Below are 57,671 nucleotides of genomic sequence, written 5' to 3' on the forward strand. Positions count from 1 at the left end.
AATTTAAGCCAATTTAGCGTTTATTAAATAGAAAATACAGTCCAAAATCGTTATACCTTGCTAGGTAAGCCTTTCAAGTTTTGGAATCAACTTTTTAGCATACCAAGTAATGAAGAGCCAAAAACTTTGAAGCCTTGGAAACTTGTGCCGTGCTTAAAACTTACGTAAATCAAAACACCTTTTCCTCCCACTTTTGGGAGATTAGCATTTGTCACCGTTGGTTGTAATAACGCAGTCGGCTTTGTTTGCGTAGTAAAAACGCCGGACGACTCGCATTCGCGGTTATACAAACGAAGCCTGCCGGGAGCAGGCTATATGACTATATGATAAGCCTGCGAAGGTAGGCATAGTCTATGGAGCATTGAGGCAACAGAGCCTGTGGACGTATATTTGCACGCATCGGGATGCTCCCGAAGTCAACAAACTGGCTGACGCCCTACTGTCCATTGGTTAACCACTGAAGCAAAAGAACCTTCCTCCGACATCATCAGCGATGGAGGAAGCGGTAATCAAGGCTTGAAAATCTGCTGTGACAGAATAGCGATCGCGCTTTTTGTCATCTGTCGAAAGATATTCTACTCAAACAGCGTATGAAGAGTTGTTAGTGTAAACACCTTTGCGATCGCATCCCGTCTCATCTGTCTGTCATCAGTGCGTAGCGAAGCCGCTGCGCTAGCAGCATCGCTTTCCCTTTTTTCCCTAACTAAATTCTTAAATAACTTGCCGTCGGACTCATGGGCAAGAGGATCATCTGTTGATTTTGTAAATCCAATTCAATTCCCAACGCCTCAAGTGGAATTACTCCCAGCAAGGGATCTGCCCCTCCTGGCAATTCCAAACATTCAAAAGTTCCTTCCCGTCCCATTAAAGATATTTTGGCATCTTCAAAAATGCGTGCCCTACCAATCCCAGTTGCAGTTGCTACAGGCACTTCTTTAAGAAGTGTTAAACCAAGTTGGGCAATAATATCCTGTGGCAGACACAAAGTAGTAGCGCCAGTATCCACCAGCACATTTTTCACTACAAGCGATCGCACCTCATCTGCGGTAATATAACCCCGTTCAGTTAAACCTTGATCTAACCGATTCGTGACTAGCAAGGTTGTAGTAATTTTGCCCATTAAATCTTGATTAATAATTGACTGCATAATGGTACCCCTACCCATTTCAATCTAGGCTAACAGAACCAGTGACAAAAGATTTTTGAGTGCGCGATAGCGAAGCGCTCCAAAGAGTCAGTTCGCCCACCTTCCCCTCTTCTTCCCTTGTCCTATAGCGAACGCTCTGTTCGCTCTCGCGCATCCACGCCGCTACGCGAACGCTAACGTGTCTAAAGCGAACAGAGCGCAACGCTAACGCGGTTCATACCATACGATTAAATTGGGAGCATATGATTGCAAACATCCATGAGCCTAACCAAACAGATTCTATCTCAGCTACCTGGAAATCCTCTCTTCGGACTTCGTAAAACCGATAGCCTTTGGCAAGCCATCAAGGAAGACACCACACCGATTCCGATGGTGGTGAAAGAAAGCCAAGAACCTCTGGGAAGCGTAGACTGGGATGCGGTAATCTGCGGCGGCACTTTGGGAATTTTAATCGGTGCTGCTTTAGCTCAGTTGGGGTGGCGAGTTGCCTTAATTGAAAGAGGGATATTGCGCGGTAGAGATCAAGAGTGGAATATCTCCCGCCAAGAGTTAGAGGTATTTTTGGAGCTGAATCTGCTTACTGAAGCAGAATTAGAACAAGCGATCGCTACCCAATATAATCCCGCCCGCGTCAGCTTTTTAGGGGGTTCTGATATTTGGGTGCGCGATGTCCTGAATATCGGCGTCGATCCCGTTTTTCTGCTAGACACTCTCAAATCAAAATTTCTTGCCGCTGGCGGACAGTTGTTGGAAAATACCCCCTTTGAAGGGGCAGTTGTTCATCCAGATGGCGTCAGAGTGGAAGCATCAGGCGGCTTGAAAACACGGTTGTTGATCGATGCAATGGGACATTTCTCACCCATTATCCAACAAGCTCGACAAGGAGAAAAACCAGAGGGCGTTTGCTTAGTCGTGGGTAGTTGCGCTAAAGGCTTTCCTCGCAACGAAACCGGCGATCTCATCGCAACTTTCACATCTATTCAAAATCAATGCCAATACTTTTGGGAAGCTTTCCCCGCACGAGATGGCAGAACTACCTATTTATTTACTTATCTGGATGCTGACAAAAGTCGCCCCAGTTTGGAATTTTTCTTTGAAGAATACTTGCGCCTGTTGCCAGAATATCAAGGTGTGGAAGTGTCCCAGTTGCAATTTCAACGGGCGCTGTTTGGCTTCTTTCCCTCTTATCGCCACTCATTAAAGATGCCTTGGAGTCGCATTCTGCCCGTAGGAGATAGCAGTGGCAACCAATCTCCCGTCAGTTTTGGCGGGTTTGGGGCGATGGTGCGGCACCTGAAACGGTTAACAGAAGGCATTCACGAGGCTTTACAAATAGATGCTCTCGACAAGAATGCTTTGGCACTTTTGCAACCTTATCAGCCGAATATTGCCGTAACCTGGCTATTTCAAAGAACAATGGGTGTGGGAATCGAGCAAAAAGTTGACCCAAATCAAATCAACCAGTTGCTTAAGAGCGTATTTCAAGCGATGGAACAGCTGGGAGACGAGGTATTACGCCCATTTTTACAAGATGTCGTCCAGTTTCCCGCCTTATCAAAAACCCTGTTGAAAACAGCCTTTACTCACCCCGGATTAGTGGCTGGAATTATTCCCCAAGTGGGAATCCCGATGCTGCTAGATTGGATGGTTCACTACCTAAACTTGGGAGTTTACACCGCTTTATACCCTTTAGCAACAGCCCTGAAACCGTGGATAAAGACATTGCCGCCACTACCTCGATACTACTGCGATCGCTTCCTCCAAGCTTGGAAATATGGCTCCGGAAGCGATCGCAGTAGCCTGAAGGATGTAAGGCTTATGTAGATCGTTGAGCGGTATGCTAGCAGCTTGAAAGCATCTGTGGCATTGGTAGGATCGCGTTTTTCAGGACTGCGAACAACCCAATATCTAAATATTTCCGGCTAAACTCGAAAAAGCTAGGTTAAAGACTGTAGATCATCCCAAGTTTATTATTAAACGTCTTTTGGCTCTGAGTGCGGAGATAACACCATGATTAAACGAGAATTTCCAGCCACCCACTACTTTACAGTCTTAATGGGGCTGCTGCGCGATCGCCAGGGATTTATGGAAGAAATTCGTCAAGGCGTCAGACTTCCCAGTAAAATCATCTCTCTGCTCGTTTGTAGTTCCCTATTTTTTGCCGTCTATGGCGCGATTATCGGTTCATCTCATAGCCTTTTACAAGCATTGTCCTCTGCTTTTAAACTGCCCTGCTTCTACTTAATGACGCTCATCCTTTGCTTGCCCACTTTATATTTTTTCAGCATTATTTTTGGCTCAAGTAGAAGTATTGGACAATATTTCGCCATGCTTCTGACCTCTGTCACCGTGATTAGCGTTCTACAATTTAGCTTGGCACCCGTAGCGCTATTTTTTCTAATTACCGCTCGCAATTACCAATTCTTTGTGTTGTTAAATGTGGCTATCTTTGCCTTAACAGGATTCACTGGCGTCAGTTTCCTGTATCAGGGGATGCAATTTATGTCTGTACAAGATAACGAAGCTGGACAAGAAACCCGCACCAGTATTTTGAAATTTTGGTTGATTCTTTATGCTTTAGTTGGCTGTCAATTAGGTTGGACACTCAGACCATTTTTCGGAACTTCCGGAGAATTTGTATTGTTTCGAGCGATGGAAGGTAATTTTTATCTGAGTATTTTCAAAGCAATTGGAGAACTTCTAGGTTTTAATTGAAACCCCACTCAAGTAGCACTCCACTACTTTTGGTTTTATTTAAAATATATATCGATAGACACTTGACAAGTGTAATCTCTGTTGTCAATTGTTACTGTTTTTAGTAAAATAATTTTGGCTAGATAATATTAAAAACTGATTACTGTTCGCGATTAATATCAGAAAATGAAGCGATCGCTTGCGGGATTGCGATTAATTCATGGAAACTTCATTTAAAGTCCCTAAATTATGAATTTAGGATAAAGGATTATTTCATCAGTGATAATACTGATAGTAATATCCTCAGGTCAGCGGTGAAATCTACTCCTTACAGTGGCTAACCTAGGGTACGTTGAATTTGGGTATTTGAGTGTGGGCAGAGAACACTGACATTTATAAAGTTTTTATAAGCTTTGTCTCGCCCCGTAAGATGTTGCAGGTTTGTCAAGCGATGAACATTTTTAGAAGTGGTGGGTAAGAGAAACAGCGAGCGATCGCCATTGAAAATCCCGCAACCACTAATTTTTTCTGTCTTCTGCCTTAAGTGCGATCCAAAATCCCCTGAGCCAATTTTGGCATTAAAGCTCAAAAACAACCTGCGTCATGCTAGACCAACCCTCAAAAAAAATTATAAACATCGGCTTTTTACTTACGAGATCGTCATCAAAGGAAACAACCCTATGAAAAAAGCTCTAGCCGTCCTTACCGTTGGCTTTACCTTACTGATGGGAGCCAATTCTGCTAACGCCGTTCCTCTGTACGACGGCGTATCGAAGCCAAATCAAACGCCCGATCAACAGGGATGGCAGTATCAAGAAAATGCTTTTAAATCTCCTGCGCCTACGGCAACGTCTACCAGTGAAGGCACTGTTTTGAATACGGGTAATAGCACTAATCAGGCAGGCTACTTCAAAGTATCGCCAGTGCTGCTTAACCGCAGTACTGGATATAGCATCAGCTTCAGCGTCAAGATTAGTTCAGAAACTCACCTCAACAACAATCGTGCAGGCTTCAGCCTGATTGTGATCAGCGATGGCGTCTTTGGTGAAACGCAACCCTATGGACTGGAATTGGGTTTCTGGCAAAATAGCGTCTGGGCGCAAAACGTTGGTTTTACTCAAGGCGAGAAAGTGACTTTCAACGTCCAAAAAACCATGAATAACTATGTCTTGTATGTGAAAGACAACCAGTATCAACTGTTTATCAACGGTTCTACCTTTCCCATTTTGCAAGGCGAACTGCGTCAATATACCGGATTTATACCGCCTCCCGGATATCCCAACCCTTACACAACTTCCAACCTGATTTTCTTTGGCGACAACACGGCATCCGCCACGGCAAACGTTACCATAAAAAGTGTTTCTGCATCCCCTGCCAGCAATGTTAACCTCACCACTGGCTATGGAAACTAAGCACAGTTTCATTTCAGGGAATCAAAAAGTCCAAATGATCGCCAGTTTGGGCTTGTAAATCCTCCAGAGAACCTTGCAATTTTAAGTGACCTTGCTCCAGAAAAACAATCCAATCAGCTCGATTAATCACTCTGGGGCGGTGGCTAATTAAAATTGTGGTTCTGCCTTGGCGGTAAGACAGCAACTGCTCTAAAACTTGCGCTTCGCTCACCGGGTCGAGTCCCCCCGTGGATTCATCTAAAATCAGCACTGGCGGCTCGTTGACAATCGCTCTGGCGATTGCCAATCGTTGCCGCTGTCCGCCAGAAATATTTGCCCCGAATTCACCCAAAACGGTTTGATATTTGTCGGGTAGCTTGCTGATAAATTCGTCTGCACCCGCAATCTGGCAAGCTTTCACAATCTGCTCAAATGCAACGTGAGGAGAACCTAAGCGGAAGTTTTCCACAATTGAGCGACTCCAAAAGTGAGGCTCTTGGGGAACGAGAATCACCTGTTGGCGCAAGCAATCAAGTGATAAATCTTGCAGATTATAGATGCCAATGCGGAGATTTCCAGAATGCGGTGAATATAACCCAGCGAGCAATTTTGCTAGGGTGCTTTTACCGCAGCCGGATTTACCAATGAGTGCTATAACTTTCCCTCCAGGAATTGTTAGAGAAAAATCTTCTAAAAGGTCAATTCTGCCAGCGTGGTGAAAGTTAAGATTGGTGCAAATAATATCTGCATCTCCCGTAATTTTAGCAAAGGGTCTTTTGTCATCGACTGGATTTTCTGGTGTAGAGTCGATTACTTCCGTAAGGCGCTGGGTGGCAGTTTGAACGCGAGTCAGTTCATCGACAAATCCTACTACCGCCCCAATAAATGCTAGAAAATTTCCATTCATGCCGTTAAAGGCTAACAGTTGCCCAATGGTTAATTCTTTGTTAATCACCAAGCTACTGCCAAACCAAAGTAAAACGACGCTACCGATACTAGAAACTAATCCAGAAAAGGTACTGTTGATAATGACAATCTGAATCGTGCGGAAGGTGATGTTGGCAAGGCGACCGAAGCGACTCTGAAATTCTTCCCAAAATTGCGGCGCAGATGTAGTGGTTTTGAGAGTCAGTGCCCCTTTAAAAGTTTCAACTAAAATTCCTTGATTTTCTGCTTCTAAGACTAATAAGCTGCGAGTTTTTTGTTGCAGTGTCGGCAGGAAAATAATTGTAGAAATTGTCATAACAACAGCAATGCACAAAGCAACGATTGTCAGTTTCATGCTGTAGAAAAACATGAAACTAAAAGAAACTATGGCAATAAATAGCTGACTCGGCAAACTAACAACCACTTGGGAAACTAACTGATTAATTTCTTGAATATCTCGCAAGCGGCTGACAATTTCGCCACTGCGACGAGCTTCATAATAGGAAAGCGGCAAACGCAAAATTGCTCTGCCAAATTCTAAAACTAACCCTAATTGGAGCCGTTGAGAAAAGTGGGCGATTAGGTTAGATTGCACCAGTCTGAGGCTACTGGATACAACGTTCATCACCATAACGGCAGTTACCACACCCGTCAGTAGCTGGGTATCCCCCCGAACCAACACATCATCAGTGAGGATTTGGATGAGAAAGGGGGACGTGAGGGAAAGCAACCCCAAGACAAGGTTAATGACAAATGCCTCAGCCAGAATCCCTCGGTAAGCCCAGACGGGTTTAAAGAAACGCCCAAAACCGCCAACTTTTTCATCGATTTGGGCAAAAAAGCGGACGGAGTCTGGCTCTAGTAACAGCATGATGCCATTTGTCCAGCCTGCCGCTAGCTCGTTTTTGGAGAGGTAACGGATGCCGACAGCGGGATCGGCGATCGCATATTTTCTGCCTTGTTGCCCGTATAAAACAACCCAGTGGTAGCCCTTCCAGTGAATGACGGCTGGCAGGGGTGCTTGCTTCAATTTGTCAAGAATCTCTGGTGAAGCTTTCACCGCTCTGGCATTAAAACCGAGTGCTTCTGCGCCCCGTCTGAGTCCTAGCAATGTGGTTCCCAGCTGCCCAGTGCCTACGGCTTCACGGATGCGGTTGAGCGTAAAAGTCCTTCCGTGATGTTTAGCGATCGCTGCAAGACAAGCCGCTCCGCAGTCTTCTTGGCTGTGTTGTAATACATGGTGGTACTTCATGCTTAATTCATGCCATAGTGTCAGGATTGATGCGGTTCGGTGACTAACACACTATAGGGGGAATCTAATCGTTAAATGAACGGTTAATCGCGTTTCTCTATTTGATTTGTAAGATTTTTTTAACGAACCGCCAAGGACGCCAAAGACGCCAAGGAAGAGAAAGAAGAGGATTTCACGAATTACTTAAGAGGATGTCTGAAAAGTAAAAAAGCTCTCATAACGATACCCTGTCAATAACAACATCTTCAATTCGACAGCGTTAAGAGAGCCATGACTCAATAACAAGCTAGTGAGGTCACGGCCCAGAGCGATCCCAGAAGTTTTCGGTCTACTGAAAGTTGTCAACCTTCTATAGGGGTTTTTTATTTAAAATCACAAGTATAAACTACACTCAGTAGGCAATCGTTTTTTACACGTATAGAGGGTTTATGTCTAACATCAAAACTGCTGGTTTCCAATCAAACCTTTTTGAAGAATTGAATGATGCAGATTCAGCGGCAGTCACAGGTGGTGGCATTGTTGGGGATGCGGTAGGTACTGTTACTGATACTAATTCAGCTCTTGGTAATGGAGGCCGACCTACATCAGGCGCTGTTATATTACTAGGAACCACAGCGGTGAATGCTGGGAACTACTTAATTAAGGTTGGTAATGGAGCAGAGTCTGGTCTTCAGGCTCTAAACGGAGGATTGAGTAAGACTGCGGGCAATGTATAGGTAAGGATTCCAGTAATCCATTAATCTTATATGTTCCCGGACTTGAAAGTAGGAGTTCTGGTAGTAATGGAACATGAACATACGCGCTTGCCCAGAACGCAGACTTAGATAGCCTTCTGGCACTAAGTAACTTTGCAGACTTTAAATTCAGGTCTGCAAAGTTACTCAGTGACCTCTACGAGCTTATAAAGGTTTTTGTCGGTTCCCGAAACATTGAACCACTTCCTTTTTAGGCAAAATTAGCTTGCTTCGTACTTTTTGATGTTGCTATTTGTACTTTAAGCATCATCACTTATATAAGTCATTCATCAAGCCCCTGTTCAAACTAGGGGCTTATCTGTTTGTTTGCAGTAAATAATCACTCTAGGAATTACGCATTGAGTAAGCTGGTGCGCTTACAATTTGCGAAGTCTTCCACTGGGAGTATCTCCGTGAAAGACTTCGCATAAATGCGCTCTTCTTGAGAGGCTGTTTTAAAAGTTGGAAAGTTGGATAGTCAGTAAAAAAGCTCACCATGGGACAGTCGTGCCCATCCAACATGGCTTTGCACGCAAGTATGCCCTAGGAAATCTCAAAGAAGCATCTCTACCGGAACTCGCTACTGATTGGCGTCGCAAGTGCTATCCATCTTTCCTAGAATTGTGCCGAAGTGTTTATGAGGAAGTGACAGCACCGGCTGAGCTTCCAATTATAAAATGGTATGAAGCGATCGCGCGTCAGGCAGAAGCGGTCTAAAAATCAGAGAGTAGCGATCGCTACTCCCTGATTGCCGATCGTTACCGAAGACTTGACTAACGACTGCGTTGAAGATAGCCTTCTACGTTACTAATCGCTCGTACCGCATACGAATCCCCAGGACGTGCATTCAGCGCCCTTCTAAAGTTAATCAAAGCAGTTTGGTAGTCCCTTTGTTGGGTTGCAGCGTACCCAAGTTTCATGTATTGAGTATAAGTCCCCTGCCGACCACTCCGTTGCGTAGCCCCAGGAGTAGTACCAGCCGGATTTTGCTGAGTTGTACCAGTTCCCGCCGGATTCTGCTGGGTTGTACCAGTTCCTGCCGGATTCTGCTGAGTTGTACCCGTACCTGCCGGATTTTGTTGAGTTGTACCCGTACCTGCCGGATTTTGTTGCCCAGTACCCGTACCTGCTGGATTCTGCTGAGTTGTACCAGTTCCTGCCGGATTTTGCTGAGTTGTCCCCGTACCTGCCGGATTCTGCTGGGTTGTCCCCGTACCTGCCGGATTCTGCTGGGTTGTACCAGTTCCCGCCGGATTCTGCTGAATTGTGCCAGTTCCCGCCGGATTTTGTTGCACAACTCCTGGGCTAATTACCTCATAGTTAGGTTGCCCAGTACCAGTACCGGCGGGAGTTTGTTGGTTAGTACCAGTACCAGTACCAGCGGGAGTTTGTTGGTTAATACCCGTACCAGTACCAGATGGATTTGTTTGTGTACCCCCTGGAGTACTCTGGGCTAATAATTGTTGGTTTCTCACATTAGAGTTGGAATTGATGAGGGCTAATGCTGGAAAACTGAGGAAAACACTAGCGCTAGCAACACTCATCAAACTAACAAGCTTTTTAATCGAATGTTTCTGATTTTGCGTACTCATGGGAATATCCTGAATTTTAGGCTAAAAAATACTGACCTTGGCAGCTTTCTTGCCAAAACCGAACAAATGTTGGTTGTAAAAAAAATGACCTTCAATCAGTTACGTCAGTTAGAAGTTTAAAGACATATTTCTTGAAGCTCTCTATTAAAACCCTAACTCTATTACTTTTTTAGCTCGTCTATCTAAAGAGTTGTACTAATATTAAGTTAGTCTCTCTAATTAGGTACAGAGTGAGCAAACTCCACTGAGCCGACGCAGCGTATATTTCATAGCGATCGCTGTAAGAACTGCTGTAAAGTCTCCACAATGGAAGTGTTGCGATCGCTGCCCTAAAATCTCACATTGGACAATGCTGTATAGTACCAAAATAGAGCAATCACCTCTTGTGTAGATCCCATTTGGTAGGCTTTTGCTGAATCTACTAATCAAGCAATCAGCCAAGGTAGCCAAATTGCTAAACTCAAAAGCGTTAGAAACAGCACTGGCAAAGTCAGGACGAGACTCATGCGAACATACTGCCCCCAGCTAATATAAAGTTTCTTCCTCGCTAGAATGTGCAACCAGAGTAGCGTTGATAAACTCCCGATGGGCGTAATTTTCGCCCCCAAGTCGCAGCCAATGACGTTGGCATAAACCATCGCTTCTCGGATATTTGCCTCAGTACCGCTGGTGCCTTGGATTGCCAAAGCGTGAATCAGTACGCTGGGCAAATTGTTCATCACTGAAGATAGCAGAGTTGCCAAAAAGCCAGTACCCATCGTGGCAAGGGTGATTCCCCAGCCAGAGAGATTTTCTAAGCTGGCGCTGAGGTAAGTCGTTAACCCCGCATTCCGCAAGCCAAAAACAACCAGATACATTCCCAAGCTAAAGACAACGACTTGCCAGGGTGCCTCCCGCAGAATTTTGCGAAGGTTAATGACTGGCTGGACAGATGGTTGGAACCAGCGCCCAGCCAGCGCTAGCAGGGCAAATGCCCCTAAACCGGCGATCGAGGAAACGGGTAAACCTAGAGGTTGCGCGAGGAAGTATCCGCCTAGTAGCAACAAGAGGACGATAAAACTGCACCGAAAAACCAGGGGATCGCGAATGGCGCTAGACGGCGTTGGCAGTCGCTCAAAGCTATAGCTGGAGGGAATTTGCTGATTAAAGTAAAAGTAGAGGACGGCTAAACTGCTGAAAATTGCTACGAAGTTCACCGGCACCATCACCAAGGCGTAGCGCAAAAAGGAAATCTGAAAATAGTCGGCAGAAATGATGTTTACCAGATTGCTGACGGTTAGGGGCAGGCTGGTGGCGTCGGCAATGAAGCCGGTTGCCATGATAAACGCTAGGGCGGCATTGGGGCCAAAATCGAGGAAGAGCAGCATTTCCATCACGGTTGGCGTCCAAATCAAAGCGGTGCCATCGTTGGTAAATACGGCGGTGACAGCGGCTCCCAATAAGACAATCAGGGAAAAGAGTAACCAGCCTTTCCCCTTTCCCCACTGGGCGATATGAAGTGCCAGCCATTGAAAGAATCCGGCTTCATCCAGAATTAGGGAAATCACGATCAGGGCTACTAGGGTGAAGGTAGCATTCCACACGATATCCCAAACTTCCGGGACGTTTTCCCAGCTGACGACGCCGGTTGCCAGGGCGAGCAATGCTCCTCCTCCAGCGCTGAAGCCGATACCCAGTCCTCGCGGCTGCCAGATGACGAGGGTGAGGGTGAGAAAGAAGATAGCGATCGCTCCTGCTGAAAACCCCGTCAAGGCGATCGCTCCTGCTGCAGCGTAGGCAGTTGCCGCTATGCTGATCAAAACTCTTCGCCTCCGCCTACTAGAAACTACGATTTTGAATTTTAGATTTTGACTGTACAAACTCAGTCTTTTCAACTGAGCAGCGATCTATAGAATTCCTAACTGATTTGTAAAACTCTCTATTTCTTTTCTCTGCGTCCTTGGCGTCCTCTGCGGTTCGTTAAAAAAAATATTTCACAAATCAAATAAGATTGCTATAGCACTGACTGAACCGTTAAATCAGGACTTACGCAAATATCACCACATAGTAAGGGCAACCGCCGGGGAATTGAACCCGAAAAAACGCTTTCAACAGGTTGAAATCAATATCCAGTTGAGCTTTAGCTAACTTTAGCGATGAGCCGCCTAATTTATTTCAGGGCGGAGCTTTTGACTGACAGCTGACGGCTTAGTTACGGTGCCATCGCGTACCATCCGGGCTATCAATTAGAGTAATTCCTTTAGCTTGTAGCTCATTGCGGATGCGATCGCTCTCCGTAAAATTTTTCGCAATCCTCGCATCCTGTCTCTGCTGAATCACCGCCTCAATCTCTGCATCGCTTAAACCATCACCAGAAGCAGCGGTTTCAACCTGTAGTGCGATGTCATCAGCACTCACTTCTAAGCCTAATACACTTGACAAATTAACTAAATTGTGCCAGCAAGCTTCTAATTGTTCGGGTGGGATCTCGGTTTTACCCTGATGAACCAAGATATTCCCCTGCTTGCCTAACTCTTTAGCAAGTTCAAACAATATCGTTAAACCGCCAGGAAAATTCAAGTCATCATCCACTTCTGCCTGAAATCTTTCCACAGCATTGTCATGTCCTGAACCGTCAACTGGGAGGTTTGTCAACGTTCTCATCCAACCCAGTTGGGAACCGTACTTATATCCAAACAACAGACCTTCCTTCAGCGTATTCCAACCGTTTGTAGCGGCTTGTATTGCTTCATCGGTAAAATCAATCGGCTTACGATATTGTGCTGTAAGAACAAATAATCGCACCGCCATCGGATCGACGGGTCGATCCAGTAACTCTCGAATGGTGATAAAGTTGCCCAGAGACTTGGACATTTTCTCCCCATTCACTGTCACCATACCGTTATGCAGCCAGTAGTTCGCTAACGGCTTGCCAGTCACCGCCTCCGACTGGGCAATTTCATTTTCGTGGTGAGGGAAAATTAAGTCAGCACCGCCAGCGTGGATGTCTATAGTTTCGCCCAAGCGATCGCGCACCATTGCCGAACATTCAATGTGCCACCCCGGACGACCCGCACCCCAAGCCGATTCCCACGCAGGTTCCCCCGGTTTTGCCGCTTTCCACAGCGCAAAATCAAACGGGTCTCTTTTCTTGGACGCTTCCGGTTCCACCTCCACCCGGTTACTCGCGCCAGCTTGCATATCTTCTAACTTGCGTCCCGACAGCTTACCGTACTCCGGAAATTGACGCACCGCATAGTAAACATCACCCGCAGATGGATAGGCAAAATTTTTCTCCTCCAACTCGTGAATCAGCCGCTGAATCCCATTCATCGTATGCGTGGCACGCGGATATTCATCCGCTTCTTTGATATTCAGCCGCGCCATATCCTCAAAATAAGCTTGGATGTAGCGTTCGGCAACTTCCTCCATCGACGAACCTTCTTGCCGTGCCCGGTTGAGAATTTTGTCATCAATATCAGTAAAATTCTGCACATAGCGCACGTTATAGCCGACAAATTGCAGATAGCGGCGCGTCACATCCCAGACGATGCAAGCTCTCGCATGACCCAAGTGGCAGTAATCATACACCGTCACGCCGCAGTAGTACATCCCGACTTTATCGGGTTCAACGGGTTCAAAGGGTTCCTTGCGACGAGTGAGGGTGTTGTAGAGTGTTAGGGTCATTCCTGAAACTTACAAAAATAAAGTGCATCTGTTAAGTATTTTAAATTCCCTGGTCGGCAAGCCATCTAGTCATGCCAATCAAAATTGCATTTTGTAGCAACCAGCTTCAGGCTACTCAACTTAAGCTGGGACAAGCCTCACCTTAGCTCAGTTCGGGTGACATTGAAAAAGTACTATAGCAAGCAATACGAGCGGAAAAGTTGCTCCATCTTACATCTATCTAAATAATTAAATATCTTAAATAAAAAACAGGATTATTAGTGAAATAGGGTTACAATCACCTGAAATTAAGTGCATAGCATATAAGATTAACGCCAACGACATGGTCAACAGCAGTCGGAGTTGGGGCAGACGACTCGGTCTAGTGGCTTGGGCAATGAGTGGAGCAATTCCCTTCAGCATAGTTTCGCTTGACGCATTTTCTGAGAATCGCGCTTTCGCTCAGGTGACACCTGATAGCACACTGGGGACGCAAGTTGACGACGGTTTGGTAATTACAGGTGGCACAACAGTTGGCGGCACAAACCTGTTCCACAGCTTTAGCAGTTTTAGCATCCCCAGTGGGCAGACGGCTGAGTTTCTCAACGCCCCCACCATCTTTAATATTTTGGGGCGAGTAACAGGGGGCACTCCATCGGATATTCAGGGAATAATTAAAGCCCAAGGGAATGCCAATCTCTTCTTGATCAATCCCAGTGGGATTATCTTTGGACCAAATGCCCGATTAGACATTGGCGGCTCATTTGTAGGAACGACCGCAAACGCTATCCGGTTTCCTAGCGGTGGCGAGTTCTCCATGACCTCACCCGTTGAGCCTAATAACCCCGTGCTGGCGGTAAATCCTTCTGCCCTTTTCTTTAACCAAACGCCAGCAGGAGCCATAGTCAATCAATCTAGAGCCACAGCTCCCAACGATTCAAACACTTTAGATGGTCTGCGAGTTCCCGACGGTCGTAGTTTGTTGCTCGTGGGCGGCGATGTGAGACTAGATGGCGGAATTATTAAGGCACCAGGTGGTCGAGTTGACTTAGGAGGGTTAGCAGCACCAGGAGAAGTAGAGATTATTGGCAACAATAACTTAGGCTTGCGTTTTCCTGATGGTGTAGCACGAGCCGACATTTCATTGACCAATCAAGCCGGGATTACTGCCAGTATCGTTAGCGGAGGGGGTGATGACGCTGGAATTGTAATTTTGCGGGGGAATAATGTTTCTCTTGATAACAGCCAAATCTTCAGTCAAATATTACCTGGTGGGCAAGGGAGTCCCGGCGGCATTCTAATTGAAGCTGGGTCACTTTCTCTATCAAATAATGCTGGGATAGCTAGCAGCAGTTTTGGCAGTGGTAATGCTGGAGCTATCTTCATAGACGTTGATGGTTCGGTTTCTCTTGCCAATAGTACCATCCAAAGCAATGTCGAAAATGGGGCGACAAACAGCAACGGTGGATTGGTTAGTATTACGGCTGGCTCGTTTTCCCTGCTCAGCGGCTCTCAGCTGCAAACCCTAGTTCGTGGAAATCAAGATGGTCAACCAGCAGGACAGGGAAATGCAGGGAGGGTAAAAATTGATGTCCGCGATACTATCACCATTGATGGAGAGGGATTTGTGGATGGTCAACTCCTTCCCAGCGCTATTTTTAGCAGAGTTGGTCTTGGAGCTAGCGGTAATGCTGGGAACATCGAAATCACCACTGGAGTTCTGTCCCTAAGTAATCGGGGAAAAATAGATACCAGCCTTTTTGGAGTCGGGACAGCCGGAAGTATATTTATTAAAGCGACAGACTCTGTCTCTCTGACAAATGAGGCGAGGATTGAGACCGTCATCAAGGAAGGTGCTAAACAAAGCGGGGGAACTAGCAGCCCCTTTGCTGGCAATATTGGTGCTGTTCTTTCGGGCAGGGGTGGCGATGTCACTGGCACAATCTTAATTTCTACTGGGTCGCTTTCCTTAAAAAACGGTGTACTCAATAGCAGTACCTTTGGAGACGGCAATGCTGGAGCTATAGTTGTAGCGGCTCGCGATGATGTCTCTATTAATAATGGAATCATCGGTAGTATTGTTGGGAAGCAGGCAACAGGTAATGCTGGTGCAATTTTGATGCAAGCTGAGTCACTCTCCATCACTAGCACTTCTAATCTTCCTGCTGGATTGAGTACTCAGGCTTCTGGACAGGGGAATGCCGGACTCGTATTTGTGAGGACTAAAGACGATATTTCACTCAAAGGCACTGGCAGCGTTATCCTCAGCACTGCGGGTTCACAAAGTACGAACACGGATAAATTTGGTGGCGCTATCATTCTCGACGTTAGATCCCTGTTCATCAAAGATGGAGCGACAGTGAGTGTTAATAATTTTGGACTAGGGGAAGCGGGTGGCATCGTCATCGCAGCTAAAGAAGACATTATTTTGAACAACGAGGCAAGGATTACAGCAGCCACGTTATTCGGTCAAGGCGGGAGTATTGTTTTAACATCAGGAGACTTCTTGCTGTTGCTCCGTGGCAGTCGCATAGCTACTCAAACACTCGTAACCACTCCGGTAATCGGAACTGGCGGTAACATTGACGCCGAAACCCGCTATATTATTGCTGCTCCGTTTAATGACAACAATATCAGTGCCGCCGCGTTCATCGGCAAAGGCGGCAGAATCGATGTCACAGCCGCTCGCCTCTACGACATTGACAAGCGAGCCGATGTGATTGTCTCTAATGACATCACTGCTCGTACTGAGTATGGCAGGGACGGTGAGGAAAACATTAATGCACTCAATGCTGACCCGACTCAAGGGCTATCCAACCTACCCGCCAACCCAGTAGACCCCACTACGCTAATAGCTGAAACCTGCGCTCCTCGGACTGGCATAGCCGAGAGGCAAAAAAACCAATTTATTGTCACAGGACCCGGTGGGTTGCCTCCCGACCCCAATGCAGCTTTTCCGGGTGAGGCAGTGGTGAATGAGTTGGGAACCCCTGATGAGGGAGAAGAAAACACTACGGACGACCCAAATTCTACCAACCCCACCAGTCCTACCCCAGATGCTCCGGCTGCTTCTGAACAATCAGAAATTGCCCCAGATGCTCCGGCTGCTTCTGAACAATCAAAGATGGTCGAAGCTCAAGGCTGGGTGTATGAGAAAAATGGCGCGATCGTTTTTACGGCTCGCTCCTCCACCGGCACCGTTACTCCTAACAATCCAGCACTGACACCTGCATCTACCTGCAATGCTTTATCAAAGTTACCTCAGTAGAGGTTCTTCCCTGTTGCGACTGGGGTTGTTGGCGCTAACCAGTTGCATAACCGTAGCGCCAAGTCAAGCGCAGACAGTTGATTTGCCTTTGGTGCAGAAGCGAGGTAGTAGCGGATTTAGTAACGGAGATAACGGATGGGTTGTTGGGTTGGGTTGGGAAAACTCAGAATTTACACCCCTCTCAGTAGATAGCGAGTCCAGCCTTGGACTGAAGTCCACGACTCATAGCTCAAGTCCATTGAAATGGACTGAAACTCCTGTGGAAACAGAGGAAATGTCTCGCGAGACGCTACTTGTGCCTGTCAAGATAATTTCTCACGGGCGATCGCTCGCAACAAACACTAAAATTCTCTCTTCCCCACTTGCCCAAATCCCAACAATTTCCCCTTCACAAGATATCCCTCCCCTGACGCCGGATCTACCTCCCAAACGCCCCTTGGAACCTCTGCCAGAACCGCAGATACCTGTCGTCCCTCTCCTCCCACAAGAAGTACTGCCGTCCCCACCTCCACCTCCCACAACAGCCGAACCCAAGCCGGGTGAAGTCCCTGAAACCATTACAGTTAAGCAATTTGAGTTTGAAGGCAATACAGCCTTCAGCGATGAAGAACTCGCTGAAGCCACCAAGGGTTTTACCAACCGTTCCCTAGGATTCGCTGAAATCTACGAGGTGCGTTCCGCTATTACCAAATTCTACAGAGAACGGGGCTACATAACCTCTGGTGCAATCATCCCACCCCAAACCTTCCGTAACACAGAAGGTGTGGTCAAAATCCAGGTGATTGAAGGGAGATTAGAATCTATTGACGTAAGGGGCACGCGGCGACTCAACCCTAATTATATTCGCAGTCGCATTGCTCTCAAAGCTGGCAAGCCCTTGAATCGGAATGCCCTGATCGAGGCACTGCAACTTTTGCAACTTGACCCGTTAATTAAAAACTTGTCTGCGGAACTAACGGCTGGGACGCAACCGGGATCGAGTTTGCTGATCGTAGAGGTTGAAGAGGCGAAAACCTTGCACCTTGACCTGTCGCTAAATAATAACCGTTCGCCCAACATCGGCACCTTTGAGCGCCGACTGGAACTTACTCAAGCCAACTTATTCGGACAAGGAGATGGTCTAAACTTTGGCTACAGCAATACCGAGGGCAGCAATACTTTCGATGCCAGCTATACCTACCCCATCAATCCTCGTAACGGCACCCTCAGCTTCGCTACCAGTTTCACCTTCTCTCAGGTAGTCGAACCTCCCTTCGACCGGATCGATCTTGATGCCGATTCGCGCTTCTTTGCGCTGACGCTGCGCCAACCCCTGCGGCGAAACTTGACTGAAGAATTCGCCCTCGGACTATCGATAACAAACCAGAGAAGTGAAGTCACGGTTTTTGAAGTTCCGGTCAGACTTTCGCCGGGAGCGGAGGAGGATGGAAGTACCACCGTTACTGCCCTGCGCTTTTTTCAGGACTGGATTGTGCGCCGCAACCGGCAAGTCTTCGCCCTTCGCTCCCAATTCAGTCTCGGTCTTGGCATACTTGGCGCTACAGTCAACGAAGATGCTCCCGACAGCACCTTTCTGGCTTGGCGCACTCAAGTTCAGTGGCTACGTCTTTTGGCTCCCGATACCCTGTTAATCGTCGGGGGAGACTTGCAACTCTCAACCAATCCTCTTTTGCGATTGGAGCAGTTTGGTCTTGGCGGTCGAGATACAGTCCGAGGCTACCGTCAAAATGTCTTGCTAACCGACAATGGGGCATCGGCTTCGGCAGAACTTCGGTTGCCAATTCTTCGCCTGCCTCGACAAAACGCTCTTTTGCAACTTGCTCCCTTCTTAGATTTGGGCTTCGCCTGGAACAGTTCGGGGAATCCCGATCCCGATCCCGAACCCAATTTTCTGGCATCTGCTGGACTCGGTTTGAGGTTCCAAATGGGCGATCGCCTTTCCGCTCGTCTTGATTACGGTATTCCCCTTGTAGAGGTTATTTCTACCGAAAGAACTTTACAAGAAAAGGGGTTGCACTTCTCTTTAATTTACCGCATTTTCTAACTATATAGAAATTAAAAAATGTTAAGTCAAATTTTCAATTTATTTGGTTTTAAAAAGTCTCGGAAGAATCAAGCAAAAAATCCAATTTTTCTAGACAAAAAGAACCACAAAAAACTCTTTCTTGTGGGATTATTTCTTAGTTCTTTCCTCTGCATCCAGGGATTAACTTGGCTATTGGGAGCAAAAAGCCTGCCTGTTGTCGCCCAAACTCCTGCAAAAGTAACGAATCCCCATGTAACAGCTCCAGAAGCGCTAGTGCAGGAAGCCAAGAAACTCTATCGACAAGAGCAGTTTCCGGAGGCATTAACTCGCTTGCAACAAGCTGAGGGAGCCTTTGTAGCCAGCAAAGAGACTCTCAAGCAAGCCATGACTCTTAACCTCCAAGGGCAAGTTTATCTCGCCCTCGGACAGCCAGAAGCCGCCGCAGAACGTTTTTCTGCGGCTGCCACCACTTACGAGCGAGGCAGAGACAAAACGGGCGCGATCAAAAGTCGGATTAATCAAGCGCAGGCACTCCGCAAGGCTGGGTTTTATCGCCGCGCCTGGGAAACGCTCGAACAACTCAATGCTAATCTGAACCAGACCGATCCCCAGCTCAAAGCGATCGCCCTGCGTAGCTTGGGAATTACCCAACGCTTAATTGGCGATCTGGATGACGCTCAAAAGGCTATAGAGGAGAGTTTGGAGATTGCCGAAAGCTTACCCTCACCAGCGCGTGAAGAGAATGAAAGCGCCGCTTATCTAATGTTAGGTAACATCGCCAAAGACCGACGCAACACCTCCAAAGAGCAAGTTAATAATAGCGTTGCCCTAAAGTACTTTGAAGAAGCGATCGCTTACTACGAAAAGGCTGCCGAAACTGCCACAACGCCAACAGAAAGAATTGAAGCCCAACTCAATCAACTCAGCGTGTTTGGAGACGCCGGACAACCTTTCACCGATCCAGAGCGAGAATTATTGCACCAAGTTCAACAGACACTTGACCAATTGCCCCTTTCCCGTACCACCGTTCATGCCCGAATTAACTGGGCACGCATGGTGATGCAACCAAATAGTCAGGCAAATGTCAGCCCTCAAGACATTGCTCAGCAACTGGCTATTGCTGTGGAACAAGCGAGAAAGCTGAAAGACCTGAGATCGGAATCTTACGCCCTCGGTCAGTTAGGAGAACTGCGCCAAAAGCTAGGACAGCTAGAACAGGCACAGGAGAATACCCAGCAGGCGTTAGCGATCGCTCAATCCATTGGTGCGTCAGACATCTCCTATCGCTGGCAGTGGCAGTTAGGACAAATCCTTAGAGAACAAGGAAAAACAGCGGGGCAGTTAGGAGAAACCCTTACAGAACAAGAAAAAACAGCGGAAGCGATCGCTTCTTACAAAGTTGCCGTCAATAATCTTCAGGACTTACGGGGTGACTTGGTGAACCTTAACCCCGACGCGCAATTCTCCTTTCGCAAAAGCGTCGAACCTGTATATCGAGAGTATGCGGGGATGCTGTTACAATCCAAAAATCCCGAAGATTTGAAGAACGCTCGTACAGCTATTGAATCCCTCCAGCAAGCTGAACTGGTCAACTTCTTTCGAGAAAATTGTATAACCTCCATACCCAAATCGGTTGATGAGATTCTGGCTGAGACTGACCAGAAAGCCGCTCTCATTTACCCAATTGTTTTGCCAGAAAGCTTAGAAGTAGTTGTGACGCTACCCGGCAATCAGTTGAGACACATTACTATTTCCAAACCGCGAGTTGAAGTGCAAGGCACCTTTACTCGACTGCGGAGTGCGATCGCTCCTGAGAGTGTTAAACCCACCCGCACGGCACCAAATGAAAACGAACCATTACCCGCCACCCCTCAAGAAGCTCAACCTAAAGGAAATGAACCCAATGCTGTAATACCTGGAGATGATACTCGTAGCGCCGAACCAACACTCATACCCACAGACGGGGGGTACTTAGTGCTTGCTCAAGAGGTATACGGTTGGTTAATTCGACCCTTTGAGGAAGACCTCAAAGCCAGTGGAGTTGAAACTCTCGTTTTTGTCCTGGACGCTCCCTTACTGAATCTGCCGATGGCAGTACTTCACGATGGCGAGAAGTTTTTAGTAGAAAAATACGCGATCGCCCAGACTCCAGGACTGAAACTGCTAGACACCAAACCCTTAGCACGAGGTGAAATCACTGCCCTTAAGGCTGGACTCTCTGAAGCTCGTTTACGAAGCCTTGGAAGTCCTCCCCAATCCGTATATTTTCCGCCACTACTCAATGTACAGCAGGAATTAGAAGGAATCCAGTTAAAAATACCCGGTAAATTAATCCTCAATGAGGAATTTACTACCGCTGCAATTCAACGGGCAATCAACTCGGTTTCTTACCCTATTGTTCACCTGGCAACTCACGGTAAGTTCAGTTCCAATGCTGAAGAAACCTTTATTCTCACTTCGGATGACCGTCTCAACATTAACCAGCTCAACCAACTTCTGCGAGGTAGAGAAGAAGACAGCAGAAAAGCCATTGAGTTACTAGTTCTTAGTGCTTGCGAGACAGCAGTTGGGGATGAGCGGGCAGCGCTAGGATTAGCTGGTGTAGCAGTCAAAGCTGGGGCACGCAGTACCTTGGCAACACTATGGCAAGTGGATGATGAAAGCACGGCTAAGTCAATGATTCGATTTTATCAGGAGTTAAAGGACACGAAGGTTAGCAAAGCCGAAGCTCTGCGCCGCGCTCAACTCTGGCTTATGCAGCAGGATAGCAAGTATAAGTCTCCCTATTACTGGGCACCATTCATTTTGGTGGGAAACTGGCTGTAATTGAGAACTTGTAAATAACAGGACTTACGCAAAGCTTATACATATAGCCTTTTGTCGGGGCAATCCCTTGCGATAGCGAAGCGCCGACCTGTCGGTTCGCCCTCTTAGATGTGATGTTGCGTAAGCAGGACTTACGCAAAGCTTATACATATAGCGTTTTGTCGGGGCAATCCCTTGTGGTTGCCCTCTTAGATGTGATGTAGCGTAAGCAGGACTTACGCAAAGCTTATACATATAGCGTTTTGTCGGGGCAATCCCTTGTGGTTGCCCTCTTAGATGTGATGTAGCGTAAGCAGGACTTACGCAAAGCTTATACATATAGCCTTTTGTAGGGGCAATCCCTTGCGATCGCCCTCAGATGTAGTGCTATTTGCGTAAGCAGGACTTACGCAAAGCTTATACATATAGCCTTTTGTAGGGGCAATCCCTTGCGATCGCCCTCATAAGTAAGGTGCGTTAACCCACCCGACTGAAGTCAATCCACCACCTCAACTACAGTCGAAATGGCAGCTAACACGCTTGTAGATACCGCTTGAGTTCCTTTAGAGAGCAGCGAAGGTGCAGCCTCACTGGAGCGGGAATTATTATCGATGTCCCCCAGTAAATTTCCAATGATATCGACTGACTCATCCTCATTCACATCAATGGGATTTCCATTGCGAGTCCCGCGACCTCTGGCGATGCTCTGTAACCCCTTCAAAGCGTTGCGTAACGGAGCAACACTTGCCAGAATTAGTACCTCAAACGTGCCAGCCTTCTCCCCCACGTTCCATACAAAATTATCCTCTGGCTGCGGTACGGCAATCGATTGCCCAGGAGGGACTAAAGCTTTTTCCTCTGGGGCATCCCAGTCTAGAGGAAACAGGTTGATAATTTCTCCAGACCCAGTAATGAAAAGCAAGCTGGCATAGATATTGCGACTTTCATTGTTTTTTACCTGAGCGAGTATGTTTGTTCCCCTTTTGAACTGTAGCTTTTGAGTATTAGTCGCTCCGGGCGGGAGAGTTGATTGAGCATTTCGGGTGCCTCGACTGCTAACAGTGCTGGAAGTTTCTTTGCTATCCACAGCTTGAATTGAAGTAGTGACATTTAACTGAGAGGAATCACCATTAACCAGGCTCTTCAAAATGCGCCCAATCAACAATACCTTGAACTTCGGTCGCAGTCGCACCACCGCATTCTCTGCCGATTCTCCCACCCGACCAAAAGAATCAGAGACTGGCACTTGGGTAGAGGTAAATAACCCCAAGGCACCTACGGGTGGAGGATTGGAAACACCTTGCTTTTGCCAAGATTGGAAATCTTCTTGTGTTACTCGTCCTAATAAGTAGTCAGTGACGGCTCGTTGTTCGACTGCAACAGGTTCAATCCTTTTTTGCTTTTGAAGTGCTGCCAGTACCTGTGCTTTCTCTGCACTAGGGATGTCATTTACACCAATGCGTAGGGTTAAATCCGTAGGCATTCCCCGCACCAGTTCTCGCAATAATGTTCCTTCTTTAACTATCCCTGATTGAGAAGTTGGAATAACTTTGCCGTACCCGACTAATCCAACACGGGATTCTTGCTTGATTTGTCCCTGTTCCCGTCCCTCATCATCAATAATTGAGAAGATTGCTGCATCTTTAAACGCTTCTAGGCTTTGGGAGGCTATCCCACCCAACCAAAACTCCACGCGATCGCCAGTCACTTTCTGAATCACTGCTTCGGCGGCGGGTCGTTTTTTCTCCAAGAAGTAAAGGGGTTTAGAGCCATTGTTACTTCCCGGTTTTTCCTCAAATTCTGGGTTTTGGATTATGTTAGAGGACATAGCCACGTCTTTGGTGCGACGGGCTAGATTGACAAAGACTGTGTCAAAGGAACTGTTGCTACTTTCTTGCCAGAGATAGCGAGTTAGTAGATAAGTAAAGGCACCCGCATGAAATCCCTCAAATTCAGCATCTGCCGCCTCTTGGTCGCGCCTTGCCGAGGCGATGACTACTCCCTTAGCCACACCCTTGTGGCGGCGATCGCGAAACTCGTCTTGGGAAAGCTCCAGCTTAGAGAGCAACTGCTTTTGATACTCAAATTCTTCCGGACTGGCATCAAGGGTGACACCCCTCTTTAAACGGGCAGCTCTCACAACCACGTTACCGCGCTTGCCTCCCCCGGAATAGCAGCTATCTAGGACAACGGTGAGGTTTTCGGTGGGAATGGCAGACATTAACAGGAATAGGGTATGACCCATGATATCCGGGACGGAGTTAGCCGAGCCGGTGACAGAATCAGCCGGACGATCAATTGGCACCATTGTGCTATTAAATGGATCGTCCCCAATCGGGTTGGGGTCACGTACCCGCGAACCATGCCCGGAGTAGTGAAAGACTACTACATCCCCAGGTTTTGCCTGTTTTATAAGATGCTCGTTAAAGGCTGTTAGGATTCCTTCACGGGTGGCTTGGGCATCTTTGACTTCAAGAACGTCATTGGGATTGAAGCCAAAGCGGTGAACCAGGAGTTCTCTCTGCATTTCTACATCAGTGATGCACCCCTCTAATGACCCTAAAGCGCCTTGATACTGATTGATGCCAACTAACAAAGCCAGTTTGCGCGGGGTGCTTTGAGCCAGCACTCTGGCACCCCGAAGCGCTTCGCGCCGCCAGCTAACGCCTTGAGGCATCAAGTCCAGCTGGTTCATTCCCAAGCTGGCGAAGAGCGAGCTGCTAAATTGTAGAAAATGACGACGTTTCATAAGTTCTCTAGATAAAACTATTTGCAGGTGAGATGATCGGAGGCTGGTTAATCAAAAGATTATTTTTCTAATCATCTCTATCTCTAAGCGCCGAGAGGTTATGTAAAAACTACTGGCTCTGTCGGACTTATGGCAATAAGCTTTACTAATACAAACGCCTGAGACTCCTGGGCTGTAGTCAAGATTTCGGCAGCTCTCTTCGGATCGAGGCTAGGGCGTGTCTGCTTGCCTCATAACCACAGAAGGGTAGCAGCGACAACGTCTGCCAATTTTCTGCTATAGCAATGAGTTGCTTGCATTAAGGATAAACTACTACAGTCAGTTGATACCAAGCGTCCTAGAAACGCGCTACCCGTAATGGGTGGCTGAGACTGACCTTTTGCTAGAAGCATGGGGAAATGCTGATTTGGAGTCAGGTAAGCTGGAGAGAGCGATCGCGCCAAGCGCGTATGCGAAGCTGTTCGCTTGCTATAAAGTAAAAGGTTGGGTCATTTCAATCCCGAACAAGGATTGACACCTACACCCATTTACCGCTTAGACTTCATACCAATTTACGGATAAGTCTACATAACGTTATTTAAGAAATTCTGAAAGTCGCACTATGCAACCAGTCACCACTCCCAGTCAATCTCCAGAGATAGATGCTCCGATCTCCGGCTTGCCCGTGACAATCATTACAGGTTTCCTTGGCAGCGGCAAGACCACTCTCCTCAACCACATTTTAAGCAATCAGCAAGGCGTCAAAACCGCTGTTCTGGTTAATGAATTTGGTGAAATCGGCATTGATAATGAGCTGATTGTCACCACCAGCGAGGACATGGTGGAGTTGAGTAACGGTTGTATCTGCTGCACCATTAATAACGATCTCGTCGAAGCAGTCTACAAAGTTTTGGAACGCGAAGAAAAGGTCGATTATCTGGTAGTCGAGACAACCGGACTCGCAGATCCCCTGCCAGTGGCACTCACCTTTTTAGGTACAGAACTGCGAGACATGACCCGCCTAGATTCGATCATTACGGTGGTAGATTCGGAAAACTTCAGTCTCGATTTATTCAATAGCGAAGCCGCCGCCAGCCAGATCGCATACGGTGATATCATTCTGCTCAACAAGGCAGACTTGGTGGATGAAGCAGACTTAGACTCCCTAGAAGTCAGAATTCGGGATATGAAAGGCGGTGCTAGGATTATGCGAACCACTAAGGGACAGGTTCCGCTGCCGTTACTTCTCAGCGTCGGTTTATTTGAGACTGACAAATATTTCCAAAACGAAGAGGCAGAACAGGGTCACGACCATCACCACCACGACCATGACCACGATCATCACGATCATCAAGACGATCATAGTAGTTGCGATCATGAGCATGACGTTTGCACTCACGACCATCACGACCACGATCATCATTCCCACCACTTGGAAAATGACGGGTTTACCTCAATTTCCTTTGAAAGCGACAAGCCTTTTGCTATCAAGAAGTTTCAAAATTTCCTAGATAATCAGCTGCCCCCGACCGTCTTCCGTGCCAAAGGGATTCTTTGGTTTGATGAAAGTCCTCGGCGTCATATCTTTCACCTATGCGGCAAACGCTTCTCCATCGAAGATGAAGATTGGAAAGGACAACCAAAAAGCCAGTTGGTACTGATTGGTCAGGATTTAGATAAAGAAACCCTGCAACAGCAAATTAAAAGTTGTGTCTGTTTGCCTTCTACTACTCGCGGTAAAGGCTTCGGAAAATAGTTTTTAGTCATGAGCAATTAGCTAAATATTAATTGCTCATGGTTCATAGTTCATGGCTTGATTAAGGATAAACTATGAACCATTAGCCACTAGCGTAGAACTAATGACTAATTATGCGAGTTGTCATCCAGCGAGTTAAATCCTCACAAGTTGAGGTGGCAGGTCAAGTCGTCGGCAAAATTGGGCGCGGGCTTAATTTACTCGTAGGCATTGCCGAAACGGATACCGAAGCCGAACTTGACTGGATGGCTCGTAAATGTCTGGAATTACGCTTATTTCCAGATGAGCAGAATGGTACCGGGCGTTGGGAGAAATCCGTCTTAGAAATTGGGGGCGAACTGCTGGTAGTCAGCCAATTCACCCTCTACGGAGATTGTCGCAAAGGACGCCGCCCCTCCTTTGATAAATCTGCTGCTCCTGCGATCGCTCAAAATCTTTATCAACAGTTTATCGCTAAGTTGCGCCAGAGTGGTTTGCGCGTAGAAACAGGCGAATTTGGGGCGATGATGCAGGTAGCAATTGAGAATGATGGTCCTGTTACTTTGCTGCTAGAGAGAGAAGCGACTTAACTTAGTTTATTGTTAGTGTCATTAGTTTTTTACCACCTATATTTTGCTTTTTACCATTCCCCGTAAAAAATATTTATTCCCTAACCCTCTCTTCTTAGGAGAGGGTTAGGGAGAGGTAGCAAGGAAATTAGGCGCTTAGGTGATTATTAAGGCCAGATATTTTGCCACCAAGGTCTAGAATTGCTTTGTGCAACAGGCATTTTTTTCCGAATATCCTGAATACTCCACCCAGTCAGTTTGGCGAGAGTTTGAGCCTCTTGTTCAAATCGTCTAGTCAAAGACTTTTTGTACTGTTGACCCGCTTGACATTTCACATCTCCTGTAAAGGGATGACGTAGAACATAACGACCCTGAAAATTTTGTTCATTTGATGTTTCTTGAAACACCAAATCTTCCGGAAATTTATCGCGGGTGTACCGGACATGGAGACGGGTGATAAAAACATTATTAGAGGGAACAAGGGATCTACGGAAAGGCGCTGACTCGTGCATACCTGAATAATCTAGCCAAAAAACACCGGCTTTCTTCAGTTCTTCTGAATTTAAAGGTTCGGCAGAACACGGATCGCAATTTCCCATGTTCCAGGCATATTCCAGAAAGGCAACCTTTTTATCTTCACGAGTGTATGAAGTTTGAAACATTGCTTTGTAGAAATCGCCAAATTCGTTTTTGACGAATACTGGAATTTCAGCATCTGAGGGGACTTTTACGGTTCGGTAATTGGTAACTTCAGCCTGACCTTTAGGCGATAAAACGTAAACAATCAAATCCTGTACGCTGGTAGAGTTAATCATCCCTAGACGAATCGGCAACATAAATTTAGGCGATTCGTAAGCCATCTGTAGGGGTCGCAGAAATTGAGAACCGGAATTTTGAAATTCTTTAAGATTTACTTTCGCAACAAAGAATTTCATGTTTTGCCGGATGTAGGGTTGCAGCAGTTGTTTTGCACCCCGTGGAATCTTATATCCGTTGCGATTTAGCCAAGTTTCTAGACCGTTTGATTCCTTTGCACTTAAGATTACAATGTCATATTCTCCCACATTGAAACGAGCTTCTACAGTGACACCCAAGGTACTCTCTTCATCCATTCTACCCCCCCTTAGAAGAGCGCCTGACTCCCGTGCGGCTGATGGTGCAGCGACTCTATCGTACATGACAGGATTACAAGGATCTTCGTCAAAATATTCCACCAGTCGCGGCGCACTAAAAGCATCCAATCGTTCGATAATTTTAGGATCGCCAACGTGAACCTGCTCTTTCTGAAGCACTGTCGGAACAGGGACAACCAAGGCAAAGTCTTTGACATCACCTTGATAGTCATTCGCCATCGTTAAAACAGTGCGATCGCTCTCACGAGCAATTACCACTTGCGACGCTTTATTGTAAAGCTTTGTATCCGCTTTTGCCACATAGAAACCACAAAATCCCCAGGCTGTCGGAGCAAAGCAAATAACAGCCAGAAACGTTATAACTAAAGTTTTCCAAATCCGAAATAGCTTCATTGCAACCTCTTCTAGCTTGGTAAAAATTTAAACTTGTCAATACGACTTGGATTCCCTACTTTTCAGTTAAGGCTTACTCCTCCCTAGCTCCAAAAAAGAAGGAACATCGCTCCCCTAAAAAAGGGGGGTTGAGGGGATCTCTGTAAGCGTTGCAACGCTCTCTTCATGAGCTGAAATTGCTAACCGAGATGTATTAGACTCTGATTCAACATCATCAGGTTTGCTATTATCTAAATTGCTAAAAACAGTTGAGGGAGTTTCTCCCCAGGAAAATCGGGGTGCTGACCAGATAAAATCCAGAAGTATGGTCAAGGGTGCCAAAGCAAATAAAGCCCAGAAAACGGCGGTAGATACAAAAAATTGATTTCGCAGGGTAAAAGTGAACAAAGCGATAGACATTGCCCATACTAAACGCCCGCTCCTGGCGTTAGGAATAGAACGAGGATCGGTAATCATAAATAGGGCGAATAACAACAAAGAACCGCTCATCAATCGATGTAAAAATACATCCCACGTCCAGCCAAGCCAAATATTGCGAATTGCTTCTAACAAAGCGTAGGAACCTAAAAAAGCAGCGGTTGTATCCCAGCGACCAACTCGTTTTAAAATCGTGCCCCCGGTGCCTGCAAATAACAGCGCATACCACCATTCATCTCCCCATTGTCCAGGTGAAACCCAGGCATCTTTTGTCAAGATAAGCGCTGCAATAATGCCAAAATTAGCAGGATTAAAAAAATGCTTATTCCGAAATTTAAAAATAAATTTACTTACAATTGCTAAAGCTCCTGCCAAAATCATGGTGCTGTAACTATCGGCTCGCAGCAGCAAACTCAGACCTAAAGCCGTAATAAAGGCACTGCGTAATGAAAGATTGACGGGAGCATTTGCTAAACCAGAATCAAGTTCATTTGGGCAATTATCTTGTACTGGAAGCAAATTGAATAGATTTTGTTTAATCGATACTGCTAGCCACTGAGTCGCTAGGCAAGTTACCATCACCACTAAAATTAGATCCGGTCTTAGCGTCCAGTCTCGTGTCCAAATACCCAAGAACAGGAACAAGGATAGAAACAGAATTTGATAATCTCGGACATCTTTTAGCAGCATTGCCGATTAATAGTAGGATTACCCGTATCTTTCTCCTGAATTTAAACGCAATAGGATACCAACGGGGCTTCTGTTACAGAAATTGTTACAAAGATGCTCCCTTAGCAGGGGCGGTTTTTACCAACTCCTCTAAAAATGCGATTCTAGGTGTCTCTACAACAGACACTTTGGCTCAATCAAGTCTTTTTAAAAATTAGGCTCAAATTTGATACAACAAGAGCTTCTCACTTTTATATCTTGACGGCTATAGATTTTACAAATAAATTGACCTTACTTCTATAATTAAACATCATTCTTTTGGAGCGATCGCTTGGATGAAGACTCTCTTACTTGTTCATCAGCAACATCTACTCGTTAATGGGAATGGCAACCGAGTCGATGATTGTAGTAAAAGAGGTCAACAACCAGAGAGTGGTACAACTCTATTAATAAAACGGCTTCACTAATATCAATTTTTGTCTTCAGGTTATGGTGAAACCTAACAATCAAATAACGTAGGCTATCTCTTTGGAGAGCTAAAATCCAGCTATTGGGCTTGGTAAAACCAGAAAAAACAATGACCCAAACTAATCAATCTACACATTGCCCAGAAAGCCTTTTAGAGGATGTCGAGCCAGCCTCTACGACAAGCAATTTTCAATTCACCATTATTGGGAAACTGGGTGTCTCTGAAAAAGGGCTGTGTCTTGTGTGTCGAGATTCGACCCAAATAGCTGTCACCCAATCTAAAGCAGAATACCCTGCGGGGGATATGCTCTGGAGCGTTATTCCTAGCAGCGATTCCACTGCTTCCAAATCGAGATTGGCCCTTACGAAATTGTATTGGATTGCGGTACTCGTCCCAAAGGCTACGATCCCCTACCAGCACTGGATTACCTCAAAAACCCTAACTTACTGCTCATCTCCCACGCTCCTTGCTGACCACATCGGTGCTGCGCCTGTCTTTACACAAGCGATTCCCTGGCGTGCGGATGATTTGCACTCTAGGCACCAGAGAAATCGCTCACGTCATGTTGCAAGATTGCCTGAAGGTACAGCAATTGAATGAAGACTCGCCAGAGTTATTCGATGAAGCTGACTTGTCTCGCACCCTGTTTCGGCTGGAGACGGAAGCCATTGGCAAGGATTTTGAGCCGTTACCGGGGCTAAAAGTCAGGTTTATCAATGCGGGTCATATTCTCGGAGCCGCCTGCATCTATCTTAGGTATGGGGAACGAAGTCTGTTGTACACGGGCGACTATAATACCAGCAGTTCCAGAACTACAGAAGGACTGCGCTTGGCTGACCTTCCGGAAGCGGATATGTTAATCACCGAGTCTACCTATGGTGGCGACACTCGCAGATGTTAGCCGCCAACGGCATACTCACAGCCAAGTGGGACGGGATACATCTCAAGCTAAGTCCCCTGAACGAGCAGCATCTGGCAATCGAGGCGGCGCAAGTTTCAGGAGTTAATTGCTGTGCGACGTGCCAGCACTTTAACGACAAGAGAAGCCAATGCCAATGTTCTGATAGCCCCTTATCAGGATTAGTCGTTGATCCCGCCGGACATTGCTTAGAATACGCCTCTTTAGACGACATCATCGTTTTAGAAGACTTCACCGACTTAGACGATTTAGAGGAAGAACCTGAAGATTTTATCGGCAACTTAGACGAAATGGAATCAAGATTTGGGATTGGCAATTAGTCAGTATTCTAAAAGAACCTCAGCCCCAGCTCCTCATCGAAAAGCGGAGAGGGGAAGAGAGGCGGGGTGAGGTTCCAAATGATGACTATTCAAATGGATTTGATATGACTCTTCACCCATTACCTTAATCTCCCTGCGGATACTCATCCCATAATGTTGTTGTCTGGCGCAGACTCAAATAGTCGCCATTCCCTAAGATCAAATGATCCAGTAACGGAATGCTTAAATATTGCGCTCCCATCAACAACTGGCGCGTCAAATCGATATCTTCCTGACTGGGTTCAATACTCCCAGAGGGATGATTGTGTGCGATAATCAGCCGCGTCGCGCCCTGGCGAAGGACTTCTCGGAAAATCTCGCGGGGAGGAGCCAAAGTTTCAGTCGCCGTGCCAATGGTAATCACTTGAGTACCCATCAAGCGATTCTTCACATCCAATAGCACGACGGCAAACCGTTCTTGCATCTGCCACATCAACTCATGACTGAGAGCAGCAGCAGCGGCAGCAGGACTATCAATCATGGTGCTAACTCCGGGGCGAGATTGAAACGCCCGTTTTCCTAACTCAACCGCTGCTAGGATTGTGGTTGCTTTTGCTGGCCCCACACCTGGAATTTTTATCAACTCTTGAACGCTGATATCTCGTAACATATCCAGCGGATCGCGTTGGTGTTGACTTAATTCCTGTAATATGTATTGTCCAAGACCGACAGCAGAGAGTTTCCCTGCCCCTTGACCCGTGCCCAGCAGAATCGCAATTAGCTCAGCGGTTGCTAGATTTTTGGCTCCCTGAGCCATTAATCGTTCGCGAGGACGCTCGCTATGGGGTATATCTGCAATTCTGAGACAATAGGTCATAAATGCACTGGGAAAGACTATATCTAGTTTTCCCGATAGTGCCGCGAGAGTTGCGATCGCGCCAAGAACAAAATAATTAAAAATTAAAAATGCAAAATTAAAAATTGAGAAATTCCATTTTTAATTTTTAATTTTTAATTTTTAATTCCCTACTGGTGAATGTTGGCAGCTTTGAGCATATGATACGCAATCAGTAGCTGGCTTAGAGCCAGAGGATAACTCTGGAGCGTTTCCCCAGTTGTCCCAACCAGAGTACCCAGATTGGGGGTGCCTTCCAAACTACAGAAAGGCAGTAAGTCGGGGATGTCGTTACACAGCATCCGCTCTAAATCTCTGACTTGTTCGCTCGTTGCTTGACCATCAATTTCTAGGACATCAACCGGCTTGCCCATATCCCGCTCAAGCTCCAGGCTAATTGCCGGTTTATAATTAGGACTGCTTGGGTTCAAAATCTTGGTCAAGTCTGGATGTGGAATCGTCGGTCTGAGTACCAATTGCACATTCAGGTGTGAATTGCTCTCTTCTGGCGTGTGTGTAGGTGGGTAGAAACTCACCACGATATCTGCCCACTGGCGCTGGGGACGGATGAATTCCTCTGAGTCTGATTCGCGCTTTCGCAATTGTTCGCGAACCTGTTCTTCGGTATAGCCCCGTTTCATTGTATCTCGCTTGATCTTCCACTCAGCGCGTAGAGATTCAGGCGGTGCCAGATAAACTTTTACATCGTGATACTCACGGGTTTTCAAGGTTGAATAACCGAGAAGTCCTTCAACAATCACAAACTTGTTCGGCTTGATATACTCAGGCGGATCGAACATACCACTATCGTGGTTGTAAATCGGCTTCAGGATGGGCTGTCCGTTTTGAAGCAGGGACAGGTGTTGCTCCATGATATCCAAGTAGTTGCAGTCGGGATGTAGCGCTGAGATTCCCTTGTCTGCACGCTGAATCCGGTCGTACTTGTGATAGTCATCGGTACAGATAACTGTGACATTATCTTCACCTAATATCTGAGCAATTCCCCGTGTTAGTGTTGTTTTACCAGCGGCACTGTCACCAACAATGCCAAGAATAATCGGACGATGGCTCATTTTCCCTCCCGCTCAAAAGCAAGTCCTGCTGGACATTCTGAATTGTTCAATTGTAGAGGGAATAGGGATCAACTCGATCGCAAGAATGCCTGCTGTTTGGGCGTTGGTTCTCAATGCAGGTTGCTCCAAGCGTGTCTTTTTATAGGAACACGCTTGGTAAATTAATGTAAATTAATCACGATGCCAGTTGACATCCTCTACAACCTAGCTTCGCTCTTGGTCGCAGATTCCTTCCTCTCCTCTTTCACAGGCACTTGGCTAGACGTTACCGCCCCCGCTAGGTTAGCCTCTAGAGGCAATTTCTTCTACCGTGTGCCCCACGGCGGATAATCCTCGATAAAGAGAGTGTGTTTACCCAGCATTCCTTTTGCCATGATTCGGAAGTCCAAATTCTCGACAAAAATCATGCCAGCTTGGTCGCAGTGATGAGCCTGCTTAAAGTGAAAGTTCTTGCGAGTGTCAGAAATTCGCTTTGGCAATCTTGCAATCTTCTGATTGAGTTTGGCGCGATTTTGACATTAGGTGTTTCACTTTTAAGTTGGTATTGTTTGGAGCAGCCTATTCTTAGGCTCAAGACTTATTTTCCATCGAAGCGGGAATGCCAAAAGGAATCTCCAAAAGCCCAACCCTCCTGAAATTTATTGAGGAGATGAGGTTAAATGCCGAAAACGCGATCGCTTGCGGAGATACTCTCAACGATGTGTCACTATTTGAGACGGGGTGGAAGGGAATCGCTGTGGGAAATTCTGATCCAAAATTAGTTGAGAAAATTCAAACAATGGAGAATGTTTACTACAGTCCTTATCCTGGTTTGATGGGGATTTGGGGAAGGATTAACTTTTATTTCCCTTTTTAGTAGTTGTCTAAAATAGAAGTATTTTCTAAGGTAGTCAAATGATAAATAATTCATTTCTAAAAAATATTAAAGATACTTTACACAAAGGTTTAGGAAATATCGGCTCATTTGAACAGTGTTCTCTACTAAATTATCCTGATTATCTCAATATTGGCGATCACCTTATTTGGTTAGGGACGGTATTTTATTTAACTGATGTTTTGAAAACAAAAATCAAGTATACTGCTGCGGGAATCGCAGATTTCTCTGAGGAACTGATGGAAAAACAGGTTGGTAAAGCTCCTATAATTCTTCAGGGTGGAGGGAATCTAGGAGACCTCTGGAGCAATCATCAAGAATTTCGCGAACATATAATTTCTAAGTATCGAGATCGACCAATTGTAATTATGCCACAAAGTATTTACTTTGATAGTACAAGCAATTTAAAAAAAGCTGCTGATATATTTAACTCTCACCCCAACTTAACTTTATTTGTTCGGGAAAATTATAGTTACGAAATTGCCATGAATTGTTTCGACAAATGTCAGATCATCAAAACACCTGATATGGCTTTTCAACTGTTAAATACGTTAAATATAACATCCAATAATAGGGATAAAAAATCTTCCATTTTGTATCATTGTAGAACAGATAAAGAATTGAAAAAAGATTTCTCTCCTGCTTCTATCTTTGAACTGCCTAATTTAATTGTAGAAGATTGGGTTTCGAGTGAATGGAAAACCTGGCGTTCATCCAAATCAATCCTGAAAACTTCTCAACCTTACCCGGATCATACCCCAGCTATATTTGATAGCCTTTACGACCCTAATATACATCGCACTTCCTGGATTCTAATGCACAAAGGAATAGCTCAATTTAGGCAACACCGTCTAATTATTACAAATCGCTTGCATGGTCATATTCTCTGCATTCTTTTAGGTATTCCTCACATTTTTTTAGGTAACTCTTACTATAAAAACGAGTCATTCTATGAAACCTGGACTCATCAAGTTCCCTTTTGCAGATTTGTAAAAGATTCTGCACAAATCAAAATTGCTGCACAGGAATTGTTAGAACTGTACTCGAAAGCCTAATACTATTTGATAGGACTAAGTAAGACAAAAATACGTGTACTATCCTCAATAGCGCGATTGAAGACTGTATCAATATTATCCGTTGTAAAAGCAATTTGGGATCCAGCAGGCTGATTGTTTAAATTGTTTTCTTGAAATCCGTTAGTCAGATGAGACTTGGCTAGTTCATTATTTTTTCCTTTGAGACCGACTATTTAGTCTAGCCTCTGGATAATCGCTTATAATCACTTTATCTCTTCTTCTAACCGAAGCGTTCCAAGCTCGGTAGATATAGTCTCTCAACGTATTTTGAAATAATATGCCCGATTCTATTTTCAAATTTTCTTCCCAAATCCGAAGAGAAATGCTGCGGCTCCCACCAAGCGTAGTTATCAGACGGAAAAGGGAGCGCATAATAGTCGATTTCTTTGTGATAGGTTTCAACTGGATAAAAGTAAGACATTAGAGTCTCTCTTGGAAAAAAAGTGTTTAAAGCGACTATTTTGTAGGTTAGTTGAGGAAAGACAGACTTGATAACCCAATTCAACCGACTTGGATATTCTTTGTATTGACAAACAAACAAAATATTATCGTCTGCAATATACCGATAGAAATTAGTAATACGTGCCTCATATCGCTCTATAAAATTTGCAAAATTATTGGCTGAATATATCTCGTACTTGCCATTCATTGATTCGTGATTAAACATCACATTGTATTTAGTATGCTCAATGTAGTTGTCCTGTGTTAATATCAGGAAATCAGGGTTACAATAATCCTTAAATTTTGACTTAATAATTTTACACAGGCCATAATAACTATGTATAGATAGATCAAAAGGTAATGTTAGTTCTCCTTGACTTTTTGTCTGCTTATATCCTTGGCGTGTAAGTATAGTGCGTGGAAGGCAGCTATATCCTAAAGAAATTATATGATTGTAATTTAGTTGTCTCACTATTTCCTCCTTGTAATTATATTACTTAGTGTTTTAAAAGCAGATAATTATCAGTATTTAACCTAGAACACTTCTGAGGTTTGCTCAATTATTCCCTTTTTCAGCAGCCCCAACCAGGCTTATGCACCCCTGATTGCGTCTTACGAATTTTTCTAAGATTGTCACCCATGAATCAGAGATAGAATTGGCTTTGGCATCTGCCAAAAGGAGAGCATAATCAGTCAATAGAGTTTTTTTCAAAACCTGTAAAATTTCTTCATCAGCAACATCTTGGTCAAAACATGGGGGTAAGCCGAGTCCAACGGCGCGGAAATTCAGAATAGTCTGAATACATTTCTCGCAGTGTCCGCAGTTTCCGTCTTTTTGATCACCTTCCCAACACACTCTGAGATTTTGTAAAGCTTCTCGCCACTGGGCAATCTGCTTCACTTTTTCGGCACGGGTAAAGGCTGCACCATCATGAACGATTGCAAAAGTACGGCTCGACAGTAACGGATCGGTGAGTGGATTTGATCCCCAGCGTAGAACGAGAGCATGATAAGGAAGAGAACTGGGGATTAAACCTTCCGAGTAGCCACCCTGTAACAGCATCAAGCAAGACGCAACTGCAACTCCGTGAGAGTCCTCCCAATCTTGCTCGAATTCGCGGAAGTTAGTTACCATCGGAATTAGTTCTAAACCCAAGCTGGCGAGTGTCAACCTAGACTTTTGCGCCGCACGGTTAAAGATTTGCGGCTCTGAAAGGGGAATATCCAGCCCGTGAACCATCAATCCTGCTTGTAAAGGGCGCTGTACCCTGCTATGCCCTTCTTGGCTGTGGCGAAACGCTGTTAAACAACTATCCACCCCACCAGAGAAAGCAGAAATTACTCTATGTACCCTATTAGCTACGGGCTGTTCTCGCTCAACTTCTGCGGTGATTTCAACTTGCTTGTAAAGCTCTGATCGCCAGCACGCCCAAGCTGCTTGGAACTCTGCTAAATTCTGCAATAAAGAAGGAGAAACTTCGCCGTGAACCACCATATCAGTGCCGTGCTTCATGGCGATGAAAATGGTGGCAACAACAAATGGGTCGCAGCTTAGTGTCAGTAGAGAACCGTGTTCCGCTTGCACTCGATACCACAAACGATTTTGTGCTTGGTTGGGAGTCTCTATTGTGGCGCTAACAGTGGTTAAGCCATTTACTTCAACTGCCTGTTCTTGCCAAAGATGGGTAGTCATGCGTTACACTTGTTTTCTGGTAATTTTTTAAGGTTTAGCGATCGCGCACGCCTGCCTTGACAAAACTTTTAATACAACTGCTTGTTAGAATACTCTCTCAACTACCTTTTAACAAACGGCTCCCATATTGGTGCGGCTAAACTGGGTTTGAGCCGTCCGTAAATCCAGAATAAGCGATAGATTGGTGCACGTAAAATCCACTCGTAACTTTTGCCATTTTGGAGGATGAAGCGAATGTCCGCTAATACTGACCTGCGCCATTTACCTAGAGCCTGGTGCAAGCTCATTTTTTCCCCGTAAATCAACTCAAATGCCAGCGCTTCTCTGTAAGCTCGCTGATATACCTTCAGAAGAGGCTCGTTGTGTGAGTGATATACTGCTGCCTCAGGTTCATAGACGATTTTGTAGCCCAGCCTTAGCATCATCCATGCCCACTCCCTATCCTCACCCCCAGTTAGTGTTTCATCAAAACAGTGCTTCTCCCAACACTGGCGACGAATAGCAGAATTAGCATTGGAAAAAAAGTGTTCGCTAGGATTATCCGGGTTTGTCTGAATTCGTAGCTGGTCTCCATAAAATGTTAGGTCTCGCTGAACTGATGGCCAAGCATCAGGTTGAGAAACCTGTTTGCCGTAAACTCCCGCCACTTCAAGGTCATCAAAGTGCTTAACTAGGTTTTGCAACCAGTAGCGATCGCAGGGAAAAGCATGAGCGCTCAACGCTATAACGATTTCTGCCTCAGTAGATTTAAAGCCAATGTTCAAAGAACGACCAAATGTAAATTCTTCAGGCTGAATTTGAATTAGCTTAACGTCACTCCACTGCTTGACAATATTAACTGTTTCATCGGTAGAGCCAGAATCCACCACAACAATATCGTTGGGCTTTAAAGACTGACTTGTCACTAATTTCAAAGTTTTTGATATGTCTTGAGCTTCATTTTTCGTGCGTATTAGTATGCTAGTTGTAATACTCATGGGATACATTCTCAGTCGGCATAAATGTTCCTCTCAATAACTTCCATTACTTGTTTCATACTCTGTTCTTCCCTAAACATTTGTTCCGCTCTTTGCTTACAAGCTTTACGAATAGACTGACGCTTTTGGGGATTTATAACCCACTCTTGAATTGTTGCTACCAATTCTTTAACTGTGGCTTGCGGATCAACGTTGGGGTCAGGAAGTAATTTGCCAGTGTTACCCAATTCTTCTGGAATTCCACTGACTGCTGAAGCAATTACCGGCAATCCCTTTGCCATTGCTTCCATAACACACAAAGGCATTCCTTCTAATTGTGAAGGAAACACAAAAATATCAGCAGCATTCAGCCAATCTGATACGTCAGAACGGTTCCCCAAAAATATAACCTTGTCAGTTATGCCCAGTTGCTCAACTGCTTGTCGAATTTCGATTTCAAGTTGCGGCTCAAAAATTCCACCTCCTGCCCACACAAAGTAAAGTTGATTCCATACGGGGCTGAACATAAGCTGCTTAATTGCTTCTAACTGATACTGGTAGCCTTTTCGCAATTCTATGCGAGCCGCTGTGAAGCAAACTACAGCATCTGTTGGTATGTTAAGCGATTGGCGCAGGCGATCGCGCACGCCAAAATCGCAAGGAGTGAAATATTCTACAGGTCGTCCATTATAAATAACCTTTCCTTTATTTTTAGGAAGCTTGAATAATTTGTGTAATAAACCTAAATCATCATAGGAAACAGCAATAACTGACTTGGCTTGAATGTAGTGATGTGATAGCTCATCTAGATATTCAACGAACCGAAGAGCCATATCTGGCACAACCAGATTCTCGATTACAATGTATGGTATTCCCAGTTGAATAGCAATTTGTTGAACGGCAAAGTTGGCGAACGGATGGGTGTTACTACAAATAATTAAACCCGGTTTTGGGGAGCTATTTGTTAAAGTCGGTTGCCAACTTTCAACATCAAAGCCTCGTGAATTGTTTTTGTTCTTAGCTTCTACCCATAGGTGCTGAATACCCAACTGCTTTTGGAAGCTAATTACCCTATCATCATAGGCTGGGGGTTGTACACAGGTTACTTGATATCCCAATCTTGCTAATGTACACATAATTAAGTGATTGTTTTGTGCAACTCCGCCAACCCCTGAATCAAGTGTATACAAAAAAATATGTTTACTCATATTAGTGATAGTTGTAACATCGGAATCTGTACTCCACAAGTTTTTTGTCTCTGGTTCATATATCACTTTGAAGAACACTCATTGGTTTGATTCTGTCACTAACTGTTCACAGTACTGGTTGACTAATTCTCCTTTTGTTTGTAAAAGCTTTTCAATCACAATTTCGTAGACTTGATCGTTCATATCTATTCCTTGATAGCTAGTATTTCTAAATGAGGCACACAAATTTGCTCCGTAAATAGGGAATCCCAATAGTCTGACATACTCTTGAGTAAAATACCTTTTTTCCTGAGCAAGAGCATACATATTTAAAGGACTAAAAAGCCCTATATTATTAAAAAGATGCAAAGGAAAAATTTGATGCAGATTAGTTAGAAATCTAGTACCAACTTCAATCGAAGAAAGTTTACCTTGATTATTCCTAACAATTTCTTTGCAAACATAAATGTAAAAATCTAAAAAGCTATTATTTTGAGTAAATATAGTCAAAGCATTATGAATTTTACTACTAGAAACAATTCTACTTTCCTCTACTGTACTTCCTGCTTCTAGCTCTATCCAAGCTTCGCGACAAAATAAATATTCTTCTCTCGTACTAATATCTAACTTTTCTGGCTGAAAGATCAGAATGTCAGCATCTATCCAAACAGTTCGCTCATATCCTTTTAGAAGAAACTCTTTCGCCAATTCTAGTCTAGCTAAATCACTAATTGGCTGTATTTTTCCCTGCGCCTTTTCTTTATACCAATCCGGAACATAATCAAACAGTTTATCATCGATCATTTCATAATCGAATCCCTTCAGTGTTGCCCACTTCTTAACTGTTTGCATACAGGTATTAATCCAACTAGGTACATTGTGGGTACGATAAGACTGATAAACTATGGTTTTCATTTTTAAACAAGGAAATAACTCATTAGAGGATTATTCAACTTCGGCAAATATGGCAATTAAGCGATTTGCTGCTTTAGCTATAGGAACGTACAAATCTGATGGTATAGTCCAGGTATCACTTGGTTTGTTGGGGTCAAGGTAGTACTTAGAGAAACCTGCAATAAACTGCCTCATTCTGCTGATTCGATAGCCCTCTGCTTTCAGCATTGGCATGGCATCAGTTTGGATGATTTTTAATAATTCATCATGACTACGGGTTTGTCTCAAACAACTAAAAATAGTAAATGCCATTTCTAAATCTTCAAGAACTCTGTTGTCATCTTCCTCTTGTGACCATTCAATCTCAAAATCAATCAGCCGCACATTTCCTTGGGAATCTATAATTTCATTTTTCCCCCAGCGATCGCCATAAATGATTCCCTGTCTGTGAGCCAAGTTAAGTTCTCGCAGAACCTTGAGCAGAATTTCTACTTGTCCTGCCTCCAGTAATTCATGGAATAATTTCCCTTCAATGTATTCAATCAGCATCCAATCTGTATCTGCTTTAATTAACTTAGGAACAGGCAAGCCAACAGTTAGGGCGCGGCTGATAAAGTCAATTTCTTCAGCAATCGTTCTAAGTTTAAATTTTCCTCCTATTTCTAAAAAACCTGTGTTCTCATACATCCGCTTCAAGTATGCGTTAATTCCTTCTAAGGAATTGCCACGTCTAGCGCGAAAAACGTATCGTTCCTCAGCTATTGTAATTAATAAAACATAGTTTAATGCCGCTTCCCATTGAGTAGGCTCCTCTATTTTTGCTGTTTTTCCTTTCGGCAGTTGAGCTAAAGCACGCTCAAGTTTTTGAGCAATGTTTTCCGGGAGTACAACTTTTAAGTTTTCATTCAGTGGGTCGTTCATCACCTTTAACCGAGCCTTAATTATAGGGGGAGCGAACATCTACAGAAAAGAAGCGTCTTCATTCAGAATATAATGCTTCACCTCAGATCCTTTGTTTGATGTCATAACTATGTTTTTGACTGAGTACAGCGTCAATTTTTTTTTTGTCATAGGAAACCCCTAAAAAGTCAAGCATATTTTTAAAATTACTACTTTTACTAATAACATCTTCATATTGAATATGAAACGTGTTTTCATAGTTCTTTAGATAATTATTAAATCGCTCCTCAGTTGTTAATATTATCTCTTTACTTGTGTTATAATCTCGTTCTCGCCACCACCCACTTTGAAGAACATTCTCGATATTTCTAGTGTTAAAAAGAAACGCAACATTGGGAAAAATATTGGTTAAAAAGCTAAGATATTCTTCAAAATTATTCAAAATTTCTGGATAAGTATATCTTTCTTTAAAGCCGTAACACTGGATTTGTGGGGAATGGCTCTCGTCAGCAATAATTAATTCTTTAACTAATGATTGGCATCGGATGAGAAATAATTTCTCATTTAATAAAGGCGCTCCATACCAAGGATGGTTGACAACCGTAGCTGGATAGTCAGCCGGAACATTAGCTGCTTTTTCTTTGGCTTTTAAGATTGCTTGATAAGTGTTAAATAGGGGAAAGCAGAAATTATTATTTTCTCCTCTAATCAGGCAACCTTCTAGGCTATTGAGAACTCCTTGTAATAACGTAGAACCAGTTCGCCCGTAGGTAATTATTAAAATTGATTGATAATTCATAGTTGTTTGCTGACTGCTGATGTGAATAGAATATAGATGATTTTTAAATCAAACTCTCTGCCTAATTAATAGTACTATTAACTTCCTTTGTCAAGCATACGCTTGACAAAGTCATTTAATTCACTGCAATTAACAATCATGTCATCATCTTGTGGTTTGCACAGAATAAAACCATGTTTAAATCCTAGACCTTTAGCCAGAGTATAAAAAAAGTAGCTGGGTTTTTGACCAAACAACTCAATAATAATTGGGTTGTTAGAAAAGATCATATTAGCAAAACCAGCTCCATGAGGAGCAACAATAATTTTTGCCTGGGAAAATATTTTTACCTGAGTTGGAAAATCTAAATCTTCCAAAACATAGGAAATAAAGCCCATTTTAGCTAAATTTTTATTTAATTCTTCTTCATTAATTACCCGACGGCAAAGAGCTTTTCTTCTGGAGATGATAATTTTTGGAGACAAAGGAATATCGCTAGTTTTACTAAAGTCAAGATTACTAAGTATTCGTTCGCCAAGCCAACGACAAGCTTTAATTGATTGACGACGTTGCTCCCGTCGGTTGGAGGGAATAACCAATCGGTTGACTTGAGCTTTATAGCCTTGCCATTCAATGCAATCCTCTCGGCTATACCCCATCAGTTCCAATGACTGAAATTTCCACAAAGGAGCATTTTTTTCAATAATTAATTTAGGTCGTTCACCAGTTTTTTCATAGTAGTGTTCAAGTGCTTCAATTCGTGTCAAACATTCTACAATCCAATGGGCATATAAATCGCTCCAACAATTAATTAATGAGCAAGCAAAATCAATTTTTTTTATATCTGAGGCAGGTTTTAGGTACTGTAGATAAAATCCTTGATTTATAGTAGCTGTAATACTTTTTTCAAGACAGTCTTCTCTCGCTAACGCTGTCTCTAAAACAATTTTTATATCTTTTGTAACGCCAACAGCATGAGGACCAATTAAATATACATTTTGAATTTCCGCAACAAAAGGAATACTAAAACTAAACTCTCCTTCTTTTTCTTTGATAATTTCTGGAACCTCGTAGGAAGAGATTGACTGGTCATAATAAATTGATTCTTCGTACTTAAGCGAAAAAAAATTATTTTCCTTACGAGTATCAGCTTGAAAAATTAAGGTTTTTCTATCAAGTAGATTTTGATGAATATATTTCATTAATAGAGGCTTTATTAGATACTGTAGCCACTTTAGTTTTTGCCATGTTGGTATCTGTTTAATCAACCCGAACATCAAATTATATTTTTCCTTAGTTTTTGTCAGCCCCTAAGATATTAGCCTATTTCTAATATCTGTGTGATTAAGATATTAATTTAACACAAATGTTTAAATGTAAAAAATATAAAACTATAAAAATTTGTTACGTTACTTTGTGAAGTAACGTTAAAGACAATGAGTCGGGGAGACATTGAGGCACTAGAATACTCTGGGTAAGTGTTAGCGCTAATTTTTTAGGGCGCATTTCACTTAAGGAAAACTTGATAAGCTCTAAGGAACGAGAACCAATGCCTGTAACAACCTTACGCTTTCCCATTAACCTAGATACTTACAAACCGTTAAAATTAGACCCGACTAATTCAACTTTGACGAATGAGCAAAGAGAAACGCTGAAAGCTAATATTCAAGTTTGTCGAGACACTATTGTTTTTTTTACTGCCATAGCAGCAGCAAAAGGTCTAGGCGGTCATACAGGAGGGGCTTATGATACAGTTCCCGAAGTTATGATTCTAGATGCCTTCTTTCGGGGAGTACCAGATAAGTTTGTACCGATTTTCTTCGATGAAGCCGGACACCGAGTTGCCACACAATATCTCATGGCGACTCTACTCGGTGATCTTGATGCTGAAAATCTGCTGCACTATCGAGAACCCTATTCCAAACTTCTTGCTCATCCGGAACGCGATCGCACTCCTGGGGTAAAATTTAGTGGTGGTAGATTAGGACATCTGTGGGCTTATGTGAATGGAGTTGCGATCGCTAATCCTAATCGGGTAGTCTTTTGTCTGGGATCGGATGGATCGCAGCAAGAAGGAAATAATGCAGAGGCAGCACGTTTAGCTGTAGCCAAAAATCTCAACATTAAGTTGATTATTGACGATAACAATTCCACCTGTAGTGGATACCCTTCAGACTATTTGACGGGTTTTAGTGTAGGTAAAACCTTATCTGGACATGGGCTAACTGTGTTACCAGGAGAGGGCGAAGACTTGGATGATTTGTATTGCCGCCTCTGTGAGGCAGTTACCACAGTCGGCCCAGTAGCGGTTGTGAATAAACGTAAGATGTGCCCTGGCATTGCTGGGGTAGAAGGTACGCACCTTGGTCATGATGCCCTCTCGCGGGATTTAGCGATCGCATATCTCGAAACTGGCGGACACACCCAAGCCGTTAATTATCTCAAAGGAATTGTTCCGCTCAAAGCATCTTATACCTTCGCGGGTTCTAGCAGTAAAACTCGCCATATCTTCGATGCCACCGTCGTTTCACTTCTCAGCCATCTAACTCCATCTGAACGCCAAGAAAAAGTCATGTGCATTGACAGTGACTTGGGAGAATCTTGTGGTATCAACAAAATTAGTCAAGCCTATCCAGAAATTTTCTATCGCGGCGGCATCATGGAGCGGGGAAACTTCTCGGCAGCGGCGGGGTTTGGCATGGAAAAAGGCAAACAAGGCATTTTCAGCACCTACAGCGCCTTTTTAGAAATGTGCATCTCCGAAATCACAATGGCGCGGTTGAATAAATCTAACGTTCTTTGTCAATTTTCCCATAGCGGTATAGATGAAATAGCAGATAACAGCTGCCATTTTGGTTTGAATAATATGTTTGCAGATAACGGGCTAGAAGATGGCTACGAAACCCGTCTGTATTACCCAGCCGATGGCGGACAAATGAAAGCCTGTGTGGAAACTATATTTCACCAACCTGGCTTACGGTTTATCTTTTCCAGTCGTTCCCCTGTTCCCGATATCTTTAATGCTGATGGCAAACCTTTGTTTGGGGAAAGCTATACCTTTATTCCCGGAAAAGATGACATTGTACGTGAGGGAACATCTGGGTACATCGTCAGCTTTGGTGAAGTGCTTTACCGCGCCCTTGATGTCGTAAAAAAGCTCAAGCAAGAGGGAATTGATGTAGGGCTAATCAACAAGCCAACCCTAAATATGGTTGATGAAGAAATCATAACTCATATTGGCTCCACACCCTTTGTCTTGGTCGTGGAATCCTTGAATCGTCGCACAGGTTTAGGAAGTCGCTTTGGTTCCTGGTTATTAGAGAGAGGTTTATCTCCCAAATATGCTTATATGGGTACTCATCAAGAAGGATGTAGTGGAATATGGGAGCAATTACCCCATCAAGGTATTGATGCTATTGGAATCATGAACAAAGTTAAGGAATTATTGACGTGATCAAAGTTGCTTTTCTTGACCGCGATGGCGTTATCAATGTTGATTACGGCTATGTTGTCATGCGATCGCAGTTTGAGTTTGTCGATGATGTGTTTACAGTCTGTCGTCTACTGCGGGATTTGGGCTACTTCCTGATAGTAGTAACTAATCAGTCGGGTATTGCTCGTGGTTATTATTCTGAACAGGACTTTTTATATCTGACTGCCTGGATGTGTGAGCAATTTAACAGACAAGGTGTACCCTTGCTTGATGTGTTTTATTGCCCACATCATCCCCAAGCTGCTATACCTAATTACCGCCAAAATTGCCGATGTCGTAAACCTTACCCAGGAATGATTGAGCAAGCTTGTCAAAAATATCCCATAGACCTTAAAAGGTCAATAATGATTGGTGATAAAACATCGGATATGCAAGCAGCAAAAGCCGGAGGAATCGGTAAATTTTATTTGCTGAGTAAAGAAGTTGCTCAAAAAAAATGGAGGTGTCTACTCGACTGGACAACTTAGCTCAAATAAAGTATTTTATTTAAGAATATTTGAGGGAAATTTGTTGATTAATCATTGATAATATTCACCTAATTTATTCCAATTTGTTGCAAATCTAAATTAAGAGTTTTATGAACAGATGAACAAAATTTGGAGTAGTTTACAACAATTATTGATTACCAAACTAATTTATCCTATATTATTAAAATATATTGATACTCACTTGCTCACTACTACTGAGGTGATGGAGCAATCTAAAAGGGAAAATAATATCCCTAATTTAGAAGAGGAATATAAACAAATACCTGCTTTAAAATTTATATATTTTATTTTATTTAATTATATTAACAAGAATTTAATTAGTAGAGTAGGGTTGACAGTAACCTCTAAAAATCAACATAAATTATACCAATTAAACTATGAAAAAAATATTAAAATTCAACTTCCTATTACCGATCAAGAAATACCCAATATATTAAAAGAAAAAGCAGGAATATTTAAATTTACCGTTCCTTTTGCTGCTGAAATCAAAAATGTTGAATTATTTGGAGTTGATGCTATTGGATTTACTGAAGATAAAAAGATTATTTTAGAAACAGCTTTAGACAGAGTAGATTGTTTACAGCACAGTGTCATTTCAACACTTAAGCAAGGGTTTAATTTTCAATATATTAGACCTATGCCTAATTCAGAAAATATTGATTTAGCTTGTTCATTAGTTAATTATTGGAGCCGTTTGTATGCTCATTGGATTTCTGAGGGATTAACTCGGCTAGAAGCCCTGGAATATTATTCTAAAAAAACAGGTAAAAAACCAGTATTAATTATTGATAAAGACCCTCCAATTTGGAAAATCAAATCTTTAGAATTGATGGGTTATCGACCAGAAGATTGTATTCAATGGAATGGATATAGAGCTAAAGTTAACGAATTAGTTATTTGCTCTAAACGTAGGGAAGAAGGTCGTGTTTCAATTAAAGCTTATTATTGGTTAAGAGAACGTATTCTTGGTAATATAGATAGTTATGCGGTTTCCAAGGTTCCTTTGAGTCCAAATATTTTTATTTCTCGTAGGAAAACAAATGCTCGATGCATTCTCAATGAAGAAGAAGTGATAAATACTTTAGCTGAGATGGATTTTATTACTTATGTTTTTGAAGATATAGATTGGCAAAATCAGGTAAAAATATTTGCTCAAGCTAAAATTATTGTGGCTCCTCATGGCGCGGGATTAACAAATATGATTTTTTCTCAGAGGGCAACTATAATTGAAATATTTGGCGATAAAATTAGTCATTTCTTCTATACTATGGCTCAGGGATTAAAATTTAATTACGGATGCCTGTTTTGTGAAGCAAATAATGAGAATATGATTGTTAACTGCGAACAATTGAGCAAACTGATTTATAAAATGTCAAATAAAACGTTATTTAAATGAACAGTGAATTGAATTCTGCTAAACATTGCTTAGTGACGGGTGCTGCTGGTTTTATCGGCAGTCACTTGTGCGATCGCCTCCTCAAATTAGGTCACAGTGTTGTTGGTTTGGATAATCTAGTCACAGGACGAACTGCAAATTTAAAAGTAGCTCAAACATATAAATCATTTACTTTTATTGAGCAGGATCTAGCCAATATTTCAGCTTCCACCCTAGTAGACATTGATTGGGTATTTCATTTAGCAGGATTAGCTGATTTAGTGCCATCAATCGAAAATCCAGGGGACTACTACCATTCAAACTTGCACAGTACCTTCGCTCTTTTAGAGGCTTGTCGTACTGCTCAAATCGAGAAGTTTATTTACACAGCCTCCTCAACCTGCTACGGTATTCCTGACCAATATCCCACACCAGAAACATATCCCTGTCATCCCAAACACCCCTACGGATTGACTAAATATATGGGGGAACAACTTGTGATGCACTGGGCGCAAGTTTATCAACTGCCAGCCCTATCATTACGATTATTTAACGTTTATGGGCCGCGATCGCGCACGACTGGGGCGTATGGTGCGGTGTTTGGTGTGTTTTTAGCTCAGAAACTAGCTGTAACGCCTTTCACTGTCGTTGGAGACGGGACTCAAACTAGAGATTTCACCTTTGTCAGCGATGTAGTAGAAGCCTTCGTCAAAGCTGCCCAATCTGATATTACAGGGGAAATCATTAACATTGGTTCCGGTAAATCCGAAAGCGTTTTGACACTCGTGAAATTATTGCAGGGAGAAATCACTCATATCCCCAAACGACCAGGAGAACCTGATTGTACTTGGGCAGATATTACCAAAGCTACTACACTTTTAAAATGGCAACCTCAAGTAACTTTAAGTCAAGGGGTAGCCGAGATGTTAGCTAATATTGAACTCTGGCGAGATGCTCCAGTCTGGACACCAGAAGCGATTCAGCAAGAGACAAAATCGTGGTTTGAGCATCTAGGGAAGGAATCAGCATGACAAACTCATCAATAAGACTTTACCAACAATCGATTCAGGTACAAACCACTGGTAAATCCCTGTGTCAGATTACACCACAAGTGCAAGCGGTAATTACAGAATCAGGACTTCAATCAGGACTTTGTACGCTTTTCCTGCGTCATACTTCAGCCAGTTTACTAATTCAAGAAAATGATGCCAAGCCGGATGTAGAAGCCTTCTTTGCAAAATTAGTTCCAGAAACAGGTCAATACCTATTAGCAGGAGAGGGTTTAGACGATATGCCTGCCCATATTCGATCTGCCCTCACTCATACCTCTGAACAAATCCCTGTTGCTCAAGGTTTGTTGCAGCTGGGTCGTTTACAAGATATCTATATTTGGGAACATCGCCAGTCTGGTCACACTCGTGAAGTCTTTATCAATATTCTGGGATATTAAAGTGTAACAATTAACGATTAATAGACCTTTTGCATAAGTTTTTGAAGGGAAATTAACCACAGATATCCACAGATAAACACAGATGAACACAGATGTAATTACTGATTTTTGCAAGAGGTCTAATCAAATTCCCTACATCGACCTCAAAAGTCAACACGCTTCCCTGAAGTCTGAGTTGTTAACAGCAATTGGCGAAGTTATTGATGATGGCAACTTTATTTTAGGTGAGCAAGTTGCAGAGTTTGAGCGTCAGTTTGCTCAATTGTGCGGTGTTCGTTATGCAGTTGGCGTTAATTCTGGGACAGATGCCTTAATTTTTGCACTCAAAGCGATCGCTATTCGTTCTGGTGATGAAGTCATTACTGTACCTAATTCCTTTGTGGCTTCAGCTAGTTGTATTCGCGTCCTTGGTGCTAAACCTGTATTTGTTGACGTGGGTGATGATTACAACATCGATCCGAGTCAAATCGCATCTGCCATTACTCCCAAAACGAAGGCAATTATTCCAGTGCATCTGACGGGGCGACCCTGCAACATGGAACCGATTTTAGCTATTGCGAAAGAGAAAGGAATAGCTGTAGTGGAGGATGCAGCCCAAGCGATCCTCGCTGAATATCAAGGTCAGCGAGTGGGTTCTTTTGGAATAGTAGGCTGTTTCAGTTTACATCCCTTAAAAAACTTAAATGCTTGTGGAGATGGGGGGGTGCTAGTTACAGATGATCCAGAACTGTACGAACAGTTCAAAATCATGCGTAATATTGGCTTGCGTACCCGCGATGATTGTGTTTTGTGGTCTCACAATTCCCGTTTAGATACCCTACAAGCAGCAATTCTTTTAGTAAAATTGCGCTACATCCAAGAATGGACACAGCAGCGTCGGCAAAATGCCCGTTACTACCAAACTCAACTTGCTGACATTCCTGAGATCAAAATGCCACTAGAACGTGAGTGGGAAAAATGCGTGTATCACACCTTTGTCATCCAAGCTGAACGCCGCGACGAATTGCGCCAATTTTTGAGCGATCGCGCGATCGGTACTGCAATCCATTATCCAGTACCAATTCACTTATCCACAGCAGGTAAAGAATTAGGCTATCCAGAAGAAAGTTTCCCTGTTACAGAGATGCAGGCACGCCAAATCCTCAGCTTACCTATTTATCAAGGATTAACCGTTGAGCAACTTGAGAAAGTCTGTGATAATATTAAATTATTCTATCAATAATCTCTGAACGATTCAGCTAAAGAAAATCTAAATAATACACTGCCAATGAGAGATGTTTATGATACGCTCATACACGCCTTGTCAATCTCACGAGAGTATCTGTTTTTTATTCAAATAGGCTCTAATGATGCTACGCATGGCGATCCACTTCATAGATTTTTGAGACATGAACACTGGCATGGAATCATGGTTGAACCTGTTAGCTATGTGTTCGATCGCTTGCGTGCTAAATATGGTGGTTCAGAACGGTTTATACTAGAAAATGTAGCTATTGCTGAAGTTAACGGTACTAAAGAGTTTTACTATCTTGAGCAGTCAAATGACGATTTACCAGTTTGGTATGATCAGCTTGGATCGTTTTCACTACCGATTATTATGAAGCATACTGATTTCATTCCCAATATAGAGAAACGTATTAGAAAAACCAATATTGAGTGTATAACGTTTCAAGCATTGTGTGATAGACACTCAGTAGGAAGTATAGATATCATCCATATAGATACGGAGGGTTTTGACTATGAGATCCTCAAATTGATTAATTTTGAATACTATAAACCTGTTCTATTAATTTATGAACACAAGCATTTATCTAAAATCGATCAAGCTGCCGCCCAAAGACTTTTAGGTGAGCAAGGGTATGAAGTGTTAGAGGTTAACAGTTCTGATACAATATCAGTTAATTTAGAAGCTATAGAAAATGAACATTTGTTAAAAAAAATATGGGACATTGTACTCAAAGAAGTTGGTGTAAGCAATGCCAGTTTGGAAAATAATTATTAAAAAGAGTCTTTTGTCTATCAGATAAATTTATCAGAATACGAAGAAGGCAGTAAAATTTTGCAATTCTGAAGTTTTTGAATCGTTAGATTATCAAATTTAAGATTAAATATGCCAAATAACATTAACCCATCAAACATTGGCTGTGCAGCTTGGGGCTGGAGAGAAGTAGAAATACCGGAATATTTTCACTGGATAGCTAGCCAAGGCATTCGTTTAGTAGAAGTCAATGCCCATCCCCAAGCACCCAAACATCTTATAGATGGTGGTAACGACGAATCAATCGCCAAGATTGCAACTTGGGCAGAGGAAGCCGGAGTAGATATTATTTGTATCGCGGCACGAAATAATTTTACAATTCCAGAAGTTGCTGAATTAGAAAAAGAGATTCAAAGAGTAGAGCGTTTCGTTGATATAGCACAACAACTAGGGGCAAAATTTGTCCGATTATTGTCTGGCGATCACAGAAACGCTCATATTCTTCCAGATGTTTTCCCTCGGCTTCACTATGCTTTTAATAAAATTGGAGATTATGCCGAAAAACAGGGGATTAAAATAACCATTGAAAATCACGGTGGCCCAACAGCAACAGGGCAACGAGTTGCTAAGATTATGGAAGGCATCAAGAGTCCTGCAGTTGGTGTCAATTACGACCCGGCTAACTTTTTGAACCAGGGAACCGACCCTTTGATGGCACTACGCTACATCCTGCCTTGGGTAAACTACAGTCATTGGAAAGATGTCCGATGGGCTAATGGCAAACCCGAATTTTGTGCTTTTGGAGAAGGAGAAATTGTTTGGCAACCGATTATTCAAGAACTTCTAAATTCAGGTTATCAGGGATATTGGGTAGTTGAATATGAAGAGCCAGCAGATGTGCAGCATGGAACCAAAGAGAGTTTAAATAATTTATCTCAATTATTAGAAAAATTCTGATTTTTGTTTCCTCATTTTCATGTTTAGGTTAGCAATTAAATGTCATTTTCTCTAGATGGACACGTTGCCCTAGTCACAGGAAGTTCTGCTGGCTTGGGGAAAGCGATCGCGCTGAGGTTAGGTTTAGCTGGTGCTAAGGTAGCACTTAACTACTGCAACAATATATCGCGTGCAGAAAGTGCCTTGGCAGAGTTACAAAACCAAGGCTGTGAGGCTATCCTCGTCAAGGGTGATGTCACCCAAGAAGAAGATGTGGCAGCTATTTACGAAGCGATCGCTACACAGCTAGGTTCAGTGGATATTTTGGTGCTGAATGCAACAGGAAATCAGCCCCAGATACCCTTTGAGGAGTACACCTGGCAAGATTTCCAGACGATGATCGACTTTTTTATCAAGAGTCCTTTCTTGCTGACTCGTGCTTGCTTACCCGCGATGAAGGAGAAACAATGGGGACGAATTATCAATATCAGTAGCGATGTTTTTTTTCGGACAGTTAACCACTTCAGTGCTTATGTTACCGCTAAAGGCGGGCAAATCGGGTTCACGCGCAGCATGGCAACCGAACTTGCGCCCTTTGGAGTTACAATAAATGCGATCGCTCCTGGGTGGATTCCCGTAGAACGGCACGAAACAACCGCTCAAGAGAAAAAGGATGCTTACCAAGCAAGAGTTCCTATGCAGCGTTTCGGAACTCCACAAGATATTGCTGAAGCGGTGCTTTACTTCGCCAGCGTTGAGTCTGCATTTGTTACCGGACAGTATCTTTGTATCAACGGTGGCATCAGCCTAATGTAATTAGTTGAGTTTATACCTGTGGATACAAGCTTTTTATCAGTGGGTTGTGTGAATCTCAATTGGAAATGGTAGCGATCGCACTCGTTCCAGCGTGTCTTTCAATCAGGGATTATGCCGCAATACTTCGGGCAACTGCATACCAGCGAGCAGCCTTGGTCAACCCTTGGGGCAGTACAAACAATACAACAGGATAAGCGCCGTATCCTCTTCAACTGCGGCGACTTCCGTCTGACCATTAGCGTCCTAGCAGCAAACTTAATTCGGGTACGGATGACACCTACTGGCGAATTTCTGCCACGTCGGTCATGGGCAGTCACACAGGCAGATGAAGAATGGTCTACTGTGCCATTTGAGGTGCGAGAAAAAGCAGATGTTGTAGAAATTGAAACTCAACAGCTACGAATCCTCGTTAACCAAAACCCCTGTCGCATCCAGTGCTTCGACCTAGCAGGACAGCCCTTTGCTCAGGATGCAGCCCCAGGAATGGGTTGGCGGACTGGCGCTACTGCTGGGTGGAAACAAATTGAAGCTGACGAACATTTCTATGGCTTCGGCGAACCCACTGGTTTACTCGACCAACTGTCTAAAGTGAGAACTAATTGGACGAGTGATGCAGTTGATTTCGGCATCCTTACAGACAGTATGTATCACGCAATTCCGTTTTTCCTGGCGTTGCGTCCGGGAGTGGCCTATGGCATTTTCTTCAATACCACATTTTGGAGTCAGTTCGATCTTGGCGCAAAGCAACCCGGTGTTTTGCGGATGGAAACGCTTAGTAGCGAACTGGATTATTACATTATTTATGGCCCCGAACCGGCAAAAATTCTCGAAACTTACACCCAGCTAACCGGACGGATGCCTATGCCGCCGCGATGGTCGCTTGGTTATCACCAGTGTCGCTGGAGTTACGAGTCACAAGATATAGTCCGCAAATTGGCTGGTGAATTTCGTCAGCGCCGCATTCCCTGCGATGTCATCCATTTCGATATCGACTACATGAATGGGTACCGGATTTTTACCTGGAGTCCTAAACGCTTCGCCAACCCGAAACAATTGGTAGACGACTTAAAGCAGAATGGCTTCAAGGTGGTGCCAATTTCTGAACCAGGGGTGAAGTACGATCCAGAAGCAGATTACCAAGTCTTCGACGACGGACTCAAGAACGACTATTTTATCCGTAAAACTAACGGTCAATTGTTTCACGGCTACGTTTGGCCTGATAAAGCAGTTTTTCCCGACTTCATGCGCCCTGAAGTCAGGGACTGGTGGGGAATTTTGCAAAAAAGCCTAACCGACATCGGTGTTGCTGGTATCTGGAACGATATGAACGAACCCGCACTTGATGACCGTCCGTTCGGCGACCCCGGTAACAAGATAACGTTTCCCCTTGACGCCCCGCAGGGGTCAGCTGATGAGAAAACAAATCATGCGGAGACTCACAATCTCTACGGGTTGATGATGGCACAGGCTTCTTATCAAGGGATGGAAAAGTCACGTCCACAAGAGCGTGCTTTTTTCCTAACACGCGCCGGATATGCTGGTATTCAACGTTGGTCAGCCGTATGGACGGGAGACAATCAATCTTTGTGGGAACACCTGGAAATGTCCATCCCAATGCTCTGTAACCTGGGGTTATCGGGCGTCGCTTTTGTGGGTACCGATATTGGGGGGTTTGCGGGTAATGCGACGGCGGAACTATTTGCGCGTTGGATGCAGTTAGGGCTACTTTACCCGTTCATGCGGGGACACTCAGCGCTAACTACAGCACAGCACGAACCTTGGACGTTTGGCGACCAGGTTGAAAAAATTTGCCGCGAATACATCGAACTCCGTTACCGACTCCTGCCCTACATTTACAGCCTCTTCTGGGAAGCAGCAACTACTGGAGCGCCAATTCTGCGCCCCTTGCTCTATCATTTTCCCAATGACCCGAAGACTTTCACCATCGCTGACCAGATAATGCTGGGTTCTTCATTACTAGCAGCACCGATTTACCGTCCGGGTGTCGAACATCGTGCTGTGTATTTGCCGGAAGGTCGCTGGTATGACTGGTGGAGTGGTGAAGCTTTCGATGGATCAACCACTATCCTAGCCCACGCCCCACTGGAGCGAATGCCATTATATGTCCGTGCTGGCTCGATTATTCCGATGGCACCAGTAATGCAATACGTAGATGAACGCCCTTTAGACCAGCTGACGCTTCGGATTTGGATGGGCACAGGTCAGTTTACTCTTTATGAGGATGACGGTCATACTTTTGAGTACACAACAGGAGCCTTTTGCACGACAACTTACCACGTTCGTTCCGAAGGGCAACAAACCATTGTTGAGATTGAAGCACGAGAGGGTGGCTTTTCACCCGCAGCGCGTGAAACTATCGTGGAACTGGTCGGGATTGGCGAACAGCGCTTTGTCGATGATGGCATGGCACGTCAGTTGACGTTTTCAACCGACACTCCGCACCCTTAACTGTCGCATCCTCAGGACTTACGCAAAGCTTATACATATAGCGTTTTGTAGGGGCAATCCTCCAGGGGGATTGCGGTGGCAGATGTGGTGATGTTGCGTAAGTCCCGATCTTCTAAGAAAGCGATCGCTCAATTGTGCCCGATGAAGGTGCGAAATGTGAGATGTAACTTACATCTGGCACCAGTTGCATTAATCGCTAAGGTTTTAACAATTGGCGAGTAACTTAATTCCTGTTATATAAAACTAAATGCCTACTAGATAAGAATTTAACTCGGTTTTAACTGATATCTTGCACCACGATCAAGTCGAGGCTGGAGCCTCCGGCTTATTGATAATGGTGCAAGATGTGAGATGTAGCTTTATACTGATTTTCCATGACCTAAATATATAATCTATCCTACTTTTTGTGCATTTTTCCCCAGTCAACGAAAAATTTAGCTTTTCATAGCCCGATTACGCGAATAGTGAGTTATTAGGTTTGGTGTGATGCTATAGAGAGGAGAATTTATTGCCGATTTGAACAGTGTTTACTATTTATAGATCGCACTATGAGTGATGTGCGACCCGATGGATGCTTCTCTTAATATCTAGTTACAAACAGTTTTTAATGCATAAATTTGTAAAGAAAAGATAAAAATAAAACTGGGCTAAGCCAAATATTAGTATAATCAATAACCAAAATAAAAATTTGCTTGATATAAGAAGGTTTTTGCTGGATTACAAAGATTTTTCAGAAAGTTGACTTATAGCAGCATTGCTATTAAGATTTGGCGTCATACGATACATTTCACTTTCTGAAAGGTAGCTCGAATTGAGAAAAGTTTCGGACAACTAAATAACAGAATATCTATGCATTCAGCACCATCCCAAACGCTCCCGTTTTCTAGTGATTACTTTCGCCAATTAGCTGCCCTTGGCGAGAAGTTTCAGATAACAGATACCCAAGGTAAATTTATATCAATCTCTGAAGGAATTAATCGGGCTGCGGCTTTAGTCTATCGACAAAGAAAGCAGCAGCGAAAAGTTATTTTCATTGGTAATGGAGGGAGTGCAAGCGTAGCCAGCCATCAGGCGGTTGACTACTGGCGCAATGGTAACATTCCTGCGATCGCTTTCAACGACAGCGCCTCGCTGACCTGCATTAGTAATGACTTCGGCTACGAACAAGTTTTTAGCAAACCGATATCAATATTTGCTCAATCTGGAGATATTTTGTTTGCGATTAGCAGTTCTGGAGAGTCAGCAAACATCCTTGCTGGTGTTCGCCAAGCGATACAAATGGATTGCCAAGTCATTACGCTATCAGCCTTCCAAACCAATAACCCCTTGCGTCAACTCGGACATCTCAATTTTTACGTTCCGACTATGGCATACGGTTTTGCGGAAATCATGCATCTGTGCATTTGTCACTGTATTATAGATGGTTTGGTTAAGGGAGCTTTGCCTAGTTCTGATGAGGATAATTATCTGAACCTTGCCCAAAACGAAGTATCTTAATCGTTACCGAACGTAAAGCATTAATTATTTACTCTAGAAAACTCAGTCTCTGAATGGAACTAGCAATCAATAAAGAAAAGTATCTTAGCTTTGAAACCTGTGCAGAGATACTTGATAGCTACCGACAACAGGGGTCTAAAATCGTCCTTTGTAATGGAGTGTTTGATTTACTTCACCCTGGACACATCGCTCATTTGCAAGCCGCTAAAGCGATGGGAGATTTGTTAGTGATTTCCCTGACAGCTACTCCATACGTTAATCGAGGTCCCGGAAGACCGATATTTTCTGATGAATTGCGTCTAAGTTCTCTGGCGGCGCTAGCTTGCGTTGATTACGTGATCTTAACCCCAAAGGTAACGGCGTTGGAAGTAATTGAGAAAGTACGTCCCCATATTTACTGCAAGGGAGATGAATATGCTGACGCAAGCAAAGATGTCACCCAAAATATTGACAAAGAAGTTGCCCAGGTTAGAGCTTATGGGGGCGATGTTCGCTATACCAATGAAATCACTTTTAGCTCAACGCGATTGATTAACAATTACCTTGATGTTGTCCCCTCAGAATTAAAGGATTATGTCAAGGATTTAACTCAGCAGTATTCGTATGAGCAGATCGCAGATGCTGTGGAGGCGATGCAGCTGCTTAAGGTTTTAGTGCTTGGCGATGTCATTATTGATGAGTTTGTTCACTGTACCGTTCAAGGGTTAACCTCGAAAGGTAGAGCGCCGTCCACTCGATTTGTGAAAAAAGAACAGCACTTAGGAGGAATTTTTGCCATTGCTCGCCATCTGGAGAGTTTTGCTAATTCTGTTACAGTAGCTAGTGCTATTGGGAATGAACCTGATGTACATCGCTCGATCGCGAATCAGATCAAGGGTTCGATTGATTTAAATTTGCAGTATGCAGAAGGTTATTCTACTGTAACCAAGTGCCGTTATATTGAACAGCAAGGTACAACAAAGGGTTATACACAACTGTTTGCTATCAACTCTATAGATGAGGAGGGACTAGCACCTCAAGAGCGTCAAAAACTTTTAGATTCCTTGGAAAAGTCTATCAAAAGCTACGATCTAGTCGTTTTGGCTGATTATGGTCATGGATTAATTGATTCATCCATGATGGAATTAATTCAATCTCAAGCACCATTTTTAGCTGTTAACTGCCAAACGAACAGCGCCAATTACGGTTACAACTTAATTAGTAAATATCGACGCGCAGATACATTCTGTATAGATGAGCAGGAACTTCGTCTAGCTTTTTCTAATCGCTACGGCGATCGCAACGAGTTACTCAAGCGTTTGCAATCCCATTTAGGGGCGCAACAAGGCTGGTTGACTTTAGCCGCTTCTGGATCTTTGGCAATTCAGGCAAATGGAGAACTGGTAATGACTCCTGCGATGACACAACAAGTCAAAGATACTACAGGTGCAGGAGATGCCTTTTTTGCCCTAGCTAGTTTGAGCGCCAAGTTAGATTTACCTCTGAAGCTGGGGTCATTCCTGGGAAATATGGCAGGTGCGATCGCTGCTAATGTTCTGGGCAATGAAAAACCTGTAGCAAAACCTCGCTTGTTAAAGTTTGCCAAAACAA

At 43.9% G+C, this 57,671-nt stretch carries 44 protein-coding genes and 2 pseudogenes (1 of these 46 running past the window's edge); 26 read left to right on the forward strand and 20 right to left on the reverse strand.

The window, feature by feature from the left end; genetic code table 11:
• Positions 1-703 precede the first annotated feature (703 nt).
• Positions 704-1,147, reverse strand: coding sequence for a retroviral-like aspartic protease family protein (locus tag AC2VDX_RS24510; protein WP_378175383.1), 444 nt, complete (start codon positions 1,145-1,147; stop codon positions 704-706).
• A 258-nt stretch (positions 1,148-1,405) separates the two neighbouring features.
• Between AC2VDX_RS24510 and AC2VDX_RS24515 the strand changes: the two genes are divergently transcribed.
• The 3 genes from AC2VDX_RS24515 to AC2VDX_RS24525 all read left to right on the forward strand — a co-directional run bounded on the left by AC2VDX_RS24515 (position 1,406) and on the right by AC2VDX_RS24525 (position 5,253).
• On the forward strand, positions 1,406-2,971 hold the full coding sequence (locus tag AC2VDX_RS24515) for an FAD-dependent oxidoreductase (protein WP_378175386.1): 1,566 nt from the start codon (positions 1,406-1,408) through the stop codon (positions 2,969-2,971).
• A 186-nt stretch (positions 2,972-3,157) separates the two neighbouring features.
• The gene (locus AC2VDX_RS24520) at positions 3,158-3,862 is read left to right on the forward strand and encodes an actin-binding WH2 domain-containing protein (protein WP_378175389.1); all 705 of its coding nucleotides are present in this window, start codon (positions 3,158-3,160) and stop codon (positions 3,860-3,862) included.
• A gap of 659 nt (positions 3,863-4,521) precedes the next feature.
• A complete protein-coding gene (locus AC2VDX_RS24525; RefSeq protein ID WP_378175392.1) occupies positions 4,522-5,253 on the forward strand; it encodes a choice-of-anchor Y domain-containing protein in 732 nt (243 codons plus the stop codon).
• A 13-nt stretch (positions 5,254-5,266) separates the two neighbouring features.
• Here the strand turns inward: AC2VDX_RS24525 and AC2VDX_RS24530 are convergent, their stop codons facing one another.
• The gene (locus tag AC2VDX_RS24530; RefSeq protein WP_378175395.1) at positions 5,267-7,411 is read right to left on the reverse strand and encodes a peptidase domain-containing ABC transporter; all 2,145 of its coding nucleotides are present in this window, start codon (positions 7,409-7,411) and stop codon (positions 5,267-5,269) included.
• A 428-nt stretch (positions 7,412-7,839) separates the two neighbouring features.
• Between AC2VDX_RS24530 and AC2VDX_RS24535 the strand changes: the two genes are divergently transcribed.
• Positions 7,840-8,127 carry a hypothetical protein gene (locus tag AC2VDX_RS24535; protein ID WP_378175398.1) on the forward strand — a complete coding sequence of 96 codons (288 nt, stop codon included), beginning with the start codon at positions 7,840-7,842 and terminating at the stop codon, positions 8,125-8,127.
• Positions 8,128-8,652: 525 nt separating this feature from the next.
• The gene (locus tag AC2VDX_RS24540) at positions 8,653-8,862 is read left to right on the forward strand and encodes a hypothetical protein (RefSeq protein ID WP_378175401.1); all 210 of its coding nucleotides are present in this window, start codon (positions 8,653-8,655) and stop codon (positions 8,860-8,862) included.
• 56 nt (positions 8,863-8,918) lie between these two features.
• Here the strand turns inward: AC2VDX_RS24540 and AC2VDX_RS24545 are convergent, their stop codons facing one another.
• From AC2VDX_RS24545 to cysS, 3 genes are all read right to left on the reverse strand, one after another.
• Positions 8,919-9,737 (reverse strand): hypothetical protein, encoded by an 819-nt coding sequence (locus AC2VDX_RS24545; RefSeq protein ID WP_378175404.1) that lies wholly within the window; start codon positions 9,735-9,737, stop codon positions 8,919-8,921.
• A 425-nt stretch (positions 9,738-10,162) separates the two neighbouring features.
• Entirely contained in the window at positions 10,163-11,527 is a 1,365-nt protein-coding gene (locus tag AC2VDX_RS24550) for an arsenic transporter (protein WP_378175674.1), read from the reverse strand.
• Positions 11,528-11,924: 397 nt separating this feature from the next.
• Positions 11,925-13,403 carry a cysteine--tRNA ligase gene (gene cysS / locus AC2VDX_RS24555; protein ID WP_378175407.1) on the reverse strand — a complete coding sequence of 493 codons (1,479 nt, stop codon included), beginning with the start codon at positions 13,401-13,403 and terminating at the stop codon, positions 11,925-11,927.
• Between the two features lie 322 nt (positions 13,404-13,725).
• On the opposite strand from cysS, the gene AC2VDX_RS24560 reads away from it, so the two are divergent.
• The 3 genes from AC2VDX_RS24560 (at position 13,726) to AC2VDX_RS24570 (ending at position 21,502) form a co-directional block, all read left to right on the forward strand.
• On the forward strand, positions 13,726-16,650 hold the full coding sequence (locus tag AC2VDX_RS24560) for a two-partner secretion domain-containing protein (RefSeq protein ID WP_378175410.1): 2,925 nt from the start codon (positions 13,726-13,728) through the stop codon (positions 16,648-16,650).
• Complete coding sequence (locus tag AC2VDX_RS24565; RefSeq protein WP_378175413.1) at positions 16,625-18,694, forward strand: ShlB/FhaC/HecB family hemolysin secretion/activation protein; 2,070 nt, start codon at positions 16,625-16,627, stop codon at positions 18,692-18,694. Before AC2VDX_RS24560 ends, AC2VDX_RS24565 begins: the two co-directional genes overlap by 26 nt.
• 123 nt (positions 18,695-18,817) lie before the next feature.
• Entirely contained in the window at positions 18,818-21,502 is a 2,685-nt protein-coding gene (locus tag AC2VDX_RS24570; protein WP_378175416.1) for a CHAT domain-containing protein, read from the forward strand.
• Between the two features lie 475 nt (positions 21,503-21,977).
• Here AC2VDX_RS24570 and AC2VDX_RS24575 read toward each other — a convergent pair whose 3' ends face one another.
• Positions 21,978-24,230 carry a caspase family protein gene (locus AC2VDX_RS24575; protein WP_378175418.1) on the reverse strand — a complete coding sequence of 751 codons (2,253 nt, stop codon included), beginning with the start codon at positions 24,228-24,230 and terminating at the stop codon, positions 21,978-21,980.
• Positions 24,231-24,460: 230 nt separating this feature from the next.
• The gene (locus tag AC2VDX_RS24580; protein ID WP_486928256.1) at positions 24,461-24,622 is read right to left on the reverse strand and encodes a hypothetical protein; all 162 of its coding nucleotides are present in this window, start codon (positions 24,620-24,622) and stop codon (positions 24,461-24,463) included.
• Between the two features lie 209 nt (positions 24,623-24,831).
• Between AC2VDX_RS24580 and AC2VDX_RS24585 the strand changes: the two genes are divergently transcribed.
• Both AC2VDX_RS24585 and dtd read left to right on the forward strand, forming a co-directional pair.
• Positions 24,832-25,965 carry a CobW family GTP-binding protein gene (locus tag AC2VDX_RS24585; RefSeq protein WP_378175421.1) on the forward strand — a complete coding sequence of 378 codons (1,134 nt, stop codon included), beginning with the start codon at positions 24,832-24,834 and terminating at the stop codon, positions 25,963-25,965.
• 113 nt (positions 25,966-26,078) lie between these two features.
• Positions 26,079-26,534, forward strand: coding sequence for a D-aminoacyl-tRNA deacylase (gene dtd / locus AC2VDX_RS24590; protein ID WP_378175424.1), 456 nt, complete (start codon positions 26,079-26,081; stop codon positions 26,532-26,534).
• A 146-nt stretch (positions 26,535-26,680) separates the two neighbouring features.
• On the opposite strand, the gene AC2VDX_RS24595 is transcribed toward dtd, so the two are convergent.
• Together AC2VDX_RS24595 and AC2VDX_RS24600 are read right to left on the reverse strand one after the other, a co-directional pair.
• The gene (locus AC2VDX_RS24595) at positions 26,681-28,039 is read right to left on the reverse strand and encodes a DUF2330 domain-containing protein (protein WP_378175427.1); all 1,359 of its coding nucleotides are present in this window, start codon (positions 28,037-28,039) and stop codon (positions 26,681-26,683) included.
• Between the two features lie 114 nt (positions 28,040-28,153).
• Positions 28,154-29,146: an RnfABCDGE type electron transport complex subunit D gene (locus AC2VDX_RS24600; protein ID WP_378175430.1), complete on the reverse strand. Its 993-nt coding sequence runs from the start codon at positions 29,144-29,146 to the stop codon at positions 28,154-28,156.
• A gap of 786 nt (positions 29,147-29,932) precedes the next feature.
• On the opposite strand from AC2VDX_RS24600, the pseudogene AC2VDX_RS24605 reads away from it, so the two are divergent.
• Positions 29,933-30,483 (forward strand): annotated as a pseudogene (locus tag AC2VDX_RS24605) (MBL fold metallo-hydrolase); the annotation flags it as partial.
• A 5-nt stretch (positions 30,484-30,488) separates the two neighbouring features.
• Positions 30,489-30,833, forward strand: coding sequence for a hypothetical protein (locus AC2VDX_RS24610; RefSeq protein ID WP_378175433.1), 345 nt, complete (start codon positions 30,489-30,491; stop codon positions 30,831-30,833).
• 124 nt (positions 30,834-30,957) lie between these two features.
• On the opposite strand, the gene radC is transcribed toward AC2VDX_RS24610, so the two are convergent.
• The 3 genes and pseudogenes from radC to AC2VDX_RS24625 all read right to left on the reverse strand — a co-directional run.
• Positions 30,958-31,689, reverse strand: coding sequence for a RadC family protein (gene radC, locus AC2VDX_RS24615; RefSeq protein ID WP_378175436.1), 732 nt, complete (start codon positions 31,687-31,689; stop codon positions 30,958-30,960).
• 149 nt (positions 31,690-31,838) lie between these two features.
• Positions 31,839-32,780, reverse strand: a complete 942-nt coding sequence (locus AC2VDX_RS24620) for a phosphoribulokinase (protein WP_378175439.1) — start codon at positions 32,778-32,780, stop codon at positions 31,839-31,841.
• A 317-nt stretch (positions 32,781-33,097) separates the two neighbouring features.
• Positions 33,098-33,292 (reverse strand): annotated as a pseudogene (locus AC2VDX_RS24625) (RNA-guided endonuclease TnpB family protein); the annotation flags it as partial.
• A gap of 86 nt (positions 33,293-33,378) precedes the next feature.
• Between AC2VDX_RS24625 and AC2VDX_RS24630 the strand changes: the two are divergent.
• Both AC2VDX_RS24630 and AC2VDX_RS24635 read left to right on the forward strand, forming a co-directional pair.
• Positions 33,379-33,636, forward strand: coding sequence for an HAD family hydrolase (locus AC2VDX_RS24630; protein WP_378175441.1), 258 nt, complete (start codon positions 33,379-33,381; stop codon positions 33,634-33,636).
• Between the two features lie 38 nt (positions 33,637-33,674).
• A complete protein-coding gene (locus AC2VDX_RS24635) occupies positions 33,675-34,709 on the forward strand; it encodes a polysaccharide pyruvyl transferase family protein (RefSeq protein WP_378175444.1) in 1,035 nt (344 codons plus the stop codon).
• A 241-nt stretch (positions 34,710-34,950) separates the two neighbouring features.
• On the opposite strand, the gene AC2VDX_RS24640 is transcribed toward AC2VDX_RS24635, so the two are convergent.
• The 8 genes from AC2VDX_RS24640 to AC2VDX_RS24675 all read right to left on the reverse strand — a co-directional run bounded on the left by AC2VDX_RS24640 (position 34,951) and on the right by AC2VDX_RS24675 (position 42,781).
• Entirely contained in the window at positions 34,951-35,643 is a 693-nt protein-coding gene (locus AC2VDX_RS24640) for a DUF1796 family putative cysteine peptidase (RefSeq protein ID WP_378175447.1), read from the reverse strand.
• Positions 35,644-35,727: 84 nt separating this feature from the next.
• The gene (locus AC2VDX_RS24645; protein WP_378175450.1) at positions 35,728-36,864 is read right to left on the reverse strand and encodes a hypothetical protein; all 1,137 of its coding nucleotides are present in this window, start codon (positions 36,862-36,864) and stop codon (positions 35,728-35,730) included.
• Positions 36,865-36,965: 101 nt separating this feature from the next.
• Complete coding sequence (locus tag AC2VDX_RS24650; protein WP_378175452.1) at positions 36,966-37,841, reverse strand: glycosyltransferase family 2 protein; 876 nt, start codon at positions 37,839-37,841, stop codon at positions 36,966-36,968.
• Between the two features lie 11 nt (positions 37,842-37,852).
• Positions 37,853-39,067: a glycosyltransferase family 4 protein gene (locus AC2VDX_RS24655; protein ID WP_378175455.1), complete on the reverse strand. Its 1,215-nt coding sequence runs from the start codon at positions 39,065-39,067 to the stop codon at positions 37,853-37,855.
• A 39-nt stretch (positions 39,068-39,106) separates the two neighbouring features.
• On the reverse strand, positions 39,107-39,922 hold the full coding sequence (locus AC2VDX_RS24660) for a hypothetical protein (protein ID WP_378175458.1): 816 nt from the start codon (positions 39,920-39,922) through the stop codon (positions 39,107-39,109).
• Positions 39,923-39,952: 30 nt separating this feature from the next.
• Entirely contained in the window at positions 39,953-40,822 is an 870-nt protein-coding gene (locus tag AC2VDX_RS24665) for a protein kinase family protein (RefSeq protein ID WP_378175461.1), read from the reverse strand.
• Positions 40,823-40,904: 82 nt separating this feature from the next.
• A complete protein-coding gene (locus AC2VDX_RS24670; protein ID WP_378175464.1) occupies positions 40,905-41,600 on the reverse strand; it encodes a sulfotransferase in 696 nt (231 codons plus the stop codon).
• Between the two features lie 77 nt (positions 41,601-41,677).
• Entirely contained in the window at positions 41,678-42,781 is a 1,104-nt protein-coding gene (locus tag AC2VDX_RS24675; RefSeq protein WP_378175467.1) for a glycosyltransferase family 61 protein, read from the reverse strand.
• Positions 42,782-43,128: 347 nt separating this feature from the next.
• Between AC2VDX_RS24675 and AC2VDX_RS24680 the strand changes: the two genes are divergently transcribed.
• The 12 genes from AC2VDX_RS24680 to AC2VDX_RS24735 all read left to right on the forward strand — a co-directional run.
• Positions 43,129-45,033: a transketolase C-terminal domain-containing protein gene (locus tag AC2VDX_RS24680; protein WP_378175470.1), complete on the forward strand. Its 1,905-nt coding sequence runs from the start codon at positions 43,129-43,131 to the stop codon at positions 45,031-45,033.
• Entirely contained in the window at positions 45,030-45,539 is a 510-nt protein-coding gene (gene gmhB, locus AC2VDX_RS24685) for a D-glycero-beta-D-manno-heptose 1,7-bisphosphate 7-phosphatase (RefSeq protein WP_378175473.1), read from the forward strand. Before AC2VDX_RS24680 ends, gmhB begins: the two co-directional genes overlap by 4 nt.
• A gap of 118 nt (positions 45,540-45,657) precedes the next feature.
• The gene (locus AC2VDX_RS24690) at positions 45,658-46,956 is read left to right on the forward strand and encodes a glycosyltransferase family 61 protein (protein ID WP_378175476.1); all 1,299 of its coding nucleotides are present in this window, start codon (positions 45,658-45,660) and stop codon (positions 46,954-46,956) included.
• The gene (locus tag AC2VDX_RS24695) at positions 46,953-47,966 is read left to right on the forward strand and encodes an SDR family oxidoreductase (protein ID WP_378175478.1); all 1,014 of its coding nucleotides are present in this window, start codon (positions 46,953-46,955) and stop codon (positions 47,964-47,966) included. Before AC2VDX_RS24690 ends, AC2VDX_RS24695 begins: the two co-directional genes overlap by 4 nt.
• Positions 47,963-48,385: a secondary thiamine-phosphate synthase enzyme YjbQ gene (locus AC2VDX_RS24700; protein WP_378175481.1), complete on the forward strand. Its 423-nt coding sequence runs from the start codon at positions 47,963-47,965 to the stop codon at positions 48,383-48,385. The genes AC2VDX_RS24695 and AC2VDX_RS24700 overlap by 4 nt, the downstream gene beginning before the upstream one ends.
• Positions 48,386-48,467: 82 nt before the next feature.
• On the forward strand, positions 48,468-49,607 hold the full coding sequence (locus tag AC2VDX_RS24705) for a DegT/DnrJ/EryC1/StrS family aminotransferase (RefSeq protein ID WP_378175484.1): 1,140 nt from the start codon (positions 48,468-48,470) through the stop codon (positions 49,605-49,607).
• Positions 49,608-49,652: 45 nt separating this feature from the next.
• On the forward strand, positions 49,653-50,387 hold the full coding sequence (locus tag AC2VDX_RS24710) for an FkbM family methyltransferase (protein WP_378175487.1): 735 nt from the start codon (positions 49,653-49,655) through the stop codon (positions 50,385-50,387).
• Positions 50,388-50,495: 108 nt separating this feature from the next.
• Positions 50,496-51,320, forward strand: coding sequence for a sugar phosphate isomerase/epimerase family protein (locus AC2VDX_RS24715; RefSeq protein ID WP_378175490.1), 825 nt, complete (start codon positions 50,496-50,498; stop codon positions 51,318-51,320).
• A 39-nt stretch (positions 51,321-51,359) separates the two neighbouring features.
• Complete coding sequence (locus AC2VDX_RS24720; protein ID WP_378175493.1) at positions 51,360-52,115, forward strand: SDR family NAD(P)-dependent oxidoreductase; 756 nt, start codon at positions 51,360-51,362, stop codon at positions 52,113-52,115.
• Positions 52,116-52,226: 111 nt separating this feature from the next.
• The gene (locus AC2VDX_RS24725) at positions 52,227-54,584 is read left to right on the forward strand and encodes a glycoside hydrolase family 31 protein (protein ID WP_378175496.1); all 2,358 of its coding nucleotides are present in this window, start codon (positions 52,227-52,229) and stop codon (positions 54,582-54,584) included.
• An 849-nt stretch (positions 54,585-55,433) separates the two neighbouring features.
• Positions 55,434-56,081, forward strand: a complete 648-nt coding sequence (locus AC2VDX_RS24730; protein WP_378175502.1) for an SIS domain-containing protein — start codon at positions 55,434-55,436, stop codon at positions 56,079-56,081.
• A 53-nt stretch (positions 56,082-56,134) separates the two neighbouring features.
• Positions 56,135-57,671, forward strand: partial view of a PfkB family carbohydrate kinase gene (locus AC2VDX_RS24735; RefSeq protein WP_378175505.1) — the 5' portion only. 14 nt of this gene lie beyond the right edge of the window; the window shows 1,537 of its 1,551 coding nt (coding positions 1-1,537); it begins with the start codon at positions 56,135-56,137; its stop codon lies off the right edge, out of view.

The sequence above is a fragment of the Coleofasciculus sp. H7-1 genome (assembly GCF_057473865.1).

What these genes read in the sequence shown, in the direction of transcription:
- AC2VDX_RS24575 (WP_378175418.1), bottom strand. Translation starts at nt 24,230, where the DNA reads ATGAAACGTCGTCATTTTCTACAATTTAGCAGCTCGCTCTTCGCCAGC.
- AC2VDX_RS24720 (WP_378175493.1), top strand. Translation starts at nt 51,360, where the DNA reads ATGTCATTTTCTCTAGATGGACACGTTGCCCTAGTCACAGGAAGTTCT.
- AC2VDX_RS24580 (WP_486928256.1), bottom strand. Translation starts at nt 24,622, where the DNA reads ATGCTTCTAGCAAAAGGTCAGTCTCAGCCACCCATTACGGGTAGCGCG.
- AC2VDX_RS24680 (WP_378175470.1), top strand. Translation starts at nt 43,129, where the DNA reads ATGCCTGTAACAACCTTACGCTTTCCCATTAACCTAGATACTTACAAA.
- dtd (WP_378175424.1), top strand. Translation starts at nt 26,079, where the DNA reads ATGCGAGTTGTCATCCAGCGAGTTAAATCCTCACAAGTTGAGGTGGCA.
- AC2VDX_RS24715 (WP_378175490.1), top strand. Translation starts at nt 50,496, where the DNA reads ATGCCAAATAACATTAACCCATCAAACATTGGCTGTGCAGCTTGGGGC.
- AC2VDX_RS24700 (WP_378175481.1), top strand. Translation starts at nt 47,963, where the DNA reads ATGACAAACTCATCAATAAGACTTTACCAACAATCGATTCAGGTACAA.
- AC2VDX_RS24545 (WP_378175404.1), bottom strand. Translation starts at nt 9,737, where the DNA reads ATGAGTACGCAAAATCAGAAACATTCGATTAAAAAGCTTGTTAGTTTG.
- AC2VDX_RS24630 (WP_378175441.1), top strand. Translation starts at nt 33,379, where the DNA reads ATGCCAAAAGGAATCTCCAAAAGCCCAACCCTCCTGAAATTTATTGAG.
- AC2VDX_RS24645 (WP_378175450.1), bottom strand. Translation starts at nt 36,864, where the DNA reads ATGACTACCCATCTTTGGCAAGAACAGGCAGTTGAAGTAAATGGCTTA.
- AC2VDX_RS24520 (WP_378175389.1), top strand. Translation starts at nt 3,158, where the DNA reads ATGATTAAACGAGAATTTCCAGCCACCCACTACTTTACAGTCTTAATG.
- AC2VDX_RS24675 (WP_378175467.1), bottom strand. Translation starts at nt 42,781, where the DNA reads ATGAAATATATTCATCAAAATCTACTTGATAGAAAAACCTTAATTTTT.
- AC2VDX_RS24670 (WP_378175464.1), bottom strand. Translation starts at nt 41,600, where the DNA reads ATGAATTATCAATCAATTTTAATAATTACCTACGGGCGAACTGGTTCT.
- AC2VDX_RS24710 (WP_378175487.1), top strand. Translation starts at nt 49,653, where the DNA reads ATGAGAGATGTTTATGATACGCTCATACACGCCTTGTCAATCTCACGA.
- AC2VDX_RS24695 (WP_378175478.1), top strand. Translation starts at nt 46,953, where the DNA reads ATGAACAGTGAATTGAATTCTGCTAAACATTGCTTAGTGACGGGTGCT.
- AC2VDX_RS24730 (WP_378175502.1), top strand. Translation starts at nt 55,434, where the DNA reads ATGCATTCAGCACCATCCCAAACGCTCCCGTTTTCTAGTGATTACTTT.
- AC2VDX_RS24595 (WP_378175427.1), bottom strand. Translation starts at nt 28,039, where the DNA reads ATGAAGCTATTTCGGATTTGGAAAACTTTAGTTATAACGTTTCTGGCT.
- AC2VDX_RS24515 (WP_378175386.1), top strand. Translation starts at nt 1,406, where the DNA reads ATGAGCCTAACCAAACAGATTCTATCTCAGCTACCTGGAAATCCTCTC.
- AC2VDX_RS24565 (WP_378175413.1), top strand. Translation starts at nt 16,625, where the DNA reads ATGCTTTATCAAAGTTACCTCAGTAGAGGTTCTTCCCTGTTGCGACTG.
- AC2VDX_RS24525 (WP_378175392.1), top strand. Translation starts at nt 4,522, where the DNA reads ATGAAAAAAGCTCTAGCCGTCCTTACCGTTGGCTTTACCTTACTGATG.
- AC2VDX_RS24585 (WP_378175421.1), top strand. Translation starts at nt 24,832, where the DNA reads ATGCAACCAGTCACCACTCCCAGTCAATCTCCAGAGATAGATGCTCCG.
- AC2VDX_RS24510 (WP_378175383.1), bottom strand. Translation starts at nt 1,147, where the DNA reads ATGCAGTCAATTATTAATCAAGATTTAATGGGCAAAATTACTACAACC.
- AC2VDX_RS24530 (WP_378175395.1), bottom strand. Translation starts at nt 7,411, where the DNA reads ATGAAGTACCACCATGTATTACAACACAGCCAAGAAGACTGCGGAGCG.
- AC2VDX_RS24535 (WP_378175398.1), top strand. Translation starts at nt 7,840, where the DNA reads ATGTCTAACATCAAAACTGCTGGTTTCCAATCAAACCTTTTTGAAGAA.
- AC2VDX_RS24560 (WP_378175410.1), top strand. Translation starts at nt 13,726, where the DNA reads ATGGTCAACAGCAGTCGGAGTTGGGGCAGACGACTCGGTCTAGTGGCT.
- AC2VDX_RS24725 (WP_378175496.1), top strand. Translation starts at nt 52,227, where the DNA reads ATGCCGCAATACTTCGGGCAACTGCATACCAGCGAGCAGCCTTGGTCA.
- cysS (WP_378175407.1), bottom strand. Translation starts at nt 13,403, where the DNA reads ATGACCCTAACACTCTACAACACCCTCACTCGTCGCAAGGAACCCTTT.
- AC2VDX_RS24635 (WP_378175444.1), top strand. Translation starts at nt 33,675, where the DNA reads ATGATAAATAATTCATTTCTAAAAAATATTAAAGATACTTTACACAAA.
- AC2VDX_RS24620 (WP_378175439.1), bottom strand. Translation starts at nt 32,780, where the DNA reads ATGAGCCATCGTCCGATTATTCTTGGCATTGTTGGTGACAGTGCCGCT.
- AC2VDX_RS24690 (WP_378175476.1), top strand. Translation starts at nt 45,658, where the DNA reads ATGAACAAAATTTGGAGTAGTTTACAACAATTATTGATTACCAAACTA.
- AC2VDX_RS24705 (WP_378175484.1), top strand. Translation starts at nt 48,468, where the DNA reads ATGAACACAGATGTAATTACTGATTTTTGCAAGAGGTCTAATCAAATT.
- AC2VDX_RS24600 (WP_378175430.1), bottom strand. Translation starts at nt 29,146, where the DNA reads ATGCTGCTAAAAGATGTCCGAGATTATCAAATTCTGTTTCTATCCTTG.
- AC2VDX_RS24660 (WP_378175458.1), bottom strand. Translation starts at nt 39,922, where the DNA reads ATGAAAACCATAGTTTATCAGTCTTATCGTACCCACAATGTACCTAGT.
- AC2VDX_RS24665 (WP_378175461.1), bottom strand. Translation starts at nt 40,822, where the DNA reads ATGAACGACCCACTGAATGAAAACTTAAAAGTTGTACTCCCGGAAAAC.
- radC (WP_378175436.1), bottom strand. Translation starts at nt 31,689, where the DNA reads ATGACCTATTGTCTCAGAATTGCAGATATACCCCATAGCGAGCGTCCT.
- AC2VDX_RS24610 (WP_378175433.1), top strand. Translation starts at nt 30,489, where the DNA reads ATGTTAGCCGCCAACGGCATACTCACAGCCAAGTGGGACGGGATACAT.
- AC2VDX_RS24650 (WP_378175452.1), bottom strand. Translation starts at nt 37,841, where the DNA reads ATGAGTATTACAACTAGCATACTAATACGCACGAAAAATGAAGCTCAA.